Source organism: Caulobacter sp. 17J65-9 (assembly GCF_010975005.1).
In the GTDB taxonomy this organism is placed as follows: Bacteria; Pseudomonadota; Alphaproteobacteria; order Caulobacterales; family Caulobacteraceae; genus 17J80-11.
Genome location: NZ_JAAIVC010000012.1, coordinates 1 through 49200 on the forward strand (window position 1 = coordinate 1; position 49200 = coordinate 49200).

Genomic DNA, 49200 nt, shown 5'->3' on the forward strand with positions numbered 1-49200 from the left:
GGCGGGGTTTCGGTCGGCGGGGTCGCCGGCATGGCGGTTCCGGGCGGCGGCGCTTCGGCGGCGCCGACCGCGTCGGTCGAGGTCGACGCCGGCGGCACGGCTTCGGGCGCCGCGGGCTCGGGTTGGGCCTCGGCGGCCTTCTCGGCGGCGCTCTTCTTCGGCGAACAGGCGCCCATCAGCAGGGCCAGGGTCCCGACGATGGCGGTCAGTCGGAACAGCCCGACGGACAGGGGAACGGCGGTGGACACGGGAAACTCTCCTCCAGAGCTGCCGGCCGGGGCCGGCTGCCCGACCAACCGGCCGGCCTCGCGCCCGGTTCACGCCGCCGTGAAAATGATCTGACGCGTCATCACACCAGCGCCGCCACCAGCTTGCGCTTCAACGCCTCCTCGGCCGTGACGTACCAGTTGTGCGCGGCCCGCTCGACCACCTCGTCGATGCCGACGTCGGAGTCCTCGACCAGTTCGGCGAAGCCGTCGCGCTCCAGCTCCAGCCCCAGTTCGATCTGGGCCAGGATCTCGCGCGCCACCAGCTCCTGCGCCTTCAGCGGCCCGGTGAAGTTCACCTGCATGTCCATGCGCCGGCCGTGGATCAGCAGGACGGTGTCGCGGGTGATGTAGCGGTCCGTGCGCGGAAAGGCGGCCATCACCGTCACCCCGGCCGAATAGACCGCCGTCTTCCCCAGGAAGATCAGCCGCCGGTTCGACCGCCGGCGGGACAGCCGCACCTCCAGCGCCAGCCGCCGGCTCAGCTCGGCGTCGCCGCCCAGAGTGGTCAGCTCGACCACCACCGGGTCGACCGCCTCGCCGATCTCGGACAGCTGCTTCTGGAAGCTCTCCAGCAGCGCCTTGTCGATGTCGCCCAGCAGCCGAATCTGCGGGTCGAACAGTTCGGCCGGCAGCACCTCGTCTTGGCCGTCGGCCGGGTCGCTCATGTCCGTCTCCGGCGCGGGTCGGCGCAGCCCGGCCCCGCGCGCCAAACCGTCAGGTCTACTCGTACGACCGGTCGCGCTCGCCCTTCTGAAGCTGGCGCTCGTCCTTCTGCATCTGCGGCTCGGCGCCGTGATGCTGCGCCTCGGCGCGCTGCCGCTCGCGCTCGCCGACCTGGTACTGCGGGTCCTGCTCGCGCGCGCGCCGGTCGGCCTCGCGCCGTTCGTGTTCGTTCTGCTGGCCCATAGGGCTCTCTCGTGCTCGTCGACGCCCCCGGGATTCAACGGAGCACGCCGGGGGCTGTTCCTTAGGGGTCAGTGCAGGCCCGGCGCGTCGCTGGGCGGCCGCGGCCGGTGCGAAAACAGGGTCAGCTCCGAGGGTCCGGCCGGGGCCGGATCGCCGTGCAGCACCGCCCGCGCCGCCTCCACCGCGCGCACCACCTTCTCCGGCGCGACCGGCTTCTCCACCAGCCCCACCGCCAGGTCGGCGTTGGCCACCGCCTCCTCACGGCTGCCGCTGACGAACAGCGACGGCACCTCGAACTCCAGCCACAGCATGCGCGCCAGCATGATGCCGTCGCCCTCGACCTTCAGGCCGATGTCGACCAGCGCCAGCTCCGGCTTGCGCTTGCGGGCCAGCTTCAGGCCCTCCTCCATGCTGCGCGCGGGGCCGTCCACCTCGTGGCCGGCGGCCTTCAACTCTTCGGCCATGGCCTCGGCGAACACGCCCTGATCCTCGACCACCAACAGATGCAACGCCCGAACTCCGACCGACTCCCAACCGACAAAAACGTCCACGCGCGCGCTTCGTTCGTCCGCACGCCCGCCGCAAAGCCTCGGCCACACGACAATGTGTGTGCGGCGAAGCCGGCGCGCCCGCCCCGCCTCGCCGGTTGATCCGTCGGCCGCGGCGCGCCCGGGGGACGGCGAAGCCGGGCCTACTGGAGACGCGTCATGCGGGGCACTTCATCCATTCTCGGCGCGGCGGCCCTCGCCTGCGCCCTCGTCGCCGGGCCGCTGGCCCTGTCGCAGGCCCAGGCCCAGCCCCTGTGGCGCCCGGTCGATCCCGACCCGGCCGCGACGCGCTGGCTCCGATACGCCGGCTGGCGACTGGACCGGGTGCTGGGGCCAGCGCCCTACGCCCTGCAGCGCGCCGCCGGCGCCCACGGCGAACTGCGCATCGCCGAGGCGACCCTGCAGATCGACGAACGCGGCGTGATCAAGTCCTGGGCCATCACCCGCAAGACTGGCCAGTTCCCCCTCGACGACGCCATGACCGACGCGGCCGAGGACCTGACCATGATCAACCTGCCGCCGCCGCCGCCCTCCATCGTCGGCCGGCCCATCGTCCTGCAGGTCGGCTTCGTCACCCCGCCGCGGATCGGCCCGCGCGGGTCGCTGATGAAGATGGAGCCGCTGGTGCTGATCCCGCCCAGCTATCAGGCCGCCGTCGATCCGAACGCCCCCGACCCCGTGGTGGTCAAGGCCACGCGCTGAACGCCGGGATGAAACCGGCCCCGGCCGTCGTTCTCCCAGCGGAAGGGAGCGCGCGGGGGCGCCTCCCCCATCGGGGACGCCTGCCGTGGCCTACATCCTGTACTTCGTGCGCACCGACAGCACGGTCCTGGACCTGACCATCCTGACCGCCGGCGACGACGCCGAAGCCGAACGCCTGGCCCTGACCCGCCTGGCCGAACAGCCCGCCTACCGCTCCGTCGAAGTCTGCGACGAAGACCGGCTGGTCTGCCGGCGGGAGCGCAGCGACTTGTTCTAGAGCTGAAGCGAAAAGCCCCTTCTCCCCTTGCGGGAGAAGGTGGCGCGCGGAGCGCGTCGGATGAGGGGTGCCGGCGCGACCTATGCCGTCATTCGGGACCACGCCCCTCATCCTGAGGCGTCGGCGCAGACACCCCTCATCCGTCCGGCTCCGCCGGACACCTTCTCCCGCAGGGGGAGAAGGAAAAAACTTTAGCCAACCCGCTTGACCCTCACGCCGCGTCAGACCGCACATCTCCCGGCGATGAGGGAGCGGCGCGCATGACCAGACACACCGTAAACGGCCTCGCCCGGCTGTCGGGCGTGTCGGTGCGCACGCTGCACCACTACGACGAACTGGGCCTGCTCAAGCCCGCCGAGGTCGGCGACAACGGCTACCGCTACTACGGCCGCGCCGAGCTCCTGCGCCTGCAGCAGATCCTGTTCCACCGCGAGCTCGGCCTTTCCCTGGCCGAGATCGCCGCCGTCCTCGACCGCCCGGGCTTCGACCGCCTGGCCGCGCTCCGCGGCCACCGCGACCGCCTGGCCGCCGAGGACGAGCGCCGCCGCCTGCTGCTGCAGACGCTGGACCGCACCATCGCAGACCTGGAAGGAAGCACGCCCATGAAGGACGCCGACCTCTACAAGGGCTTCCCGCCCGAAAAGCAGGCCCGGTACGAGGCCGAAATCGTCGACCGCTTCGGCGAAGCCGCCAAACCCGTCGTCGACCACAGCCGCGCCCGCTGGAACGCCATGAGCAAGACCGACTTCCAGGGCCAGATGGACGAACTGAAGGCCATCGAGACCGGCCTCGCCGACCTGCAGGCCGCCGGCCGCAGCCCCGACCACGCCGACGTCGCGCCGCTTCTGCGCCGCCACCACGCCTGGGTCGCCAAGAGCTGGCCCGCCCCGCCGACCGCCGACGCCTATGCCGGCCTGGCCGACATGTACCTCGGCCACCCCGACTTCCACGCCCGCTACGAAACCCTCCACCCCGGCTTCGCCCAGTGGCTCGCCGACGCCATGCACGCCTTCGCCGTCAACGAGCTGGCGTGACTCCTCCTTCCCCCCTGGTGGGGGAAGGACGGAGCCCGCGCACCGGAGCGCGGCAGCGCGCAGGTCTGCGCGGGAGGATGAGGGGGTCGGGGCGCCACACGACGCCCCGAGCGCGCCCACAAAAGCCGCGACGGCCTGCCGCCGCGCGACCCCTCATCCTCCCGCGCGGGCCTGCGCTGACGCTCCGGCGCGCGGGCCCCTCCTTCTCCCACAAGGGGAGAAGGGATCCCCCTCCGCAAACAGGCGCCACCGCAATTTCCCCCGGCTTCCCGGCCCGCCCCCCGCGCCGCATCCTCCTTCGCAGGAGGCCCGCGTGGAGCCCATCGACCCGCACGACTGGGACATCGAGCTGCGCCGCTACGGCGACCCGCGGCTGGGCGGCGTCTACGTCGTCCAGTCCTCCGCCCGCCCGGCCTTCTTCCGCCTGGGCGGCGGCCCCGGCCTGCACGCCCGCCTGAAGGCCGCCGGCGCCGAGCCCCGGGGCCCGCGCGCCGACCGTCTGGCCCCCTGGCGCCCCGTGTGGATCCGCGCCCTGCCCCACCGCACGCCCCAGGAGCTGGAGCACGCGCGCAAGGCGCTGGCCTGCGCCATGGAGACCTGCGCCGACTTCCTCGACGCCCACACCTTCGCCCGCAAGCTGCCCGACGACGCCGAAAAGCTGGCCGCCTGCGCCGACGCCTGCGCCGCCCAGGCCGAGGTCGCCTGTCATCTCGGCCCGGCCGACGACAAGAAGCTGCGCCGCCGGGTCCAGAACGCGCTGCGCCGCGCCAACGGCCGCCCCCGCTTCCTCGCCTGGCTGGACCTCGGCGGCCCCCAGCCGATCGTGCGCCGCGAATGGTGGTTCGACGGCCGGCGCCTGCTGCTGGAGTCCGAAGCCCACGCCGGCCTGATCCTGCGCGGCCCGCCCGACCTGATCGGCCGCGTCACCGGCCTGCTCGGCGCGGTGGCGACCTGAGAAGATCTCCCCCCTTGGGGGGAGCCGCCGCCCGCAAGGGCGGCGTGGGGGCCTCCAGCGGAGCGCAACGGCTCAGCCTCACCTAACGCCGGTCTTGCCCCGACTCCCTCGCTGGGCTCTTCTGGCTCCCTGAACGCCTCGGGGGAGCGCGCGCATGAACAAGTTCAAGTCGATCGTCCGCCAGGCCGCGCTCGGCGCGGTCGTCCTGCCCGGCGGCTGGGCGCTGATCGCCTTCGTCTTCCCGCGCTGGGACCTGGTCGGCGACCTGGTCAACCACACCGGCCCAACCGTCGAGCGCCTGATCGCCATGGGCGGCGTCGGCGCCCTGATCGGCGCCTTCTTCGCGGCCATCGAGACTCCGAAGCCGAAGGAGGGCTGAGCGCCTCCGCATTATCGCTCAGGTGACGCCGTCACCTTTCACTGTTATGCGAGCGCGCCTGACGGAGCGCCGCCATGTCCCACGCCCCATCGACCGCCGCCGCCCTGACCGGCGTCTGGAACGGCCGCTACAGCTATGACGGCCCCTACGCCCCGGGCGACTTCGTCGCCGTGCTGTTCGAGACCGGCGGCCATGTCGGCGGCACCACGCACGAGCCCGACTGGACCGGCACCACCGCCGACCGCCTGCTCTACGCCACGCTGGAAGGCGCCCGCCAGGGCTGCGACGTCCGCTTCGCCAAGACCTACGACGGCTCCGGCGGCCAGACCCACACGGTCCGCTATCAGGGCGAGCTCAGCCCCTGCGGAACCGAGATCGAAGGCGCCTGGGCCGTCCCGGGCGTCTGCACCGGCCGCTTCCTGATGATCCGCCCGGCCGGCAAGGCCGTGGCTGTGGAGCGCGAGGCGGTGGAGGCGGTCTGAGGACGCGCAGGTCAGATATAACGCCGCTATCCAAGGGCGTGCACGCCAGCTAGCCTTTCCCCGCAAACACGGGGAGGCGAATGAACAACCGATCTGACAGATGGCCAGCGAAGGGCGTCTACGGGCTTCTTATTGTCGCTAGCTGCAAGAAGCCGAACCACTACCGGATCGGCCAAGGCGAACTCCGCGGACGCCTGAGGAAGCTAGGCAGCCCCTCATTGTTCGACGGCCGCGATCTCAGAACCCACGAGTGGGCGCCATGGGACGACGTTTGGACGACACCATGTCCGCCCGAGGAAGTTGCCCAACTCGAAGCGGCTAAGGCCCTATTCCGAGACCGCCTCCGTTACGACTTCCTCCGCCGCTCGGACGAGCATATGATTTTTCAGACGACCGACAGCCTGGATGCGATCCGCGCCGAGGCCGATGCGGCAGCGGACGGGCTCTGGCCCCGGGCGTAGTCGGTGCCGTCCGAAGGACGCCCCGCGCCTTAAACCCATGCAGGCCAGTCTGCCTCCGGGGCCGGACGGGTCAAGGACCGGCCTTCGGCCGGCCGCCCCGCGGCGCGCGCCCTCGCGCGCGTCCTTGAGGCGTCCGGCCCCGGAGGCTCCAATCCCGCCCTGGGTTTCACCCCAGCGGCGCCTCCGCAAACCGCTTCCACAGCTGCGGATAGCGCTCGGCCAGCACGGCCTCGTCCTCTTCGAACGGCGCCCCGGCCGGCTCGTCGGTGGTGTCCATGCCCACGCCCGGCCACTCCTCGGCCTCGCGCCCGGTCTTCTCGCACCAGGCGTCGCCGGCGACGTACATCAGGCTCTCGAAATCCAGCGCCTCGGCGTCGCTGGGGACCACGCCGACCAGGGCGTCCGGATCGGCCAGCACCTTTTCGAACGCCGCCTGGCCCTGGCCAATCAGCCACAGCCGGAAGTACGTGAACACGTCGTCCGACGCCCCGCCATGCGCGACATAGGCCGCGCCCCACAGGTCCCACCTGTAGGCCCGCGTCATCTCCGCGGCCATGACGGCGTCGAACGCCAGAAGCTCCTCGGGCGACAGCTCCGCCAGCGCCTCGCGCAGGGCCTCGGCCTGCGCCTCGGAGCCCTCAGCCCGCGCCTCGGCCGTCGCCTCGATCAGCGCCCAGAACCGCGCCTCGGACATGGCCGCGACGACCGGCGCTTCCTCAGGCTGCACCACCGGGGCCGGCGCCGCCGCCGGCGCGATCCCCGCCAATCTCCTCAGCTCATCGAGCTCCGGCCAGACCCCGTCCGCCTCGACGGCCTCAGCCGCCGGCGCCGCCTGGGCCACTTGCGCGACCTCGACCGGCGCGACCTCCGCGGCCACAGGCGCGAGCTCGGCCGGCTCCACAGCCTCTACGGCCGGAGCAGCCTCGACCGCCACCACTTCCGCCGAAGGCGCGACTTCGGTCGTATCGACCTCGACCGGCGGCGCGACCACGGCCGCCGCCGCAGCCTCTACGGTCGGGGCGGCCTCGACCGCCACGACCTCCGCCACAGGCGCAACTTCGGCCGTATCAGCCTCGACCGCCGGCGCGACCACGGCCTCGACCTCGGTCGTACCCGCCCCCCGCACCGGCCGCGCCTTGCGCTTTCCGAAGACCGCCGCCCAAAGCTTACGCCACATGGAATTCCCTTTGCCGAAGCCGCCCGTCCGGACCGGCGCCGCTAAGCGGCCCGCTCGCGTGTCGGGGGAATTTCAGACATGGGGGTTAAGCTGAAGTCTCCAAGATCTCCCCTCCGGGGCAGATCAGCAGCGTACGCACGCTAGCGCCTCTCCCGGGCTGTCCGCCAGGATGCTCCCGACCTTTTACCTAGGCAGGCCGGTCTACCCCCACGGCGGGGCAAGGAACGGCCCGCTCGGGCCCTATGCGCGCCGCGCGCGTCTTTGAATCACCCGGACGCAGGGTCGGGCCGCCCTCCGCAGCTCTGCCGGTGCGGACACGAGCAAACGAGGGCTAGGGTTCTAGGAGGCTTTATGCAGGTCTAGATACATGACCGGCTCGGTCCGAGAGCGGTTCTCATGGGTATCGACCATCGTGAAGCCGCAACGCTCATAGAACCCAATCGATTCCTGCTTTGAATCGACGACCACAAACCGGCACCCAACAGCCGGGCATATCTCGGCTCTGGCAATACCCTGAGCAAAATTGACCAAGATGCGCCCGAGGCCGCGACTATTTTCGCCTCGGTATCGATCATCGACGAGGAGGCGAGCAATCTTTACCGCTGGATATGTGTCGTACGGGAAATGCAGATTTTCGCCATTCACGAGAGGCAAATTTTCACCGGACACAACCTCGCTGCACACAAGGGTCACATACGCGGCAATACGATTGTTGGGCCTGTCGTGAATGACGTACGTACGAGCGAGGTTTTCTTCCTCGTAACGCCGAGCATTCTTCCTTGCGAAAATCTTCAGCGGATTGAAGCGCTCACCACCTGGCTTCATCGACGAGAACGAATCGTCAGGCCGCAACGGGCGCAGCCCGAATTCGTCGTCCGCGTCGGTCACTCAGACTAGCGCTTGGCTGGAGCCTTGAACGTGAACTCTCCGCCACTTTGACGGAAGGCGCGAACCAACTCGACGCCACGGTCAACGTTCTCTTTCGCATTGGCCTTAGGCCGTCCAAACGTAACTTGCCGTTTGAACTTTTTGGCATCGATCCCCGTCAGAGTGACGCGACCAAACGCATTCGATTGAATTGCCATCGCCTCCCTCCCTGGAGCTATGCGATCCGCGATTAAGTGCGCAGCGCGAGCAGTTCTGTCAACGCGACATTGAGTCGAAAGCTCCTAATTTTTGGTAATTTTCACCAGTACGTATGGGAGCCGGTCGCAAAATTATGCCTCAAGTTACCCCTCCCAGGCAGGTAAAATTTGCCTCCATCAAGCTACGTTAAACTCCTTTCCGTCGGAACGCGCAGTTAGGGAGTTTCTATACCCCTCCCCACCCCCAACCGCTCGGTCTCCGCGCGGAACGCTTCGATGCGCAGCTTCTCGGCCTCCAGCCGCAGCTTCTCCGCCTCGACCTCGCGTCCGGCCCTGAGCGCGGCGTTCTCCGCCTCCAGCGCCTTCAGCCGCTCCATGCCCTGCGCCATCACCGCCTGCAGCTGCGCCACCTGCGGGTCCGGCTGAGCCGCCCCGTCCTGCGCGCCCTTCACCGCCGGCGGCAGCAGCGCCTGAAGCCTGCGCGCGATCTCGTCGGCGCCCGGCCAGTCCAGGTTCTTCGCCAGCAGGTCGCCCAAGACCGGCGCCACGGCCGGAAACGCGCGGACGAACTCGGTCATCTGCACCGCCGCCTCCTGCCGTCGCGTCGTGAAGCCCGGCCCGGCGCTCACCGTCAGGTCGTACTTGCCGACGCCCAGGTCGAACACCCGCTCCACGCCGGCCACGCTCACCGGCTGGTTGACCGGCACGCCCGCCGCCTGCCCCTCCGGCCCCAGCACCCGCACGATCCGCGCAGTCGAGTACACGCGCGGGATCAGGTCGATCAGCACCCGCCCCGCATGCCGGATCGCCCGGCTCAGATTGTCGATGTAGTGGAAGGTCGAAACGTCGCCCTCGCGCTGGCGCGCCAGGATGGCGCGGCCGCTGGTCTCGTTCGACCGCGCCCCCAGAGACGCGTCGTGCAGGCCGATGATCGCCTTCAGGTCGTCGGCCGCGTTCAGCGCCTCCTGCAGGGCGCCCGCGGGCACGCCGGCGAAGGGCTGGCGCATCGGCGCCTCCGGCCCGTCGTATTCGATGAAGGCGTGGGTGTCGGTGTTGGCGCTGGCCCACTTCTCCGCGTCGGTCTCGAACGCGCCCTTGCGGCCGATAAAGGGCGCTTTCGGCGCCAGGGCCACCAGCTCGGTCGAGGTGGTGCGCCAGTAGTTGAACATCCGCTGCGGGTCCTTGGCGTCGCGCACCAGCGAGCGCAGCACCCGCTCGCCCTCGACGTTCAGGTCCTCGCCATAGACCGGCACGATCGGGATGTAGCGCCCCGGCCAGGCGTTCTCCTCCAGCACCTCGGCGCCGGTCAGGATCCGCTGGGTCACCTTGTGCGAGACCACCTCGCGCGGCGCCCCCACCGGCACGACCCCGGCCGCGGCCAGCTCGGCCGCGCGTTCCTCCACCGCGTCGAGCGGCAGCACCCGCCCGTCCGACAGGCCCACGACCGAGGTGCGCACCTCCTCGCGCGTCCACCACTCGGCCACCATCACCCGCTCGCCGCCCCGGTCGAACCAGGGCGCGCTTAAGCCCGCCCAGGCGTCCGACGACCAGTCGACCTTTTCCGCCCCCTTCCAGCGCTTCTCGAATGCGGCCGGCGTCAGGCTCTCGACCACGAAGCACGAGTTCCAGTCGGCGCTGTCGGCCGCCGTGGAGTCCGGATCGCCGTACACCGTGAAGGGATTGGCGATCCGCTGGATCACCACGTCCTGCTCGAAGCCGTCGTCGCGCGCCCAGGCCGTGCCGACGCGGAAATAGCCGACCCCGCAGGTCACCGCGAACTCCAGCGCCGTGTCGTAGGCCACGTCGGCGTCCGACGCCTGCTCCACCTGCCGGATCAGCCCGCTCATGATCTCCGCCACCGCCGGGTCGGCCGCGCCGTCCACCGGATGCACGCTGATCGACGGCTTGTTCTGCCGCGCGTCGTTCACGACCTGGCGGATGAAGGCCGGCAGCCGGTTGATGGTCAGGCACGGCCGCCCTTCCCGCTCGCGCCGCCGCCGCACCTCCGCCGGCCACTGCTCGCCCAGCCGCGCGAAACGCAGGTCGTCCAGCGCCTCCGCCCGATTGTCCGCCTCGCGCTCGACGCAGCGCTCGAACGCTGCGCGCGCTGCTTCCAGGATCTTCTCGTCGGTCATGGCAAAATTCTCCGCTCATCCCCGCGAAAGCGGGGACCCAGAGCACGGTCGTTTCAGGAAGGCCCGGACGGGCGAATGAAGCCTCGCTCCGGCCCGCGGACGTCGGCGCCCTGGGTCCCCGCTTTCGCGGGGATGAGCGGTGTTTGTGTCAGCGTCCCTCGCGGACGCTGAAGCGGCTTAATCCCATGCTGGATTGGAGCGCTCGGGCGCCGGGCGGCTCAAGGACGCGGCTTCGCCGCGCCGCGCAGCGGCCGGCCCTGCGGGCCGGTCCTTGACCCGCCCGGTCCCGAGCGCAAGCTCGCCGCCATGGGATTTAAGCCCCCGTCTCCTTCTCCCCCTGAGGGAGAAGGACGGAGCCCACGCACCGGCGCCCGCAGGGCGAAGGTCCGCGTGGGAGGATGAGGGGTCGCGCGCCGCCTACAGAACGCCGCTTACGCAGCCGCCGCCCGACGCTTCGGCCGCGCCAGCTCCGGCGCCGGGCCGAACCGGTTGTCGCCCGCGTCGCCGCGGACCACGCCCAGCCAGAGGCTGAAACCGGCCTGCATCAGCAGGGCCACCACCACCCCGCCCATGCCGACCAGCAGGTCGACCTGGCCCTCGGGCGTGTCGACCGCCGCCGCGTCGCCCGCCAGGGCCGCCAGCGCGCCCTGGCCGCCCAGGGCGAGGGCCAGGCCGAGCACCGCCAGCTGCAGGCCGAACAGCGCCGCCACCCACCAGCCGGTCCGGTTCAGGTCGTGCAGCCGGCGCACATAGGCCATGCTCCACAGCACCGTCATCACGCCCGAGCTCGGACCGTTCGGCAGCACCACGTTCATGATCACCGCGGCGGCCAGCACCGCCACGAGCGTCAGCCAATATTCCTTGCGGCGGCTGCGCCCGCCCCAGTAGCTCATCATCCGCACGGCACGCCCCAGGCTCATTCGAGCGCGCAGAATGCCGCGATTCCGCCTCCGCAACCTGGCGCCAAATCCCCTGCCGAACGCCGGTCCTTGACCGCTCCGCCCACGCGCGCACACTCGTCTCCAGGGACTCGCCGCCACCGGCCGCCAAAGGCCGGGGCGATCGAGTGGAGGAAACGATGCAGGACTGGCCGCCGATCGAGAGCGCGGAGGAATTCCGCCGTCTGCGCCTCAGCAATTCCAAGGAAGAGTACGCCCGCTCGGCCTGGGCCGCCGCGCCCGACGCCGTGTGGACGGAGGTGATCGACCGCTGGCCGGAGCTGCGCGTCTGGGTCGCCCACAACCGCAGCATCCCCGCGCACGTGATCGACCGGCTCGCCGCCGACCCCGACCCCGACGTGCGCACCCGCATCGCCGAAAAGACCGCCCTGCCGCCGGCCGTGCTCGAGCGCCTGCTCGACGACCCGGCGCCCGGCGTCCGCCAGGCCGCGGCCGACGCCTGGTCGCGCCACGAGCAGAACGAACGGCGGCGCGCGTAAGGCTAAGGGACTCCTTCTCCCCTTGTGGGAGAAGGATCTAAGACATCCACCCGCCCGTCCCGCGCTCAGCCTCGCGCCTGGCCTTCGCCACGCGCGGCTCCTAGATCGCCACCGCCAGGTAGCGCAGCGCGTCCGCGCCATGGCTGGCCCAGTCGTGGCGCGGCCCCAGGCCCACGCGGCGCTTCTCGTCGACCCGCTCGCGGTATTCGCCCAGCGCCTTCAGCCCCGGCCCGCACGCGCCGGCGTCGATCCACACCCGCGGCAGCAGACGCCTGACCGCCTCGATGCCGTCGGCCACGCCCACGCGCGGCGCGATCCGCACCCGAAAGCCCAGCCCCTCCAGCATCTCCGCCCGGCTCTTGCCGGTGCCGAGCTCCCGCGCCATCGCGTCATGCGGCAGCACCAGGGGCGCATACACGTGCCCGCGCTCCCGCAGGGCCCGCGCGTACCAGTCCAGGCCCACGCCCGAGTTCTCGACATAGTCGACCAGCCGCACCTCGCGGCCGACCACCTGGGCGAACCAGATCGCCGTGGCGTCGCCGACGCCCAGATCCCACGCCGTCCAGACCTCCAGCGCCGGATCGGCCGGCACCCGCGTGATCCGCCCGGCGGCCAGCGCCTCCGACAGCAGCCGCGCGTAGTACGCGCCCTCCGCCACCTTGCGGTATTCGCCCAGCCAGACGTGGGCGTGCTTGTCCGGATCCGCCGCCAGGTCGTGCGCCATCTCGGCGGCCAGCACCTGCGGGAACCACGGATTGTCGGCCCACGACACGCGCTTCACCACCGCGTCCGGCGGGACCGTCCGCCCGCGGAACATCAGGTCGACCGGATCGAACTCGTTCTGCGGGTTCCACGCCCACCACAGCTCGGACCCCGGCTTCCTCACCGTCGGGACCAGCAGGTCGATGGAGCGCTGCGACACCCGGTCGGCCTCTTCCACCCACACCCGGTCCAGCCCCTCCATCGACTTGATCGCCTCGGGATTGGACCGCAGGCCGGCGAAGAAGAACCGCGAGCCGTTGGCCCCGCGGATCTCCGCGTCCGTCGACTTGAACACGCCGCTCAGGCCCAGCTCGCCGATCTTGTCCTCGATCAGCCGCTTGGCGCTCTCCTTCACCGACTTCTGGATCTCGCGCGCGCACAGCACCCGAAGCGGCCGCTCCGCCGCCTGCAGGGCCAGCGCGGCCGCGAACGAATGGCTCTTCCCCGACCCCCGCCCGCCAAAGAACGCCTTGTGGCGGCTGGGACGAAACAGGTCCTGGAAGGCCTCAGGAATCTGCGCGGTCGGCATGGCCGGGCCTCACGAACTCCACCGTCACCGCCACGCCCGGGCCGGCCGGCGGCGCATCCGCGCGCGCCTCGCCCCAGTCGTCCCGCGCGATCTGCTTCAGCGCAAAGGCGATCACCGTGGCGTTGCCCGCGCCCTTGCCCGACGCCGCCGCCGCCAGCCGGTCCTCCCAGACCTTCGCGCCCTTGGCCCGCCCGCGCGCCACGGCTTCCGCAAAGGCCGGATGCGCCGCCATCCAGGCGCTCACGGTGGAGCGCGCCACGTCCAGTTCGCCTGCCAGCACGGCCAGGCTATAGCCCTTCGACAGGCACTCCACCGCCGTCTCGCAGAAGGCGGCGCGGTAACGGCTCGCGGTCATGGGACCCCTCCGGCTGGACAACTCACGGTCGCGGGCGCCTAATCCCGCGCGGGGGGACTTCAAATGAACATCACGACGAGCGGACGGGCCCTGCTGGCCGCGGGCCTGGTTCTGGCGGCGACCACGAGCGGCCCGGCGCCGTCCGCACGCGCCGACGCCCGCTACGTGGAGGTCGATTTCTGCAACGACGACGACCAGGTCATCTCCGTGGCCATGGCGCACTACGACACGCCGCTTTTCGGCCAGTACGTCATCCGCGGGTGGTACACGATCGCGCCGCATACCTGCCGCCACGAGGATATCGCGCGCGGCGGCGTCCTCTACACCTTCGCCGGCTCCCCCGACGGCCACGAATGGGACGGCGACACCCGGTTCTGCGTGCCCTTGAAGGCGTTCAACCGCCCCGCGACCCAGGAAGACGAGTGCGCCGAGGGCGAGGCGCCCTTCCGGTTCGAGGCGCACGTGCTCCCCTGGGACGACACCTACACCGTCAGGTTCTCTCGCTGACGCAGAAGGGATCCCGCCCCGTCGGAACTCGGACGACTCTGGGGAAGGAGCCGCCGAAGGCGGGGGCGGCCTCCAGCGGAGCGCGTCGCCAGCCGCAGCCGCCTCGCGCGCGGCGTCCCAACGGACGCACGCCGCGCCTTAAGCCCATGGTGGAATTGGAGCGCTCGGGACCGGGCGGCTCAAGGACGCGCGCTCACGCGCGCGCCGCATCGCGGCGGCCCCTCTCGGGGCGGTCCTTGACCCGTCCGGGCCCGAGCGCAAGCTCGCCGCCATGGCCTTCAAGGCGAAGGCCTGCGCGGCGCAGCGGATCCCGCCCCCTCGGAGCTCGGCCGACAGGGGTCAACGGTCGCGAACATCACGTGCTCGGCGGCTCGTCGGGGACGGAAACGTGTTGCGGCGGCGGCGCGCGGCCCTAACCTGCGCCGGCGCTCTCCGGGGGGAAGATGCTCGAACTGGCTCTGCTGCTGACAACGCCCTCGCCCGCCGCCCAGGCCCAGGCCTGGGCGCCGAACGGCTGCGCGTGGCGTGATCCGGCCAGCGCGCCGCCGCAGCTGGTTTGCCGTGCGCCAGACGGCGAATGGTGGGACGAGCGGACGCCGGACGGCTTCGACCCACACACGCTTGCGCGCGCCCAGGCGGGCGACCTCAAGGCCATGACCGCGCTCGGCCTGCTCTATCTCGGCCACGTCGGCTACGACGCCCATGATCCGGCCGAGGCCTACGCCTGGCTGCGACGCGCGGCGTCGGCGGGCGAACCTCTGGCCATGTCCCACCTGGCCCAGATGTACATCGGCGGGTACGACGGCGTTCCGGACGACAAAGCCGAAACCCTGCGGCTCATGCGCCAGGCCGCCGAGGCCGGCCTGCCGAGCGCCATGTTCAATCTCGGCGCGCTCCACACGCAGGGCGAGGTCGTCGAGAAGGACCCCGCCGAAGCGTCACGCTGGTTCAGGCAGGCCGCGGACCACGGCTACGCGCCGGCGATGCGAATGCTGGGTCTCATCGCCCTGCAGCACGATTCCCAGGACGAAGCGCTCCGCTGGTTCCAGACGGCGATCGACCAGGGCGACCGCGAGGCCATGATCGAACTCGGCCGCCTTTACACGCTGGCCGGCGGCTTGCCTCGCAACTACGCCGAAGCCTTGCGCTGGTACCGCAAGGCCGCCGACCTGGGCGACGCCCGCGGCCAGCTCTACGTCGGCGCGATGTACGACGAAGGCCTGGGCGTGCCGGCCGACCCGGTCGAAGCCGTCCGCTGGTACCGCATGGCGGCGGATCAGGACCTGTTCGAAGCCTGCATGGCGCTGCACTTCGCCTACGGCCATGGCCGCGGCGTTCGACAGGACGAAGCTGAGGCGCTGCGGTGGCGCGACCGGCAGACGAACGCGCGCTTCATGGTCGATAGCTACGCTTGGCAGCCCTACACCGACGCCATGCTCGACGTTCTCGCCGACGCCGAGGCGATCCTCATTCCCTATGTAAAGTACCTGGAACCTCCAGAAGGTGATCCGTCCGCGGAATGAAGGCGGATCCCGCCCCGTCGGAGTTCGGCCGACAGGGGTCAACGGTCGCTCACAGGCGTGTTCGGCGCGACTCGTCAGGGGCGGAATCTCTTAGATCTCCCCCCGAGCGGAGCGCTGGGGGGAGCAGGCGGCGCCAGCCGCCGTGGGGGGCTCCAGCGGAGCGCGCGGCTTCCGCCGCCGCGCCAGGCTGGAGCCCCCTCCACCACGCTTCGCCCAAGGGCTTCGCGCGGTCCGCCTCCCCCAGCGCTTCGCTAGGGGGAGGATCAGGTCCGCCGAGGTCGGCGGGGCGACCGCCATTTCGACGCGATGGGGCCGCGGGGCCGGCGGGGGAGCGCCGGTCTCGGGAGGGAACGCTGAAGGGGGAAGCGTCCCGCGCTCCCGTCGCAGGGGCGACCTGCGAAGGGGCGGCCGCGCCGCTCGGCGAAGCTTGGTCGCCGCCCACCCGGGCAAGGGCGTTGCGCCCGGGCTCCAGCCCGGTCCGCCGCGGCGAAACATCGAAAGGGAAAAACAGATCCGGCGGACCCGGCCAGGGAGCCGCCTTGGCCCCCGACGCATTCGTCCACCGTGGCTAAGGGATAGCCGAACGCCCCGGGGCCGTCAAGAACAAAATAAGAACATCTTCGAACGACCGGCTCGCGCGCCAGCGCGTCAGTTCCGAGTAGGTATTCTTCTGGTTCTGATATCTGACTCTGAAATGCTTGAGCCCGGCTAGAGCCCCGCTCAGGCAAACGCCTGGCGCTCGCCAGCCCCCAAGCCCCGAAAATCAACGCCTTAGGCCCACAGACACGCGCGCCGGTTCCGCGACCGCCCGCACCCCTCGCCGTACGAAATCCGACGCCGAAAACCGCACGCGCTGCGCTCGCAAACGCGCGCCCCTACGCAACCTCCCCCGCCCCTCTTCGGGGTTTGCCCGATCCCTCCGGCCGCCCCCGCGCGCCATGCTCCGTCATTTGCCGCCGGAGGACGCATGTTCGACCGCCGCCGCCTCATCAGCCTCGCCGCCGCCGCCCTGGTGCTCGGGGCCTGCACCGCCGCCGCCGAGCCGGCCGCCCGGGTCCAGGCCGACCCGTCGGTGGACGTCTCCGGCTGGCGCAACTTCGTCTGGACCGGGCCGATGTCGCCCTCCGACGTCGACCCGTCGCTGGAGACCCAGGCCCAGGCCTCGGTCGCCCGCGCCCTCGAACAGCGCGGCTACAGCCAGGGCCAGCCGCCCCAGTTCGCCGTCGCCGTCTTCTTCGGCGATCCGGGCAAGCCGCCGCTCTACACCGAAGGCCCCCGCTACAGCGCCGCCCCCGACCCACGCGCCGGCCAGCGCAGCTGGGGCGGCCTGCTGGACTGGCCCCAGCAGCTGGGCCCCACGCCCGGCACCCTGACCGTGGCCGTGGTCGACGTCGCCTCGCGCAAGGCGGTGTGGCGCTCCACCTCGCGCGCGCACCTGGGCCGCGACGCCACGCCCGACGACATCGACGCCGTGGTCGCCGCCGTGCTGGCCGACTTCCCGGCCCGGGACTGAAGGCCGTGAGCGCCCGCCGGCTCGCCCGCCCGCTCGCCCTCGCCGCCGCCCTGGCGCTGGCCGCCTTCGCCGGCCCCGACGTGAAGACGAAGTTCGACGCCACCGCCGACTTCGTCGACATGCACAGCTACAGCTGGGTGACGACCACGCCGCCGGCCGGCGCCGTCGTCCCGACCTGGAACCAGGTGCACGCCGCCATCGACCGCGACCTGAAGGCGCGCGGCTACACGCAAGCCCAGCCCGGCGACTTCGCGATCGGCTTCACGCTGGGCCGTCGCCAGCAGACCAAGACCTGGGACCTGGGCCAGCAGTACGGCGGCTGGGGCGGCCCGGGGCCGGTCGACTGGTCCGGCGGCTCGCCCGACGTGATCGACTACACCGAGGGCACGCTGGCCATCGACGTGTTCGACGCCAAGACCAAACGGCCGCTCTGGCACGGCGCCCTGTCCCAGCGCATCAGCGCCGTCCCCGACCAGGCCGAGATCGACGCCGCGGTGAAGACCGTGCTCGACAAGTTCCCGCCGCCGCCGAAGTAGCCTCCCAGGCACGCGACTAAGGCGTGACCGCCGCCCGCCTCAGGGTTTGACCGGAGCGACGCGCGCCCGCTCCGGGGCGATCCTGCGGCCAGTTTCGAGGAGCGCGCGCCATGCTCGACCGCCGCCGTCTACTGGGCCTCGCCGCCGCCCTCACCCTCGGCGCCTGCGCCACCGGCCCCAGCATCCACGCCGACTACGACCGCAGCGTCGACTTCTCGAGCTTCCACACCTTCTCGCTGGCGAGCGACACGCCCCAGCCCGGCGCCCCGCCGCTGACCTGGCAGCGGGTCAGCGACGCCATCAACCGCACCCTGCAGGCCCGCGGCTTCACCCGCAGTGACACCCCCGACTTCGCCGTCGGCTTCACGCTGGGCAAGCGCGACCGCATCGAGACCTGGAACTACGGCCCCTACTACGCCGGCTGGGGGCAATGGGGCGGCGGCCCCTGGGGCCCGTCCCAGACCCAGGTCCGCACCATCACCGAAGGCACCCTGACCATCGACGTGTTCGACGCCAAGACGCGCCGCCCGGTCTGGTCAGGCACCGCCACCCAGCGCCTCAGCGGCCCGGTCTCCCAGGCCGAGATCGACGCGGCGGTGACGAGCGTGCTGGCCAAGTTCCCGCCGGGCTCGACCCAATGATCCTTCTCCCCTTGCGGGAGAAGGACGGAGCCCGCGCGCCGGAGCGCAGCGGAGGCCTGCGCGGGAGGATGAGGGGTCGCGCGACCGCCGCGACATAACGGGCCCCATCGCGCTAAAGCACGGGCCCAGTCCCGGAGCACCCGCCATGGCCCGCGCCCACGCCGACATCGGCACGACCGACTACGCCGTCGCCCTCAAGGCCGGCCACCACCGGCTGACCGCCGACGAGCGCCCCGACCTCGGCGGCCAGGACGCCGGCCCGGCCCCCTACGAGTTGCTGTGCGCCGCGCTCAGCGCCTGCACCGCCATCACGCTGCGCATGTACGCCGGCCGCAAGGCCTGGCCGCTCACCGCCGCCCACGTCGACGTCCGCTTCGCCCGCGAGGGCGAGGTCGAGCGCATCGAGCGCACCCTGCGCTTCGAAGGCGACCTCGACGACGCCCAACGCGCCCGCCTCGCCGACATCGCCGAACGCACCCCGGTGACCCTGACGCTGAAACGGTCGATGGCGATCACGACGACGGTCGCCGCTTAGGCTCCTTCTCCCCCTGAGGGAGAAGGAAAGAACATCACCGCCGGTGCGCCCCCGCCTCCAGCGCGCTGTACAGCCCCTGCAGCACCGCCACCCGGCCCTCCGCCTCCGGCGTCTCGCCGCTCCCCGCCGCCCGCTCCTCCTCGCACCGCGCCAGCACCGCCCCCACGAAGTCCAGGATCGCCGCCCGCTCGCGGCCCGCCTCGCGCGCCAGCGGCCGTCCGGCCCCCAGCCGCGCGGCGATCTCCCACAGGGCGTAGACGCAGCCGTCCGCCACCGCGTCCTCGCCGGCGCCGACCCGATAACGGTCGCGCTCGGCCGCCCGCAGCAATCCCTCGACATAGGCCCGCGCCGCCCGCCGCTCGGTGGCGTCCTCGGTCGGCCGGGCCGACAGGCCGAGCTCCGGAATGCGCTCGTCGGCCAGGCGCAGCTCCACCTCCGCCGCCCGCGCCGCCGCCACCACGAACTCGCGCGCCTCCTCCAGGTCGTCGGTCAGCAGCAGCGCGTGCTCGAACCCCTTCTCCTCGGCCAGCCGCTTCAGCAGCGGATACAGCGGCTTGGCCTTCGGATCGGCCGGATGCGCGGAACGATGCCAGTAGTCGCGCCCCAGCAGCACCATCGGCGTCGGCGCCAGCCGCCCGCGATAGTAGTTCTGGGTGGCGTCCTGGAAGATCTCCTGCACCGTGCCGGCGTTGCCCTCGGCGAAGATGATGCCGCCGCTGGACACGCTGACCAGGCCGTCCTCGCGCAGCGAATTGTAGAAGAACTTGGCGATGTGGCTGGCGAACAGGTTGGGCGGCTCGTGGCCGTACAGCCAGGTCGGGATGCCCAGGCTCGGCCCGCCCGGATGCGAGGGCGCGTCCCAGGTCCCCAGCAGCCGCGCGCGCACCGCGCACGCCGTCTCCAGCCAGGCGTCGACCTCCTTGTAGTCGGGAGCGCCGGCCAGCTCCTTAAGCGCGACGTCCAGCTCACCGTCCGCGAACGGGGCCAGGAACGCCCCCAGATTGGCCGCCTCCATCAGCCCCGGCCCGCCGCCGGTGATCACCAGGAAGCCCAGCCGGTGCAGGTCGCGCGCCAGCACCGCCACGTCCCGATAGCTGGGCGCGCGCCGGCTGACGTCGTGGCCGCCCATGAAGGCGACCGCCCGCCTGCCGCACAGCTTCAGATAGCGCCCGACCGCGTGCTCCATGGCGGTGTCGTGCAGCTTGGCCGCCACGGCTTCGGCCGCGTTCAGCCGCCGGGGCACCGCCTGCTCCTCCATGAACCAGCGGAAGCAGCGATGGTCGTAGCTGTCGGCCCACGAGCCCGGCCGGCCCGGCTGGAAGCCGTCATAGATGGTCGCCACCGTGTACCAGCGGCTCGGAAACTGGCGGAACGGCACGCCCGGCGCCTTGGAGACCACATAGGCCCCCTCCGCCACCGCCTGCGCCGCGGTCTCGGGCGCCAGCTCGCAGTCCAGGAAGGCGCAGCCCGCCGTCGTGGTCTGGGCGAAGCCCTGCGCGAACGGCCGCAGGTCCAGCGAATGAAACATGGCCGGCCCGTGGTCGGGCGCCGCCAGCCACCCCCGCACGTCCTGCTCGTCACGGATCTCAAGCATACCGCGACAGTCTCCGCCCGCCGCGACCGCAGAGCAAGCGCTCCCGCCCAGATCTCCCCCCGTTGGGGGGAGCCGCCGCGAAGCGGCGTGGGGGGCTCCAGCGGAGCGCGACGGCTCCGCCGCTCAAAACCGTCACCCTCGGGCTCGCCCGAGGGCCCAGCGTTCAGCTCGCACCAGCCTCGGAACAGTTCGCGCACCGGAAGACTGGGCCCTCGGGACGAGCCCGAGGGTGACGCTGCTTGGTGGCGCCCACATCCCCCGATGCGGAGGTCGCCTCCGCACCAGTCAGGGCTCGCCGCGAGGCCTCTCGAACGACTGGTTTCCCTGGTTGGCGGCCAGGAAATCGAGAAAGCGCTTCGCAGCGTCTTTCACGCCGGGCGTGACGCCCCCCTCGCCGACGCACCCCGGTCTCAAGTACCAGCAGAACTCATCCGACGCAGTCAGCGTGCCAGGGTGATACTTGACCAACTCCTCGGCGAGAATGCGCTGGCAGACGTCCGCAAAGCGCGAAACCAAGTTCCCCGCCTCGGAGTCCAAATGAAGGGTGTCGAGGGCAAGAAACATCGACAGGCTGTTGATCTCGTCGTCGGAAAGCGCAGGCTTACTCTCGATCACCATTGCGACGATCGGATACAGATCCTCATCCAGGATTTCGAATTCGGGAGCGTCCCCGGCCGGGCCGAGATAGATGGTGGGGATCATCGCCGTCCAAAGCGCTTAACGACAGGAATACTCCCGCCATACCGCAAAGGACTGGCCCGCGCAGAGAGCGCGGCGCCGAAATCTTTCCGCCCATGTCGACGACTTTCCACCGTTCGCCGCACGCGCGGATGGTTCGGGGGGCTCCGGCGCAAGGCGACGGAAACCACGGGTACTGTGCGCTTGCGCGGCCCGCCGCGCCCGCCGGAGCCCCCCGCCGCCGCCTGGGGGCGGCGGCTCCCCCCGAAGGGGGAAGCCGAGATCACTCGAACAGCGGCGTCGCGATGCTGACTTCGGTCTTGAAGTTGACCGTGTAGGCCGGGATCCACGGCGAGCCGATGTGGTGCTTGTACGACGTCACCACGTCGGCCACCTGCAGCTTCGGCGTCGAGCGGTCCTTGGTCACCGTCACCGTCACGTCCGGGTCGGCGATCTGGGTCAGGCGCTTGACGATGTCGGCCCGGATCACCGCCGGCGTCACGTCGGCGTCGATGGCCAGCGCCCGGGCGGACTCCTCGGTGGCGTAGCGCACGCTGGACGCGCAGTGCATGGCCCAGCCGAAGTTGATCAGCACGAACAGCAGCATCAGGAAGATCGGGCCGACGATGGCGAACTCCACCGCCGTCGCCCCGCTCTCGTCGCGCCCGAACCGCGGGCGACGGGTTTTCTGGCGATCAGCGGACACGGACCACCTGCGTGTCTTTCAGCGACTGCTTCAGGAACACCCCGCTGCCCGAGCCGCTGGCGTTCAGGGTGACGAACACCTGCGGCGGGGTCTGGGTGCTGGCGCACAGGCCGGTGCAGACGTTGACCGAGGTCCCGCACTTGCACGACCGAGAGACGTTCACCGCCGCGTCGGCCGGCTTGCCCTTCCAGGAAGCGAGCGCGATCGTCTTGGCCGTCGCGTCGCTGGCCCCGCCGCCGCGGATGTACTGCGCGCCCGCCTCGACGCCGGCGCGCATGGCCAGCACGCCCTTCGAGCCGGTCCACAGGTCGTAGGTCATCACCGCCGCGCCCGACAGGATCGGCACGATCAGGGCGAACTCCACGGCCGAGGCGCCGCCGCAGTCCTTGAGGAATTTGTTCAATCCGCGCATCGGCCTATTCCGCGAGTTTGACGAGCTTCATGGCCGGCAGGGTGTGCATGCCATGGTCGGTGCAGTCGGAGTTGAAGGTGGCGTTGCCGTTCCAGGCGACGGTCTTGGCCACCACCTGGGTGCAGCCGTTCTCGCCCTCGAAGTCGCCCAGGTACTCGACCAGGTTGTTGGGGAAGTAGATCGCCCCGGTCATCTTGGAGTCGGCCGTGCCGTTGAACGTCGCCCGCCCGGCCGTGCTCTCGCGGTCGCCCATGAACAGCACCCCCGAATAAGCCCCGGAGGTCGGCGCGCTCAGCTGCACCGTGGCGGTGCCGTTGATGGCCGGCGATGTCGAGCCGTTGAAGAAGATGGTCACGCCGTCGCCGGTGATCTTGGCGTTCGAGTTGATCTTGAAGTTGCCGCCGGTGACGACGTAGACGCCCGGATCCAGCTTGACGTTGCCCTTCAGGTCCATGCCGTTGCAGTAGATCCCCGGCTGGCGGGTGGTCCCGCTGTCGCTCTGGCAGGGGCCGGCCGCCGACGGCTCGGGCACGCTGCGGTAGGGGTCGGCCACGGTCGGCGCCTGGGTCACCGGCGCGTCGCACTCGGTCATGGTCAGCTTCGAGCCGGTCAGGCTGGCCCCGCCCACCGAGATCAGGCAGGTGGTCAGCAGCGAGTTGGAGCCCTTGGTGGTGATCGCGTCGGCGGCCACCGAGTTGGCCATGACGCTGCAACCGTTCAGCGTCAGGCTGGAGCTGCCGGAGAACATGGCCGCGCCCGAGGCCGACGGGTCCAGGGCCAGCACGCAGGCGCTGGACGCGGTCTGGAACACCGCCACCGAGCGGGCCCGCGCCTCGACCTGCGAGCGGCTGAAGATCTTGGTGAAGAACCGCTGCACCGGCGAGCGCAGCTGCACCTCCACCGCGTCGGCGCTGCCGGAAAACTTGCCGGAGGTCGGGGGCGTGTGCACCACCACCTCGCCGCCGGCGATGGTGAAGCCGTTGGCCACCGCCTCGCGCTGGGCGGTGGCGGCGATCTCGGACTCGCTGGCGCCGGCCCGCTTGTCGATGGCCGCCGCATAGGCCGCCGCGTCGGACGCCGCCTGCAGCTCCAGATCCTTGAAGTACCAGTAGGTGGTCTCGATCCCCAGACCCGCCCCGCCGGCCACCAGCGGCAGCGTCAGCGCGAACAACAGGGCGACGTTGCCGCCCTCGGACCTGAACCGTCGAAGGAAGTCCCGCATCGCCCGCCCCCGGAGAGAATCACCTGCTCCGTCGAGGCTACGCCCGCGTGTTAAACTGAGTGCGAAAGCAAAGGCTTAATTCGCATTATCCATGTTCTGCGCAAACCGTTTGGTGAACACCCGTTAGCCACGCGCGCCGGCTTGTCCGGAGGGCTTCGCCCCGCGCTCCGCCGAACGAAGCCCTCCGTCCTCCAAGCGAACGAGTAGCACTGACGCGGCCTTGGCCGCGCCGGGTCAACCGGGCTGAACCAGCGGCGTTCCTCGCCCTTCTCCCGGAGGGAGAAGGAGGGCCCCGCGCTGCGAAGCAGCGTGGGAGGATGAGGGATTACGGACCCGAGCGGCCTTGGCGCCGAGCCCTGCGCCCTCCCGTCCCCCTCACCCTCCCACGCGCCTTGCGGCGCGCGGGCCCCTCCCTCTCCCGACCGGGAGAGGGGAAGAGGCGTCCGGAACACCCCCGTCCAACGAATGTTGCTCCGCACAGGCTCAACACAGAGTGGGCGGAGCACATGCACACGAAACGGACCCATGTCCTGCACGCCGCCCTGCTGGCCGCGGCCCTCACCACAGCCGCCCTCGCCGCCCCCGCCCACGCCGACGAAGGCGGGGTCAGTTTCTGGCTGCCCGGCCAGTACGCCAGCCTGGCCGCGCCGCCGCCGCCGCCCGGCTTCTACCTGGGGGGGAACACCTACGTTTACAGCGGCGACGCCAGCCACGAGCGGAGCTTCCCGATCGGCGGCTCGATCGTCGCCGACGTCGACGGCGACTTCGTCGGCCAGTTCGTCACCGCCCTCTACGCGCCCGAGGGCAAGGTGCTGGGCGGCGGCCAGCTGGCCCTGTCCATCTCCGGCGCCTACGGCTGGAACAGCGTTTCAGGCGACATCCGCATCGCGCGCCCGAACGGCGACGTGCGGACCGGGCGGCGCGACGACTCCGTCTGGGGGTTCGGCGACCTATATCCGTTGGCGTCGGTGGCCTGGAACAAGGGGACCAACAACTGGCTGGCCTACCTGACCGGCGACCTTCCGGTCGGCGCCTACGATCCCGACCGGCTGGCCAACATCGGCATCGGCCACGCGGCCGTCGACGGCGGCGGGGCCTACACCTTCCTCGACCCCAAGTCGGGGCGGGAGTTCTCGGCCACGGCCGGGCTGACCTACAACTTCGAGAACCCGCAGACGGACTACAAGAGCGGCGTCGACTTCCACCTCGACTGGGCGGCCTCGCAGTTCCTGAACGAGCAGGTCTATGTCGGCCTGGCCGGCTACTGGTACCAGCAGCTGTCCAACGACAGCGGCTCGGGCGACCGGGTCGGTGCGTTCAAGTCCAGCGTCGCCGCCGTCGGCCCCGAGGTCGGCTACCTGTTCAGCGTCAATGGCCGCCAGGCGGCGCTGAACGCGCGCGCCTACTGGGAGTTCGCCGCCGAGCACCGGCTGGAGGGCTGGGCCGGCTTCCTGACCCTGAGCGTGCCGCTGACCGGCCCGAGGCCCAAGGCGGCCGCCGGCAGCTGACGCCTCAGCGCTTGCAGGCGCTCAGGATCTCGGCGGCGTCGCGCTCGCCCTGAGCGCTGGCGTCGACGTAGTCGGCGGGCTGGTCGTAGCGGAACTCGCGGTCCGAGCCGACCGGGATCACCACCGTCTCCATGCGGGTGAAGCCGCCCGTCGACAGGTGCAGCTCGGCATAGGCGGACGACTCGGACATGCCGCGGTCGCGCGCGCCGTAGATGCTCAGGGTGTCGCCACGGCGCTTGTCGCCGGCCCCCGACCGCACCAGGCGCCACTCGGTGGCCCGGCCCATGACCAGCTCTTGCTGCTTGGCCGGCTCGTAGCCCTTGCGCGCGGCCATGGCGACCGCGCACTCCACCGCCAGCTTCTGGGTCTCGGCGATCTTCTCCAGCGCCGCATAGGCGCCGTGATAGCCGCCCTCGCGCGCGTCCAGCAGCATGCGCACGCCCTCGGCGTGGTCGCGCTTCACGCCCGCGCCGTCGACCAGGGCCTGGCCGTAGTGGGCCAGCGAATCCGCCTGCTTGCGGTCGGCCGCCAGCTTGAACCAGCGCAGCGACAGGGCGACGTGGTCGGGGACCGCCTTCTGGGCGTCGGCCGTCTGGTACAGGTGCCCCAGCTTGTGCATCAGATCGGGGTTGTCGACGGCCAGGGCCGCCTCGCCGACCAGCTTCAGCGCCCCGGCCAGGTCGCCCTTCTCCTGCAGCGCTTGCGCCTGCGCCAGCAGCCCGTTCGCCTTATCCATGGCGGCCTGGCTCGGTTCGGCCTGCGTCGGCGCGGCCTGAACAGGCGAGAATTGCGCGGACGCGCCCGCGGCCAGCGCCAGGGCGAGCGCCATAACGATCGACTTCATGGGGGTCCCCTCCCGGAATCGCGGCGAGGATAGCGGCGGTCCAGGGGCGGTCCAGACGCCCGGGCCGAACGGATCGTCGCAGGCGCGACCGGCGCATGCCTCGACCGCTGCGGTTGCTTCTCGCGCAAGCGGAGCACGCACATGAAGTCAGCCTGGCTGGCGATCTCCCGCGCCCTGGCGGCCGCCACCGGCGAAGCTGGCCGTTTGGGCGCGGCGCGATCCGGCGCTTATTTATTATACCCGGTGAAGTCCTCGCCGACCTTGATGTTCGGATATTGCTTTACGCTATGCTCGTACCCTTCGATGATCTGCAAATTCGGAGCCAGAACCCAAGCCGTGGTGAAATCGGTATAGAATAAATTGTTGTCCTCGTGTGGATCGCTGCTCAGGTTGTACATCAGGGGAAACGCCGGCCGGAGGTAGGGACTCTCGACGGCCGGGCTATCGGCCGTGTAGCGGAAGACCGTCTTCCAAAACTTCCACTTGATCGACATCAGCTCGCCGTCCGCGCCGAAGAACATGTAGCTGTCGCGGCCGGTCTTATCGCTCTTGCCCAGCATGAACGCCGACGCGTCGACGCCGTCGATCGGGCGGTCCCTGGGCACGAGGCCAGGCGCTCCCACCATTCCGGCCACCGTCGGCAGCCAGTCCACGGCGGCCAGCATCTGCTCCGTGACCACGCCGGCCGGGACCTTGCCGGGCCAGCGGACGATGGCCGGCACCCGCATGCTTCCCTCGAACGGCGTGTTGAAGAAATTGCCGCGGAACGGCCCGTTCGAGCCCGGCCCGACCTGCGGGACCGCCCCTCCGCCCGCGTTGTCGCTGCTGAAGATAAAGATCGTGTTGTCCTCGACGCCCGCCGCCTTGACGGCGTCCATGACCTGGCCGACCCGGTAGTCCATCTCGGCGATGACATCGGCGAACAACCCGCTGCGCTCGGTGGACTTGCCGGCGAAATTCGGGTTGGCCATCACCGGCGGGTGCACCTCGGAGTAGCCCACGTAGACGAAGAAGGGCTTCTTCGCCGCGGCCTCGCGCCTGATGTACTCGACCGTCTTCGGGATAATGTACTTCTCGTCCACGATCGGCCGCACCTTCAGGTCCAGCGGCATCACCGGCCTGGACGGCTGGCCCTTCACGCCCTCCCAGATCATCGGCGTCGGCTGGCCGGTCTCCTTGAACAGCGGCCACGCGGTGTAGCCCGCCTCGTCCCAGCTGTTCTCAATCCCCCACCACTCGTCGAAGCCCTGGTCGTTCGGCAGCCGCCCTTGCGTGTCGCCCACGTGCCACTTGCCGAACAACGCGGTACTGTAGCCGTCGGCGGACAGCAGTTCGGCGATGGTGTACTCCCACGGAGCCAGCCCGCCCTTCCCCTCCCCGGGCAACGGGACCTTGTAGGTTCCCGAGCGGACCGGATGGCGCCCGGTCAGGATCGCCGAGCGCGACGGCGTGCACTGAACCTCGACGTTGTAGTTGTTGAAACGGACGCCCTCGCGGGCCAGCCGGTCGATGTTCGGCGTGGGCACCGTTCCGCCGTACACGCCGAAATTGCCCCAGCCGACGTTGTCGACCAGGATGAACACCACGTTGGGCTTCTGCTGCTGCGCCGACGCCGGCGCCGGCAGGGCGGACAGCACCGCCGCGCCGACCAGGGCGGTCCCACAGGCGAGCAGGCGCTTGCACAGTTTCATGGCGTTGTCCTCACGGTCGCCTCGGCCTTAGCCAGCGCCGAGATCGGGACGTCGACGGTCGGGAACACGCTGCCGCCCTCGGTCCGGTACCGGGCGCCAAACCGGCGGTCGCCACGCGGGGTTGCGAAGCTGGGCCGTGGGACAGCGTCCCTCGGCCCGGCGTCCCGCTGACCGGCCCGCCCCGGAACAGGCTACGCCGCCCAACGGGCCCGACTGGGGCATCCGCATCAACATCGTCGCCCTGTTCCCCACCGGCGAGCGCGCGGGCTGAGGCGGCGGCCCGCGACTAGCTGACGTGGGTCTGGATCGTTCCCTCAGGCAGCAGGCGGATCAGGGCGACGATCCCGGCGACGAAGGCGGCGGTCTTGAGCAGCTCGATCGCCACGGCCCCGCGCCGGGGATCGGCGTCGTCACGCGCGTACTTCTTCAGACCGCAGCCGCTGCAGCTCAGGTAGATCCCGCTGAAGTTGAAGCTGTTGAACGGCTTCTGGCATCGCGGGCACGGCCAGTAGCGGTGGTAGAGGCTCGCCATCGCCGCGACGAGTACGCTCACGACCACCGGAACGAGCAGCAAATCCGGATAGGGGCCGCCGAAGCTGAACCAGACGAACGGCCCGACGATGGCCAGGACCGACAGCCAGCCGGACACGCGATAGCCGCTCCACCTGTAGGTCATGGTCACCCCCGTTCTCGCGGGAAGTGTGTAGCCGGAACGGGGGCCAAGTCTACCGGCGGCGCTCACTCCCCGCGGAAGTTGGTGATGTTCGGCGCCGGCGGGTTGGGATGGCCCTTGAGCGACTTTTCGTAGGCCTCGACCTCCTTCAGCGGGCCCTCGGCCCCCCACCCGAACACCGCCCCGACGTTGCGGTCCTCGTGGGGGTCCATCTCGATGTTGAACAGCTTCGGATAGCCGGCCATCGGGGCGCTGGCCGAGCCCAGGCCCGGCGCGCGCTGCGGTCCGATACCGGTCGGATGGATGTCGGTGAAATAGACCCGCCACTGCTTCCAGCGCGCGGCGACGAGGTCCGGCCCGATGAAGCTCAGCAGGCCTTCACGCCGGCCTGTAGCGCTGCGCACGAACAGCACGTCGCTCTGGTCGACGCCGTCGATCGGCCGGTCGTTCGGCATCTTGCCGCCCACGATGCCGGCCAGCGTCGGCAGGAAGTCCATGATCGAGAACATGGCGTTGGACGTCGTGTTCGCCGCCACGTGGCCCGGCCAGCGGATGAAGGCGAAGGTGCGCACGGCCCCCTCGCTCGCTTCCCCCAGTTCGCCCCGGTACGGGCCGCTGTTGCCCATGTCCGGCGTCCCCTGGTTGCCGAAGTTGAAGGCGACCTCGCCATAGGGGCCGTTGTCGGAAGCGAAGACGACGAGGGTGTCGTTGTCGATGCCGAGCTCCCGCAGCGCGTCGAGAACCTGGCCGACATGGTGGTCGCCCTCCATCAGCTTGTCGCCATAGTTGCCGATGCGCGATTTGCCGGCGAACTCCCTGGAGGGCAGGTTGGGAACGTGGCCCATCGAGAACGGCAGGTAGAGGAAGAACGGCTTGCCGGCCGCGTGCTGGCGCTTGATGAAGTCGACCGACTTCGCGGTCAGTTCGTTGTCGATCTCGGCGCGCACCGCCGGGGTGAACGGCTTCACCTTGCGCAGCGGTCCGCCGGCGGCTGCCTCGACGATGTACGGCCCCTTCGCCAGCAGGTCCTGGTAGGGCGCCTCGATCGAGCGGGTCAGGGCGATGGTGTCCACATAGGTCGCCGAGTCCCAGGAGGTGTCCGGCGGGATGCCGTAGAACTCGTCGAAGCCGTGCGCGGTGGGCAGGCTCTGCGGCTCGCTCCCCAGGTGCCACTTGCCGTAGATCGCCGTGGCGTAGCCGGCGGCGTGGAACATGTCGCCCATGGTGAAGGCCTTGCCCGACAGCGTGCTGGGCGTGCCCGGGACGATGATCAGCGACAGGCCGTTGCGGATCGAATACTGCCCGGTCATCAGCGCCGCGCGCGAGGGCGTGCAGGCCGGCTCGACCAGGAACTGGGTCAGCCGCAGCCCCTCGCGCGCCATCTGGTCGGTGCGGGGCGTGGGCGCCCCGCGCAACTCGCCGCCGCCGTAGGGGCCCATGTCGCCGTAGCCGACGTTGTCGGCCAGGATGAACACCACGTTCGGCCGCTGGGCTTGCGCCTGAACCGGCGCGGCCAACGCTCCGGCCGCGCCCATCGCCAGCGCCGCAGCACAACCAAGTAAAGCTTTCCGCACGGTCGCCTCCTGCAAGGCTAGGCGAAAAGCCGGACCGACACGGTCGAGGTGTTCGCCCTGGCGCGTTCATTCGATTACGGCAAACCCGGCGGGGGCGGCGGCGGTTTCTACAAACGATCCGCCCGCCGGCGCGTTTGAGTCGAAGACGATTTCATCGGACGAGCCGCGGCATGGGCATGCACGGAATGATGGGCGGCCAGATGGGCGCCATGGGCCTGATCGGCGCGCTGGTCGTGCTGGTGCTGTTCCTCGCGGCCGGCGCCCTGCTCACCTACATCGCGCGCCGGCGCTGACCGCCGCAAAGCAAAGGGGGCGGCCTTTCGACCGCCCCCTCGCCTTCTCAAACCTGTGCCCTCAGGCGCGGATCGCCGTCACCACTTGAACGACACCTTCACCGTCCCGCGGTGCTCCTGCAGGCGCTCGGCCAGGGAGCCGTCGTAGCCGACCGCCACCCACACGTTCTCGCGCGGCTTGAAGGCCACGCCGGCCTCCAGGCGGGCCCACTCCGACGGCAGCTCGGCGCCCCCGACCACGAAGGTCCCGGTGCCGGTCGGCGCGCCGGTGAAGCCGACATTGGCCAGGCTCTCCAGGTCGCCGCCGGCGAAGGCCGCCCCGGCCCCGACGTAGGGCTTCAGGCGGCCCTGGTCGAAGTCGCGGGTCAGGCGCGCGCCGATCTCGCCGACGAACAGCTGGCGGTCGACCTCGCCGACGTTCAGCGACAGGCCGCCGGCGCCGGTTTCGGTGTAGCCGTCCTGCTTCACCTTCGAGCCGGTGCCGCTGACGCCGACGCGCAGCTCGGTCGCCTCGCTCAGCTGGAAGCGACGGCCGGCGTTGATCGAGATGTTGGTCGCCTCGACGCTGGTGCTGCCGGCCACGTCCAGGGTCAGCGGACCCAGGCCGATCTGGCGGTCGACGTCGATGTCGCCGGTCAGGCGGCTGAAGGCCGCGCCGCCGTACCACGGGCCGTCCGAGTAAGAGGCGTAGGCCCCGGCGTGCCAGAAGCGGCCCTCGCTGGCGGTCGACCGGTCGGTCGTGTCGCCCTGCATGTCGCTGAAGCCCAGCGCGAAGCCGACCCGCCAGGACGGCGCGGTCTGGAAGTCCGCGCCGGTGGCGAAGCCGCCGCCGCGCGAGTTGGCCTCGGCCGCGCCTGCGTCGCCCTTCAGGGTGGAGTCGACCACGAAGGCCTCGGCCCAGCCGCCCGGACGGTTGTCGAGCCCGGCCTCGGCCACGCCCAGCATGCCGCCCATCACGTCGGAGCGCGCGCCCTGGCCGAACGGCAGGGCCGCGAAGGCCGTGCCGCCGCCCATGCCGCCCGCCCCGGCCCCGGCGCCGGCGTCCATGCGGCTCTGCATGACGCTCTGGAACCGGTCGCCGAAGGCCAGGGTCGAGGCCGAGACGTTGGCCACGCCTTCGCCGCTCATGTCCTTGAGCGCCTCGTGACGCTCTTCCGGCGTCAGGTCCAGCAGGGTGTTGAGCACGCCCGCCCACTCGTCGGAGCCCTCCAGCTGGGTGCCGCCCAGCGCCTCGCCGACCGGCCCCTGCAGGGTCGGATCAAACTCGGACCAGTCGACCATCCGCCGGACTTCCAGCACCACCCCGCCCGGCACCACGTCGTAGCGCAGGCGCTGGTACAGCTGGCCTTCGTAGGCGTTGGCGGTGAAGTCGCCGTTCAGGTTGGCGAACTGGCCGGTCAGGCTGGCGCCTTCGATCAGCAGGTACTGCTGGTTGAAGCCGTACTGGCTCAGCGCCGACACCGGGTGCAGGTCCATCACGCCGCCCGACAGGCGGATCGCGCCGTCGGCGACGATGTGGTCGCTGCCGTAGTTCAGGTCCGCGCCGGCGAAGCCGAAGTTCAGCGTGCCGCCGCTCACCGTCAGGGTGTTGGTGAACAGCACGCCGAGGTCCGCGGCCGGGGCCGGACGGGCCGGGGCCGTGCCGATCGAGCCGCCCGGCGAGACCGTGCCGCCGGTGATCTTCAGGTCGCCGCCGATCTCGCCGACGCCGGCCAGCAGGCCGCCCTTGACGTGCAGGTCGCCGGCCAGCACCGCGGCCATGCGCACCTGGCCGCCCTCGACCACCAGCGCGCCGTCGAAGTCGTGCTGACCCACCAGGGTGAAGACGCCGTCGCCGGTCTTGGTGACCGTGCCCGCGCCGGTGAAGGCGCCGGCGAAGGTCGAGCTTCCGTCGTCCCAGCCCAGGGTCAGGCCGCCGCCCTCGCCCAGGTCCACGACGCCCTCGCCCCACAGCTGGTCGATGGTCTCGTCCCAGCCGTCCAGCGCCCAGGTCGCGTCCTCGTCGACCTGCACCAGGGCGGCGTCGTCGAAGCGCTCGGAGGCGCCCAGCGTCAAGCTGCCGCCGACCAGCTCGGTCAGGTCCGCGCCGGCCAGGCCGTTCAGCAGGCTGTCGCCCTCGAACTGCAGCAGCACGCCCTCGCCCAGGTTGGCGTCGACCACGCCGCCCAGCAGCCAGTACTCCTCGGCGGTCAGCGTGCCGGTCCCGGCCAGGGCGCCGTTCAGCTGCAGCCGCTCGACCGTCTCGTCGAAGCCGCCCAGGTCCAGCACCGCCTCGGACATGACCGCGACCCGCGCTTCGTCGTTCAGCCGCTCGTCGTCGCCCAGTTCCAGCGTCCCGGCCGCCACGTGGACCTCGCCGGCCCCGGCCGTGCCGTTCAGCACCGACACGCCGCCGACGGTGTAGATCACGCCCTCGCCCAGGTTGGCGTCGATGACCGCGCCGTTCAGCTGGTACTCGCCCGCCGTCAGGGTGCCGGTCCCGGCGAGCGTGCCCTTCAGGCGCGCTTCCTTGACCGTCTCGTCATAGCCCTGCAGGTCGAAGGTCGCCCCGCTCTCCACCCACAGCGTCACCTGGTCGGACAGCCGCTCGTCGGCCCCGATCCGCAGGGTGCCCTGCTGGACATAGGCCGAGCCGGAGAAGGTGTTGGCCCCGTTCAGGGTCAGCACGCCCGCGCCGGTCTTGACAAGCGAGCCGCTCTCCTCGCGGAAGGCGTAGTTGACCTGGCGGGCCCCGTGGTCGCTGACGTAGGCCGAATAGGCCGTGCCCGCGCCGCCCGGGTTGGCGTAGCCGTCGCCGTCGACGTCCACGTGCAGGTCCTGCGGGGCGGGCGTCTCCAGGTATTGGCCGTCGCCCCAGCCGTCCATCCAGGCGCTGTAGTTGATCTGGTTCGGATCGTTCGAGACGGTCGAGATCGAATAGTCGCCAGCCTCCCCGCCGAACAGCAGGGCCGCCGCCTCCTGACCGCTGTAGACCGCCGGGTTGTCGCCCCAGGACGGCCCGTCCGACACGCGCCAGCTGCCCGCGTAGATCAGGCCGCCGTCGACGATCACGCCGTCGAAGACGCTGTCGCCGCCGTCGGCGCCGACCGTCAGGGTCGAGCCGCCCAGGTCCACCGTGCCCGCGCCTCTCAGCGCGCCCATGGTCTCGTCGGCGTCCACCGCGAAGGTCGCGCCCTCGGCCACGCGGACCCCGGCCGTATCCGCGATCGCGTGGCCGCCGGCGGCGCGCAGCGTGCCCGCCTCGATCGACCAGCCCAGACCCATCACGTCATGGCCCGTCAGGGTCCAGCCGCCGTTCCCGATCTTGGTCTGGCTCTCCCAGCCGCCCAGCAGGCTGACGTCCAACGAGCCCGCGCCCGCGCCGTCCAGGATCAGGGCGTCCGTTCCGGCGCCGCCCAGGGCGTAGCCGCCCAGCGTGCCGCCGGTGATCATCACCAGGGTGTCGTTTCCGCCGCCCAGGTCGAGCGCCGCGACGCTGCCGTGGATCTCGCCGGCGTTCTCGACCCGCTCGGAGCCGCCCTGGCCGGTCACGCCGTAGCGCTCGCCGTCGATCACGCCGCCGGCGCGGTTGATCAGGCTGTTGGACCCGCTCCCCGCGAACACCACGCCGGAGTCGCCGCCGATCTCGCCGGCGTTGTCCACCGACAGGGCGTTGGTCCCGTACACGCCGAAGCTGCCCGCGACGTGGCCGTCGGTCTGGATCACCCCGGTCGCGTAGTTGGTCAGCGTGCCGTTCGAGCTCGAGAAGGTCACGCCGTTGCCGTCGCCGGAGGCGGTGATCGTGCCGGCGTTGGTGACCGTGCCGGCGCCGTTCTGGATATAGACCCCCAGGTAGGCAGAGATCACGCCGCCTTGCTGGTTGTCGACGTTGCCGCCGCCGTTCAGGAACGTGCCGATCCGACGCGCGCCGGTGATCGAGCCGGCGTTGGTGACCGTGGCCGCCCCGCCGAAGATGAGGCCGTCGTAGCCGCCGGTGATCGCCCCGCCGGCCCGGTTGGTCACCGAGCCGCCGCCGTTCACGTAGATGACGGTGTAGTTGTTGTTGAGGCTGGTCAGCGAGCCGCTGTTGTCGAGGTCGAGGCCGCCGCCGCTGGCGACCCAGATCGCGTTGCCGTTCGAGCTGGTGATCGAACCGGCGTTGTCGACGTCGGCCACGGCGGCGCCGAGGTTCAGCCCGTTCCCGCCGGAGATCGTGCCGCCGGCCTGGTTGTCGATCTCGAAGCTCGAGCCGCGCAGGTAGAGGCCGTTGCCGGTGTTCGAGGAGATCGCCCCGGCGTTGGTGATCGAGACCGCGCCGGTCCACGAATACACGCCGGCGTAGGCGCCGCTCTTGATCGCGCCGCCGGCCTGGTTGGTCAGCGTGCCGCCCGCCATGCGCACGGCGTCGTAGCCGCCCAGCGTCACCACGCCGCCGCTGTACGAGCCGGCCGCGATGGTGCCGGCGTTCTCGAGGCTCGAGGCGCCGTACAGGTCGACGCCGTAGCTGCCGCCGACGATGTAGCCGCCGGCCTCGTTGTCGACCGAGCCGTTGGTCACCACGGCGGCGCGATAGCCGCCCGTGATCACGCCGCTGTTGGTCAGCTCGCCGCCGGCCGCCAGGGTCACCCCGTCGGAGCCCGCGCGGATCGTGCCGGTGTTGTCGACCGCGTCGCCGGCGTTGCGGCCGACCACGCCCCAGCTGCCGCCCTGGATCAGGCCGGCGTTGTCGACGTCGATGCGCCCGCCCTGGGAATCCACCGCCGAATAGGCGCCGTAGATCTGGCCGGTCGCCTGGTTGGTCAGGGTCAGCACGCCGGTTCCGGCCGTCGCCACCTGGCCGTTCAGCACCCCGGCGTTGTCGATCGTCAGGGCGCCCGCGCCGTTGTTGAAGACAGAGTTGGCGCCCTGGATCACGCCGCCCGACTGGTTGGTGATCGAGCCGCCGTTGACCTTCACCGCCGTGCCGCCGGTCCCGGTGACCGTGCCGGCGTTGGTCAGGGTCAAACTGCCGCCGGCGACCTCGATGCCGGTCGCGCCGGAGATGCCCGCCGACGCGTGGTTGTCGACCGTGCCGCCGGCGTTCAGGAACACCCCGACGCCGTAGGTGCTGTTGATCGAGCCGTCGTTGGTCACCGTGGCGGCGCCGCCGAACACCACGGCGTTCATGTCGCTCGAGATCAGGCCGTGCGACTGGTTCGTCACCGAGCCCGCGCCGGACATGAACACGCCGGTGCCGTGGCTGAGGATCTGGCCGTCGTTGGTCACCGCGCCGGCGCCGCCCGAGACGTAGATCGCGTCGGAGCTCGGGCCGCCGTCGATCAGGCCGCCGGTCTGGTTGGTCACCGTGCCGCCGGAGCCGAAGTAGATGGTCGGATAGTTGCCGCCGGCGCCGGTGTTGCGGATCGTCCCGGCGTTGGTCACCTCGCCCGATCCGCCGAAATACACGGCGTTGCTCCGCGACTCGATCAGGCCCCCGGCCTGGTTGGTCACCGCGCCGTCGGCGTCGAAGTAGGCGCCGAAATAGCCCCGGACCGTGCCGGCGTTGGTCACGGCGGCGTCGGCCGCCTGGACGTACACGCCGCTGAAGTTCGCGCCGCCGTCGACCGTGCCGCCGGCCAGCACCTCGACCTGCGCGCCGTCGCCGGTGACGATGACCGCGCTGTTGGCGTCGTTGCTGGTGACCGTGCCGGCCACCTTCAGCACGCCCTCGTCGACGAAGACCGGCATTTCGGCCGTGCCGGTCATGGTCACGGTCGAGGTCCCGGTCTTCTGCACCTGCTCGAAGTTCAGCAGGTTCACGCCCAGCGTGTCGGCGTTGAAGCTGAAGTCGGTCGCCCCGGCCAACTGAACGGTGTCGGTCCCGCCCAGCGCGTCGCCCGTGCCGAACACCGTGGTGGAGGCGTCGATCGCGCACGTGTCGTCGCCCTCGGTCGAGTCGACGCACATCACCGCCGGCGCGTAGGACAGCGTGCCGTTCCAGATCCGCGGAGAGTAGAAGGCGGCCATCGGATACGCGGCGCCGTACCCCTGGTAGATCGTCAGCTCGTCGTTCTGGGCGGCGATATCGCCCACGGCCGAGCCGTTGGTGTAGGACACCGCGGCGGCGCTACCGACGTCGGTGGTCAGGTACAACCCGTAACGCTGACCGGCGTACAGCCCGTAGTTCAGGGTCAGCGGGATGTGGGTCGGCGTACCCACCGGGTTCACCGTGAGATCGGAGACGCTGCCCAGCAGGGTGAACTCGGAGAGATCGCCGGTCAGCCCGCCCTGGCGGATGTAGACGTAATAGGTCGAGCCGGGGGTCCAGGTGATGAAGCTCTGGTCGATCCCGGTCAGCAGCAGGTCGGTGCTGGCCTGGATGTCGAACAGGTTGCCGGCCTGGTTGTTGCCGCCGACGTAGGTGGTGCTCAGGCTCTGGGCGTGCGCGGCGCCCGCGGCGGCCAGCACCGCCACCGAGGCGCCGGTCAGCAGCATCCGGTTCAGCAGACCCGACCGCTTCGACACGACAGCGCGCGCCGCGCCGACCGACTTCACCTTCGACATCTTTTAGCCCCCCGGCGCCGCCCCGATCCCGACGGGTTTGCAGCGCGATCACGGCTCGGGCTCGTCTGCGGACGCGTGATCGCCCGCGCCCGTTCAGGCGCCGGTGAAGGTCATGCGTCGTTCAGAGCGAGTCCGCTCCCCCGCCGCACGCTTAACGACCAATTAATTCAAAGGTCAAGCCAGAGTCATGAAATGACGAACGGATCTATACAATTTTGTATAGGCGATCGCCTGACCCGCCACGGAACAGAGTTAATCTTCGCGTGGAGGACGAATACGAAATCTCGATTTCTCGAATGCTTTCGACCACGCGCGATTGCGCCCGGACCGACGGCCCGGACGGGTCTGAAATCGACAGAAGACGAAAAACCCCCGACGCGCCCCGTACGCAGCAACTTGCGTACCGGCGCGTAAGCACACCCCTTAGACGACAACCTGCGCCACGTCACGCCCGCAAGTTGCGGGGCTCGACGCGCTGCAAGAAGACCAACGACCAAGCAATTGAACAGCAGCGGGAAAGCGACACGCCGCCTAAGAACACCACGATTAACACCGCGCCTGACGGGCCCGAATGCCCCACGATCTCACCTCTGAGACGACGGGCTTTTCGGTAATTCCCCTTCCCGGCTCGCCGCATCGACAAGCGGCGCGACGCAGGCTCTACTGATCATGTCCCAGAGTGAAACGCCGCTGCATGAGTTCGCCTAACAAGCTTGTGGAGCGGCCGCCCCGGTTGGCCTGGAGCATCTCCTCGGCGAACGACCCCGAGGCGATCGACGCCTATCGCGAGAGCCTCGCCGACCTGTACGCGGTCTCGGACCTTGGCGGCGGCGCGGGCGACTTCTTCAACAAGGCCCGCTCCTACCAGTTCGGCTCGACGGTGTTCGGCATCGGCGCCTCGGTCGGCCAGACCATGACGCGCTCGGCCCACGAGCTGCGCCGCTCGGGCTTCGACGGGGTCAGCATCTTGCTCAACGGCGGCGCGGTGGTGGGCGACGTCGACGGGCGCGACCTGCGCGCCGGCCGGGGCGCGATCCATTTCCGCGACCTCTCGCGTCCCTCGAACTCCCGGGTCGAGCATGTCGACGCCATCCTGACCGTCATCCCCCGCGAGGTCGCGCCGGACTGGCTGCTGGCCGGGGCCATGCACGGCCACGCCATCGAGGCCACGACCCCGGCCGGGCGCATGCTGGCCGCCCACCTGCGCGCCACCGCCGAGGTGGCCGACGAGCTCGACCTGGCCGACGGCCTGGCGGCGATCGACGCCGCCCTGGTGCTGGCCCGCCGCTCGATCGGCGCGGCCCAGGCCATGTCGCCGGACGAGGCGCAGGCCGCCTATCGGACGGTGCGGCGCATGGCCATCGAGGTGGTCGACCAGCGCCTGCTGGACCGCGATCTCAACGCCGACCTGATCGCCGCGACGCTCGGCGTCTCGCGCGCCACGCTCTACCGGGCGTTCGAGTCCTCAGGCGGGGTGGCGGTCGGCATCCAGCGCCGGCGCCTGGCGCGCGCCTACGCGATCCTGCGGCTGCGCACGGGGACCAGCCCGACCGTCGCCGACGTCGGCTTCGACTGCGGCTTCGCCAGCGAGTCGCACTTCAGCCGCGCCTTCCGCGACCGCTACGGCATTTCCCCTGGAGAGCTGGGCACGCCCGAGGGTCAGGCCCTCAAGGTCCGCCACGACGTGGTCATGGACTGGCTGCGCGGCCAGTGAAGCCCCCCGGGCAGGCGCTGCAGCCTCAGCGCCACCGCCTCCATCACGGCGCGCGCCGCCGGCGCGGTCTGCTCAAGCCACACGGCGACGGCCGCCTGCGGCGCGCAACGGCCATAGGCCGACACGAACCCGCGGACCAGCACGTCCACTTCGTACTCCAACGCGATCACAACCAAGCCCCACCACTTGCTGGCCGTTGGCTAGCAAGCGCGCGGGGTCGGCCGAATGCCCGGGCGTCTCAGCCGGTGAGACGCTCGTCGAATAACGTAAGTCGTTGCGGGAGTTAGGCGATCAGGCGCTCGATCGGCGCGCGTTCGAGCCAGGCGGTCGCGCCGACCCATTCGTGCACTTCGCCGCATCCGGTGCAGCGGAAAAACCGGGTTTCGGTCAGGGCCGTCAGCTCCGCCTGGTGCATGCGCAGGCAGGTCGACACGGGTTCATCGGTACGGGGACAAAAAGTCAGGACTCTGGGCATCTGTTGAGAACGCCCGGGCCGATCCGAGGTTGCGCGGCCGGAAGCCCAAAAGAAACGGGGCGGGCCTTTCGGGCCCGCCCCGCGTCTGTCGTCAGCGCCGGCGGAAGTGCCGCGGCGCTCCGGGCGGCCTGGGCGCGCCCTCGGTCTTGTGGCGGAAGGTGATGCGGCCCTTGTCGAGATCGTAAGGCGTCATCTCGACGGTGACCCGATCGCCCACGAGCGAGCGGATCCGGTTTCGCTTCATCCGACCGGCCGTGTAGGCCAGGATGACGTGTTCATTATCGAGCTTAACGCGGAAGCGTCCCTCGGGGAGAAGTTCGACGACCTCCCCCTCGAACTCGATGAACTCTTCCTTGGCCATTAAGCCGCTTGCAGGTTGACGGCGGATTCCTTGCCGCTGCGACGGTCACGCTCCAGCTCGTAGGAGAGCTTCTGGCCTTCGTCGATGCGGCCCAGGGTCGAATTCTCGACAGCGCTCACGTGCACGAACACGTCCTTGCCGCCGTCATCCGGCTGGATGAAGCCGTAGCCCTTGGTCGCGTTGAACCATTTCACAACACCGGTCGCCATTGGCGGCCTCCTTAGAATTCAGTGCGCCCGCCGCAAGAGCGCGGCGGACAGCGTCAAGTCTGAGCGGAGACGTCCTGGAGACCGAGCGCGTCGCGAACGGCAGAAGGCGCGTGCAGGCGACAGATAGCTCGACGGACGCGTAAATGCGCCCTAAGGCTCCAGAAGTCCAGCGCCGCGCGCAAAAAAATCCCCGCCCGCGACCAGAAGACCGACAGATCAACCGTCGCCGTCGATTTGATGGCCGCTCAATTATTCTTCCCGAAGCGGCCGAAAATCTTTTCCCAAGGCCGCGGAAAATCCGGCGCGCGCGCCGCCTCACCGGCCCCGTTTGCTGTCCTTCACCGCCTGCAGCGCGAAGGCCTGCAGGCGGGCGGAGGGCTGCATTTGCGCCGGCGCGCGGCCGCGCAGGTCGGCCAGGCGCAGCTCGGCGTCAGGTCCCGCGCCGTCGGTCAGCCGCAGCTCGCCGCTGACCGGATCGACGCTGAGCGCGCCCTCCCCCGTCTCGGCCAGCAGGGCGGTGTTGAACTCCAGCCGCGAGGCGCGCTCGACCGCGCCTCCGCAGACCTTCAGCAGCAGGGCCGCCGCCTTGTCCGCCTTGCCGACCTGGGCCAGCACGCCTGGCGCGTTGATGCGCATGCAGAGCTCGGCGTTGTAGTCGGCCGGCACGGTCGGCGCGGTCGGCGGCGCCGGCTGAGCGAAGCTTGCGACCGGCAGCAGGACGACCGCCGCGAACGCACACCCGCGCAAGGCGCGCACGCTCCATGAAACCCTGTCGATCATTGAAGCTCTCCCCCCGGAATCGCCGAAGCGTAGCGGTCCGCCCCGCGCCCGACTACGTCGACGGTCGGGCGGCCGCCCCATTGAGGCGGCCGCCCCTTCGCCTCAAAGCCTAGTGCAGCGCCTCGCCGCCGAAGGACTCGCCGCCGAACATCGCGCCGGCCGCGACGCCGCGGCGCCGACGCCGACGGCGCACCGCCTCGCCCGCGGCCAGCGCCCGCAGCAGTTGCCGGTCGTCGTCGCCGGCGCCCTCTTCGTCAAAGCCGCCGAAGCCGCCCTCCTCCTCGCGCTGCTCGCGGATCAGGTGGGCCAGCAGCATGCGACGGCGGCGACGGCGGCGCAGCAGGCCGCCGGCGACCAGCAGCCTGACGATGCGGCGATCCTCGTCCGCCCCCTCGTCCTGGCCGAAGCTCTCGCCAAAACCCTCGCCTTCCTCGCCCGTCTCGGCGCGGCGCTCGCGCATCAGATGCGCTAGCAGCATGCGGCGACGCCGACGCCGGCGCAGCAGCCCGCCAGCCACCAGCAGCCGGACGATGCGGCGATCCTCGTCCGCTCCCTCGTCCTGGCCGAAGCCCTCGCCAAAGCCCTCGCCCTCCTCGCCCGTCTCCTCGCGGTGCTCGCGCATCAGGTGGGCCAGCAGCATGCGGCGGCGACGGCGGCGGCGCAGCAGGCCGCCGGCGACCAGCAGCTTGACGATGCGGCGGTCGTCGTCCGCCCCCTCGTCCTCGCCGAAGCTCTCGCCCTCTTCGCCCGTCTCGCCGCGCTCAGCGCGCATCAGGTGGGCGATCAGCATCTTGCGGCGGCGCCCGCGGCGCAGCAGGCCGCCCGCCACCAGCATCCGCACGAAGCGGCGGTCGTCGTCGCCGTCGCCGGTCTCGTCGAAGCTTTCGCCTTCCGTGTCGATGTCCTCGCCGCCCTCGCCGTGTTCACGGATCAGGTGAGCCAGCAGCATGCGGCGGCGGCGGCGCCGGCGCAGCAAGCCGCCGGCGACCAGCAGCTTGACGATGCGGCGATCGTCGTCGCCCTCCTCGCCCTGGTCGTCGAAGCTTTCGCCCTCGTCCATGCCGGTCTCCTCGTCGCCCTCGCGGAGCAGGCGGGCCAGCAGGAGGCGGCGGACACGCCGGTTGCGCAGGGCGTCGCCGGCCATCAGCCGGGCCACGGTCCCCTCGTCGTCACGCGTGTCGGAGCCGGTGTCGTTCACGGATTCGCCGATGCTCATCTGAGGCATCTCCCTGTTGGGAAATTTCGGGGTCAGTTCGCAGTCAGGTCGCAATCAGGCCGCGCGGCGTCCCTCAGGAGGCCGCAGAAAGCCGCCTGGCGCGCCCGAAACCTAGCGAAACCCCCGCCCGCCGATATCCGGGAAAGGCATGAAAACCGGTCCGGTGGACCCCCTACGACCGCGGCGGCGCGCGCCCTTACCTCGAAAGAGCTAGCCGCGCCCCGAAGGCCAGGAACACCCCGCCGACCACCCGGTCCAGCGCCCTGGTCACCTGCGGCCGGCGCAGCAGACGCCCCACCGGCGCGGTGGCGGCGATCAGCACGGCGAACCAGAGAAGCCCGATCAGCACGTGCACGACGGCCAGCAGCATCGAAAACGCCGCCACGTCCGCGCCGGCCGGCACGAACTGGGGCAGGAAGGTGATGTAGAACACCCCGATCTTCGGATTGAGGATGTTGGTCAGGAAGCCCTGGCGCAGCGACCGCCACGGGCTTGCCCCGCCGGCGGCGCCCAGCGCCGGGTCGAACCCCTCGCGCGGCTTCCACAGCAGCTTCACGCCCAGCCACACCAGGTAGGCCGCGCCGACCCACTTCACGATCGTATAGATCACGCCCGAGGCCGCCAGCAGCGCGCCCAGGCCCAGCGAGACCAGCGTCCCCCAGACCAGGCAGCCGATCGAGATTCCCAGCGCCGCGAACGCCGCCGGCCGCGCCCCGCCGCCCGCCGCCGAGCGCAGCACCATGGCGGTGTCCACGCCGGGCGTGATGGTCAGCAGCGTCGCCGCGGCGACAAAGGCCAGCAAGGCCTGAACGACGGTCATGAGCGCCTCCGTCCCCCAGCGCTACCGCCGCAATCGGGCGTCGGCAAGGCGAGTGCGATCAAGATCTCCCCCCGCTGGGGAGGGCCATCGCATTTAGAACACCCGTCATCCCGGACAGCGCGTCAGCGCTGATCCGGGACCCAGCAAGCTCGACCTGAACGCCGCGAAACCCGCCCTGCAACGAGCGTTGCGCTGGCTGGGTCCCGGCTCTCCGCTGCGCTTCGCTCCGCTGCGGCCGGGATGACGATCCATATGCGATAGCCCTTACCCCGTCGGGGGGAGCCGCCGTGAAAGGCGGCGTTGGGACCGACTGCTTCGAGACGACCGCGCCGCTGCGCGCATGCCCGGGAACCTGGGACCTGCCCGACTGGCGAAATCCCGACGAATGGATCGCCCACTCCGCCAGGATCGCCGCCGTCACCGGCCTGACCCCGCCGCCGCCGCGGCTGGGCAAGACAACGCGCTGAGGACGCCGCGCCTCAGGGCGCGACTTCGGCCACGATCGCGCCGGCGACCGGCGTCTTGCGCGGGGTCTTCACCGCCTCGTCCGGATCGCGCGCGCGCAGCACGCCGCAGACGACCTGGGGCCGCCCGTGGCCCAGGAAACCCGTGCGCACCCCCTGGACCTCCAGGCTCCCATGCGCCGGCACCATCCCGGAGATCGGGACGATCACGCCGACGACGCGGTCCCCTTCCCCGACGAGACAGTCGAGCTCCGGCTTGTCGATCGGCGTGGCGGTCGCGTTGACGACGGTCGCGTCCAGGGAAAGGAGTTGCGAGGGCTTGCCGAAGACGTCGACCGGCGCGCCCCAGTGGGCGACCAGCCGGGTCAGGCCCAGATCCCGTCCGCCCGTCTGCTCAGGCCCGATCACCGGCGCCGGCGCCGCAGCGGCAGGCTTGCCGGCGGCGGGCTTCTCGGCGTCGCACGCGGCCGTGGCCAGGCAGGCCAGAGCCGTGCACGCGATGATCGCCAGGCGCATGATGTTTCCCCCAACCGCGCTGTCAGACCCCGGCTTATAACCCCGCCCTCGCGCCCCGCAACGCCCGCCGACCGTTGTTCGCCCGCGGATTCGCCCCTACCAGAGCGCTCCAGCGGACCAGGGGGACCTTCATGGCGCTCGAGCTTCGACCGAACTGCGAGTTCTGCGACAAGGACCTGCCGCCGGCGGCGACCGACGCGCGCATCTGCACCTACGAATGCACCTTCTGCGCCGACTGCGTCGAACAACGGCTCGCCGACGTCTGCCCGAACTGCGGCGGCGGCTTCGCGCCCCGGCCGATCCGCCCGGCCACGGAGTGGCGCCCGGGCCTGTCGGTCGCCCAGCGCCCGCCCTCGACCGTGCGCCGCTCGCTGAACTACGGCCTCGCCGACATCCAGGCCCTGTCGCTCAGGCTGCGCGACATCCCGCCGGAGCAGCGCTGAGCGCGGGCGTCACTCGCGCCAGAGGCAGACCCGCACCTGCGCGTTGACCAGGCAGGCGCCTTTTCGCTCGAGCACGCCGTAGACGCGATCGCCGTGGGTCGCGCTCACGTCCAGGTTTCCGTAGCCGGTCCACCCGTCGTCGTCGCGAAAGACCTCCGCCCAGTAATCCCTGGACCGCTCGCCGGCGAAGAGCTCCGGAACGGGGTAATCGCGGCCGCTGAAGATCTGGCGCGGCCCGGCGATGTAGAAGGCCCCGCCCTTCCCGATCCTGTAGGAGCAGCGCCCGGAAATCAGGGCCTTCCCGTCCACCTCCAGCAGGCAACGGCCCCACTTGTACCCCGGCGGCAGGCGATGGCGGCCCGGGGCGGCGACGGGCTCGAAGCCCGGCTCGCGGGCCTTCGGCAGCCAGATCCCGTCGGCCCTGACGGCGTCCTTGTAGCGGTCCGCCGGGTAGAACTCTCCGCCGTCGCCGAGCCAGGACGGCAACTGGTCGGGCGGGAACGTCGTAACGTACGGGGCCGGGTCGTCCGCCAGCGCGCGGTCGACCGGATGGATCTCGCCGTCCACGCACCTCGGCTTGTCGTCGCCTTCGTAGCTGTACGAGCCCACCACGTTGCCGGCGGCGCTGATCACGATCAGCTCGGAGCGGCCGTGCGCCTCACTCGCCCCCTGGGTGAGGTGGTAGAACCAGTAGATGTCGTAGGCGGGCCGCCCCGCCGCGGTGCGGATCGTGCAGACCTTCGAAAGGGTCGTGCCGCGCGCCAGCACCTCCCGCTCGAAATCCTGCCGCGCCAGCAGGGCGTAGATCTTCGGATCCCCGCGCGAGGGCTCGTTCACGTCGGCGAACGGCCCCGCGCGCGCCTGCACGGGCGCGCCGGCCAGACAGGCCAGAACAAGGAGCCAGGCCGCGAACGCCCAGCCGGGCCTAGGCATTCGACTGGATTTCCAGCCGCGCGATCGCGCCGTCGACGGCGCAGATCCGGACCTGCCGGCCCGCAAGCCGCGGGGCGCCGAACCGGACGATCTGATTGTAGCCGGGCTGCCCCATCAGGAAGTAGTCGTAGCTGAAGTGGCGATCGCCGACGTCGAAGCTTTCGGGCGGCGGGCCTTTCACGTCGGTCGGCTGCTCGACGAAGTTCCGGACGGTCCCGCTCACCATCTCGCACCGGCCTTCCCTCACGGCGCGCCCCAGCTGCCAGTGCGGCGTCGCCACGAAGGCGACATATCCGGCCATCCAAAGCGCGGGGAAGACGAGCCCGAGCTGCCAGGGCTGGCCCTTGTCCGCCATCCCGGCCGTCGCCAGCAATCCGATGAGCAGCCCGAACCCAAGCCAGGGCAGGTGCGGCGGGATCAGGTTTGTTGCGTCATAGACGACTTGGTAAGCGACGGGGCTCATGCCCGGCATGGTTGCAGTAACGCCGCTCGTATAGCAACGCTAGGCGCAGGGGCTGATTTCAGGGCGCCATGTCTGAACTTCTGGATCGACTGCCGGCGCTGATCGCCGGGAACGGCTACCTGCTCGCGGGGGCCGCAGCCGCCGTGCTTCTGGTGCTTGTCGCGGCGTCCTTGAGCCGACGTGCGAAGCGGGCGCCGGCGACCAGCGACGTACACGAGGCGAAGCCTGCGTCCCCGCCCCCGAACCGACGGCTCGGCGACGGATACGAGCCTCATGTCGACGAGGAGGACGGCCGGCTGATCTACGGGCTGCCGGTGGACTCCAGCTTCGTCTCCACCAGCTTCTCGTTTGAGATCACTCAAGCCGACCTCGACGTGCTGCTGTCCGACCGGTACCGGCGCGCCGCGCTCGAAGTGGTGGCGCACACCATCCTTCAGCGCTCCATGGTGCGTGGCCGACCTCCGGTGACCCAGGCGGACTTCAAGCAGGTTCTGCTCAACGTGCTGCACGCCCCGCAAGAGCAGTTCGAGGAATACCTCGCGACCGTAGACCGGGAGCACAACACCGTGGTCCGCCACTACATCGACCAGATACTTGCGAGGCGACCTGGGCGGGGGGCTTAGTCCCGATCGCATTCTGGAGCGGACGCCCCGAGCCCGACGCCCAGCGCAATCCGCGTCCCTAGCAGCTCGAGCCGCCCCGGTACGAGCCGCCGCCACCGCTGCAGCGCCGGACGGTTTCGGGGTGCTCCGAGATGAACCAGCAGAAGGCGACGAACAGCACGAGGGTCGCCGCCCCTGCGACGTTCACCCAGAACACCTGGGGATCCATCTTCTTACGCGGCATCCAATCCCCCCGCGGCGCCCTTCGTCCGCCGACCACACCCTAGCGGAGCAGCCGCCCGTCCGGCTACCATCGGTCGTGAACTCCGGGGGCGGAAAGACCATGAAGCCAGGTTCGATCATGCACGCGCTGGGCTGCGCGCTGGTGCTGGCGAGCGCGGGGACGGCGGCCAACGCGGCCGACGGCGCCGCCCCGGCGAAAGCGACCTCCGTCGCCGACTGCGTCTGGGCCGCCACGCCGGACAAGGTGCGCTCCGCCCTCCTCGCCCGCCGCCCGGTCGCCGCGATCGGCGACGCCGTGAGCGCCGAGCAGGCCGAAGCCCTCGCCAGGGCCTGCCAGCTGCCGCTGACCGGCGACAGCGCGGTCCTGGTGGCCGACACCCTGCTGGCGCACTCCATGAAGACCTGGTCGGTGGACCGCCTGAAGACCTACGGCGTCAGCGAGGCGGCCCTGCTCGACGCGTGGCGACGGCTGAAGCCCGAGACCCGCAAGGCGTTTTCCCACGCCTTCTCGCGCGGCTTCAGCCCACCGAACGCGGCCTATGACGACCTCGGCGCCGCCATCCACGACACCCTGCGCCTCAACGGCGAAGAGCCAGAGCTCCTCGTCTTCGACTTCGTCGCGGCGCAGTCGGTGCTGGAGCGGCTCCAGGCGAGCTGAGGGACGGCTTGGCGTTCGGGGCCCGCTTTCGGCCCAAAGCGGGCGTTACGCCCCAAGCTGAAAGTCTTCGCCGTACGAAGCCATCAACCGGGCCCGCGCCCTGTCCACCTGTTCTGCAAAGTCACGCTCGAAGGGCGCAACCAGCTGCTTCTGCAGCTGGCTTAAGAGGCCAACTAGAGCGATTGGCTCCGCTGATGTTTCGAACATCTCCGGCGTGGGCCGGGCGACGTCCGCGCCCTCGGTCCATCGAGAGAGAAGGTCGAAGAGCACCAGCGCCTCATCTGCGGTGAGGCGCACGTCAACCGGCTCGTTGGAGGAATCGGGGCTCATGCCGTCCTTCTAGCACCACGGGCTGAATGTCCGCTTTCGACCCAAAGCGGACATTGAGGCCGCTGCTATGCTCCGGCCTTGACCGGCCGGATCTCGCCCCGCAGCCTCAACGCCGAATCCAGAGAGATCCTCATGTACCGCTTCCCCGGCCGTGCCGCGGCGCTGGCCTTCGCGCTTTCCGCGATGCCGGCCACGGCTGCCGCCCCAGACGCTCCCCTGAACCCGCCCGAGTACTGGGAATTCGCCTACGACGCCCTCTGGACCACCTACGCCGACGCCCGCATCCGCGAGACTGCACCCGGCGTGGTGGAGGTGCGCCTAGTACACAGTCCCGCTGCGCTGCTTTACGACATGAGCGAGGTCGGCCTGCGCGTAGTCGAGGTCGACTGCGCCGGCGCGCGCGCGCGCACGGTGGCCAGCGCGCCCTTCATGTCGCACCATGGCGATCCGCTGACGCCCGCGGCCGCGCCGACCTGGGTCCCGCCGCCGCGTGGCCTGCACGCCTTCGCCTGCCAAGGCGCCCGTGAGGGGCTCAAGGCGCAGCCCGGCCTCCGCTTTCCAGTTGACCTCAAGACAGCCCCAAAACCGACCGGACCGCACGACTATTGGGCTCTGAAGGCGAAAGCGGACATCGCCTGGGTGATCGACGCCCGCTCCATTCGCGAGGTAGCTCCGCAGGTGAAGGAACTGCGGACGATTTTCGCGGTCCGCGATCCCATGGGCGGGGGCGCGTTGGGGTATCAAGTCAGCCTTCTGCGGTTCGATTGCTCGGGGCGGCGAAAGCAGAAGCTCTCCGAAACCAGCTACTTCGGATCTGGAGAGCTGCGCGAGCTGACCGACGCAGCTGAGCCGTGGATCTCGATCGAAGGCGGCGACGACTTCGAGTTCGCGTGCGAGGGCCGCCGCAAAGGCTTCACGCATCTTCGCGGCCGTGCCCTGCCGATCGACTGACCTACCCCGACATAGGTGATGTCCGCTCACCCCCCATAGCGGACACTAACGCGCCGCAGATCGCCGGCTCGATCCTCCGCACCACCGGCCGGGGGTGGCGCGCCCCCTCACCCTCCCACCGGCTTTCGGCCGGCGGGCCCCTCCCTCTCCCGCAAGGGGAGAGGGAGGGCGTACCGCATCACGCCCCCTGCCCGCTCCAGCCGAACCGGCGGTCCAGCTTGGTCAGCTGGCTGGTGAAGCCCATCACCGACATCTTCGTCCAGTGCGGGTCCAGGTGCGGGTGCAGGGTCACGACCATGCGCGCCTCTTCGCCCGCCTGGCTGAACGCGACCTCGATGGTGGTCTCGTAGGGCTCCGAGCCCGGCACGAAGTCGATCACGTGCACCAGGCTCAGCCGCTCGTGCGGCCGGTACTCGGCGTAGACGCCGCGGGTGGCGTGCGACAGCGGCTGGCCCATATTGCGCATGGACGCGATAGCCTCGGGGGCGTCGGCGATCATGTCGTATTCCAGCCGCCCGCCCGGGCGCGCCTCCAGCGCGTGCACCTCGACGCGGAAGCCCTCCGGGCCCCACCAGGACTCGAAGCCGTCCTTGGTGGCCCACAGCGCCCACAGCTCTTCGACCGAGGTACGGTAAGTGCGCTCGATGACCACGGCCGCCTGGGGCGCCTGGACATTCGCGGTGGCGGGACAGTCGTTCATGGCTCTTGCTCCCCGGCGTCCTTGCGCCGTTGTTCAAGCGCCGCGCCGAAACGGTCGAGGCGCGCCTCCCAAAGCCGTCGATAGTCGGAAAGCCAGGCGTCCAGATCGCGGAACGGCTCGGGCCGCAGCGCGTACAGCCGCCGCTGCCCGTCCGGCCGCACCGAGACGAAGCCGCCGTCGTGCAGGATGCGCAGGTGGCGCGAGACCCCCGACTGGTGCACCCCCGCCTCGCGCACGATGTCGCCGACCTGGCGCTCGCCGTCGCGCAGGCTGGCGACGATGCGCCGGCGCGTGGGGTCGGCGAGGATCTCGAAAGCGTCGGCATGCATCATGGCGCATATGCATATTGGTGCATGTATGTGACGTCAAGCCGAGCCGGTTGCCCTTCCCGCTGGAATTGAGCAACGTCCGGTCGAGCGTACGGCGGCTTTGGGGGAACGGCGGTGGGCGTGTACGGCATCTTGGCCCTGGCCTTCATCCTGGTCTTCGTGGCGGCGCAGGGGGCCGTGATCTTCGCGACGGCGCTCCTCGCCCTGCGGCTGCTCAAGACGTGGCACTGGCTGGCGAAGATCGTCGCGATGCTGGTCGCCTACCTTGCGTGGACGGTCGCGACGATCGGCGCCTACTTCGCCGCCGGCGGCGAAGGCGGACTGATGGACGGCGGCGCCATCCTCCTGCAGGCCTGCTTCACCGCGCTGGTCAGCACCTTGGGCTACCTGGCGCTCTGGATCGTGTGGCCGCTCGCACGCGTGGTCTTCCGCAGCCGCCACGCCCGCCCCGCCCGATGAAGCGCGCGCCCCGTCTCGCGCCCCGCCTCGCCGCCCTGGCGCTGGCCCTCGCCTGCACGGCCGCGAGC

Annotated in this window: 57 protein-coding genes; 23 read left to right on the plus strand and 34 right to left on the minus strand. The window is 70.6% G+C overall.

Annotation, left to right across the window (positions count from 1 at the left end; all coding sequences use genetic code 11):
- The 4 genes from G3573_RS03725 to G3573_RS03740 form a co-directional block, all read right to left on the minus strand.
- A partial coding sequence (locus G3573_RS03725) for a hypothetical protein (protein WP_205598055.1) occupies window positions 1-248 on the minus strand: 248 nt, incomplete at its 3' end.
- 101 nt (window positions 249-349) lie between these two features.
- Window positions 350-934, minus strand: coding sequence for a peptidase S14 (locus G3573_RS03730; RefSeq protein WP_163259507.1), 585 nt, complete (start codon window positions 932-934; stop codon window positions 350-352).
- A 55-nt stretch (window positions 935-989) separates the two neighbouring features.
- Window positions 990-1175, minus strand: coding sequence for a hypothetical protein (locus G3573_RS03735; RefSeq protein ID WP_163259508.1), 186 nt, complete (start codon window positions 1173-1175; stop codon window positions 990-992).
- Between the two features lie 68 nt (window positions 1176-1243).
- Complete coding sequence (locus G3573_RS03740; protein WP_163259509.1) at window positions 1244-1684, minus strand: response regulator; 441 nt, start codon at window positions 1682-1684, stop codon at window positions 1244-1246.
- A gap of 198 nt (window positions 1685-1882) precedes the next feature.
- On the opposite strand from G3573_RS03740, the gene G3573_RS03745 reads away from it, so the two are divergent.
- From G3573_RS03745 to G3573_RS03770, 6 genes are all read left to right on the plus strand, one after another.
- Window positions 1883-2425: a hypothetical protein gene (locus G3573_RS03745; RefSeq protein ID WP_163259510.1), complete on the plus strand. Its 543-nt coding sequence runs from the start codon at window positions 1883-1885 to the stop codon at window positions 2423-2425.
- An 85-nt stretch (window positions 2426-2510) separates the two neighbouring features.
- Window positions 2511-2702 (plus strand): hypothetical protein, encoded by a 192-nt coding sequence (locus G3573_RS03750; RefSeq protein WP_163259511.1) that lies wholly within the window; start codon window positions 2511-2513, stop codon window positions 2700-2702.
- A gap of 260 nt (window positions 2703-2962) precedes the next feature.
- A complete protein-coding gene (locus G3573_RS03755; protein ID WP_163259512.1) occupies window positions 2963-3736 on the plus strand; it encodes a MerR family transcriptional regulator in 774 nt (257 codons plus the stop codon).
- Window positions 3737-4049: 313 nt separating this feature from the next.
- Window positions 4050-4691, plus strand: a complete 642-nt coding sequence (locus G3573_RS03760; protein WP_163259513.1) for a hypothetical protein — start codon at window positions 4050-4052, stop codon at window positions 4689-4691.
- A 154-nt stretch (window positions 4692-4845) separates the two neighbouring features.
- Window positions 4846-5070, plus strand: coding sequence for a hypothetical protein (locus tag G3573_RS03765; protein WP_163259514.1), 225 nt, complete (start codon window positions 4846-4848; stop codon window positions 5068-5070).
- Window positions 5071-5144: 74 nt separating this feature from the next.
- The gene (locus tag G3573_RS03770) at window positions 5145-5552 is read left to right on the plus strand and encodes a hypothetical protein (RefSeq protein ID WP_163259515.1); all 408 of its coding nucleotides are present in this window, start codon (window positions 5145-5147) and stop codon (window positions 5550-5552) included.
- Window positions 5553-6179: 627 nt separating this feature from the next.
- On the opposite strand, the gene G3573_RS21970 is transcribed toward G3573_RS03770, so the two are convergent.
- The 4 genes from G3573_RS21970 to G3573_RS03790 form a co-directional block, all read right to left on the minus strand.
- The gene (locus G3573_RS21970; RefSeq protein WP_205598056.1) at window positions 6180-7190 is read right to left on the minus strand and encodes a DUF4240 domain-containing protein; all 1011 of its coding nucleotides are present in this window, start codon (window positions 7188-7190) and stop codon (window positions 6180-6182) included.
- 339 nt (window positions 7191-7529) lie between these two features.
- A complete protein-coding gene (locus G3573_RS03780; RefSeq protein ID WP_163259516.1) occupies window positions 7530-8078 on the minus strand; it encodes a GNAT family N-acetyltransferase in 549 nt (182 codons plus the stop codon).
- 412 nt (window positions 8079-8490) lie between these two features.
- A complete protein-coding gene (locus tag G3573_RS03785) occupies window positions 8491-10410 on the minus strand; it encodes a portal protein (protein WP_163259517.1) in 1920 nt (639 codons plus the stop codon).
- 431 nt (window positions 10411-10841) lie between these two features.
- On the minus strand, window positions 10842-11330 hold the full coding sequence (locus G3573_RS03790) for a DUF805 domain-containing protein (protein ID WP_163259518.1): 489 nt from the start codon (window positions 11328-11330) through the stop codon (window positions 10842-10844).
- Window positions 11331-11488: 158 nt separating this feature from the next.
- On the opposite strand from G3573_RS03790, the gene G3573_RS03795 reads away from it, so the two are divergent.
- Complete coding sequence (locus G3573_RS03795; protein ID WP_163259519.1) at window positions 11489-11848, plus strand: hypothetical protein; 360 nt, start codon at window positions 11489-11491, stop codon at window positions 11846-11848.
- Window positions 11849-11948: 100 nt separating this feature from the next.
- Here the strand turns inward: G3573_RS03795 and G3573_RS03800 are convergent, their stop codons facing one another.
- Together G3573_RS03800 and G3573_RS03805 are read right to left on the minus strand one after the other, a co-directional pair.
- Window positions 11949-13139 carry a PBSX family phage terminase large subunit gene (locus tag G3573_RS03800; protein ID WP_163259520.1) on the minus strand — a complete coding sequence of 397 codons (1191 nt, stop codon included), beginning with the start codon at window positions 13137-13139 and terminating at the stop codon, window positions 11949-11951.
- Window positions 13117-13494 (minus strand): hypothetical protein, encoded by a 378-nt coding sequence (locus G3573_RS03805; RefSeq protein WP_163259521.1) that lies wholly within the window; start codon window positions 13492-13494, stop codon window positions 13117-13119. Before G3573_RS03805 ends, G3573_RS03800 begins: the two co-directional genes overlap by 23 nt.
- A gap of 63 nt (window positions 13495-13557) precedes the next feature.
- Between G3573_RS03805 and G3573_RS03810 the strand changes: the two genes are divergently transcribed.
- From G3573_RS03810 to G3573_RS03835, 6 genes are all read left to right on the plus strand, one after another.
- Window positions 13558-14001, plus strand: a complete 444-nt coding sequence (locus tag G3573_RS03810) for a DUF1036 domain-containing protein (protein ID WP_163259522.1) — start codon at window positions 13558-13560, stop codon at window positions 13999-14001.
- 443 nt (window positions 14002-14444) lie between these two features.
- Complete coding sequence (locus G3573_RS03815; RefSeq protein ID WP_163259523.1) at window positions 14445-15524, plus strand: tetratricopeptide repeat protein; 1080 nt, start codon at window positions 14445-14447, stop codon at window positions 15522-15524.
- Window positions 15525-16491: 967 nt separating this feature from the next.
- The gene (locus G3573_RS03820) at window positions 16492-17037 is read left to right on the plus strand and encodes a DUF4136 domain-containing protein (RefSeq protein ID WP_163259524.1); all 546 of its coding nucleotides are present in this window, start codon (window positions 16492-16494) and stop codon (window positions 17035-17037) included.
- A 5-nt stretch (window positions 17038-17042) separates the two neighbouring features.
- The gene (locus tag G3573_RS03825) at window positions 17043-17573 is read left to right on the plus strand and encodes a DUF4136 domain-containing protein (protein ID WP_163259525.1); all 531 of its coding nucleotides are present in this window, start codon (window positions 17043-17045) and stop codon (window positions 17571-17573) included.
- 110 nt (window positions 17574-17683) lie between these two features.
- Window positions 17684-18214 carry a DUF4136 domain-containing protein gene (locus G3573_RS03830; protein WP_163259526.1) on the plus strand — a complete coding sequence of 177 codons (531 nt, stop codon included), beginning with the start codon at window positions 17684-17686 and terminating at the stop codon, window positions 18212-18214.
- A gap of 145 nt (window positions 18215-18359) precedes the next feature.
- A complete protein-coding gene (locus G3573_RS03835; protein ID WP_163259527.1) occupies window positions 18360-18749 on the plus strand; it encodes an OsmC family protein in 390 nt (129 codons plus the stop codon).
- Window positions 18750-18783: 34 nt separating this feature from the next.
- Here the strand turns inward: G3573_RS03835 and G3573_RS03840 are convergent, their stop codons facing one another.
- The 5 genes from G3573_RS03840 to G3573_RS03860 all read right to left on the minus strand — a co-directional run bounded on the left by G3573_RS03840 (window position 18784) and on the right by G3573_RS03860 (window position 23361).
- The gene (locus G3573_RS03840) at window positions 18784-20343 is read right to left on the minus strand and encodes a hypothetical protein (protein WP_163259528.1); all 1560 of its coding nucleotides are present in this window, start codon (window positions 20341-20343) and stop codon (window positions 18784-18786) included.
- 285 nt (window positions 20344-20628) lie between these two features.
- Window positions 20629-21045, minus strand: coding sequence for a hypothetical protein (locus G3573_RS03845; protein ID WP_163259529.1), 417 nt, complete (start codon window positions 21043-21045; stop codon window positions 20629-20631).
- A 259-nt stretch (window positions 21046-21304) separates the two neighbouring features.
- Window positions 21305-21727, minus strand: a complete 423-nt coding sequence (locus G3573_RS03850) for a TadE/TadG family type IV pilus assembly protein (RefSeq protein ID WP_163259530.1) — start codon at window positions 21725-21727, stop codon at window positions 21305-21307.
- Window positions 21717-22139 carry a TadE/TadG family type IV pilus assembly protein gene (locus G3573_RS03855; protein ID WP_163259531.1) on the minus strand — a complete coding sequence of 141 codons (423 nt, stop codon included), beginning with the start codon at window positions 22137-22139 and terminating at the stop codon, window positions 21717-21719. The genes G3573_RS03850 and G3573_RS03855 overlap by 11 nt, the downstream gene beginning before the upstream one ends.
- 4 nt (window positions 22140-22143) lie before the next feature.
- Window positions 22144-23361 carry a pilus assembly protein TadG-related protein gene (locus G3573_RS03860; protein ID WP_163259532.1) on the minus strand — a complete coding sequence of 406 codons (1218 nt, stop codon included), beginning with the start codon at window positions 23359-23361 and terminating at the stop codon, window positions 22144-22146.
- A 506-nt stretch (window positions 23362-23867) separates the two neighbouring features.
- Between G3573_RS03860 and G3573_RS03865 the strand changes: the two genes are divergently transcribed.
- Window positions 23868-24869: a transporter gene (locus G3573_RS03865; protein ID WP_163259533.1), complete on the plus strand. Its 1002-nt coding sequence runs from the start codon at window positions 23868-23870 to the stop codon at window positions 24867-24869.
- A gap of 4 nt (window positions 24870-24873) precedes the next feature.
- On the opposite strand, the gene G3573_RS03870 is transcribed toward G3573_RS03865, so the two are convergent.
- Together G3573_RS03870 and G3573_RS03875 are read right to left on the minus strand one after the other, a co-directional pair.
- Window positions 24874-25713 carry a sel1 repeat family protein gene (locus G3573_RS03870; protein WP_163259534.1) on the minus strand — a complete coding sequence of 280 codons (840 nt, stop codon included), beginning with the start codon at window positions 25711-25713 and terminating at the stop codon, window positions 24874-24876.
- A gap of 227 nt (window positions 25714-25940) precedes the next feature.
- Window positions 25941-27404: an arylsulfatase gene (locus G3573_RS03875; protein ID WP_163259535.1), complete on the minus strand. Its 1464-nt coding sequence runs from the start codon at window positions 27402-27404 to the stop codon at window positions 25941-25943.
- A gap of 136 nt (window positions 27405-27540) precedes the next feature.
- Here G3573_RS03875 and G3573_RS22390 point away from each other — a divergent pair, with 136 nt between their 5' ends.
- Entirely contained in the window at window positions 27541-27675 is a 135-nt protein-coding gene (locus G3573_RS22390; RefSeq protein ID WP_276208666.1) for a hypothetical protein, read from the plus strand.
- A gap of 15 nt (window positions 27676-27690) precedes the next feature.
- Here the strand turns inward: G3573_RS22390 and G3573_RS03880 are convergent, their stop codons facing one another.
- Together G3573_RS03880 and G3573_RS03885 are read right to left on the minus strand one after the other, a co-directional pair.
- Entirely contained in the window at window positions 27691-28080 is a 390-nt protein-coding gene (locus tag G3573_RS03880) for a hypothetical protein (RefSeq protein WP_163259536.1), read from the minus strand.
- Window positions 28081-28142: 62 nt separating this feature from the next.
- Entirely contained in the window at window positions 28143-29651 is a 1509-nt protein-coding gene (locus tag G3573_RS03885; RefSeq protein ID WP_205598057.1) for an arylsulfatase, read from the minus strand.
- 170 nt (window positions 29652-29821) lie between these two features.
- Between G3573_RS03885 and G3573_RS22395 the strand changes: the two genes are divergently transcribed.
- The gene (locus tag G3573_RS22395) at window positions 29822-29944 is read left to right on the plus strand and encodes a hypothetical protein (protein ID WP_276208667.1); all 123 of its coding nucleotides are present in this window, start codon (window positions 29822-29824) and stop codon (window positions 29942-29944) included.
- Window positions 29945-30022: 78 nt separating this feature from the next.
- Here the strand turns inward: G3573_RS22395 and G3573_RS03890 are convergent, their stop codons facing one another.
- Window positions 30023-36466, minus strand: coding sequence for an autotransporter-associated beta strand repeat-containing protein (locus G3573_RS03890; RefSeq protein ID WP_163259537.1), 6444 nt, complete (start codon window positions 36464-36466; stop codon window positions 30023-30025).
- 694 nt (window positions 36467-37160) lie between these two features.
- On the opposite strand from G3573_RS03890, the gene G3573_RS03895 reads away from it, so the two are divergent.
- A complete protein-coding gene (locus G3573_RS03895) occupies window positions 37161-38180 on the plus strand; it encodes an AraC family transcriptional regulator (protein WP_163259538.1) in 1020 nt (339 codons plus the stop codon).
- On the opposite strand, the gene G3573_RS03900 is transcribed toward G3573_RS03895, so the two are convergent.
- From G3573_RS03900 to G3573_RS03930, 7 genes are all read right to left on the minus strand, one after another.
- Window positions 38126-38350, minus strand: a complete 225-nt coding sequence (locus G3573_RS03900; RefSeq protein WP_163259539.1) for a hypothetical protein — start codon at window positions 38348-38350, stop codon at window positions 38126-38128. The genes G3573_RS03895 and G3573_RS03900 overlap by 55 nt on opposite strands.
- A 113-nt stretch (window positions 38351-38463) precedes the next feature.
- Complete coding sequence (locus G3573_RS03905; protein WP_163259540.1) at window positions 38464-38613, minus strand: hypothetical protein; 150 nt, start codon at window positions 38611-38613, stop codon at window positions 38464-38466.
- A 133-nt stretch (window positions 38614-38746) separates the two neighbouring features.
- On the minus strand, window positions 38747-39016 hold the full coding sequence (gene infA / locus G3573_RS03910; protein WP_163259541.1) for a translation initiation factor IF-1: 270 nt from the start codon (window positions 39014-39016) through the stop codon (window positions 38747-38749).
- Window positions 39016-39225 carry a cold-shock protein gene (locus G3573_RS03915; protein WP_163259542.1) on the minus strand — a complete coding sequence of 70 codons (210 nt, stop codon included), beginning with the start codon at window positions 39223-39225 and terminating at the stop codon, window positions 39016-39018. The genes infA and G3573_RS03915 overlap by 1 nt, the downstream gene beginning before the upstream one ends.
- Before the next feature lie 315 nt (window positions 39226-39540).
- A complete protein-coding gene (locus tag G3573_RS03920) occupies window positions 39541-40005 on the minus strand; it encodes a hypothetical protein (RefSeq protein ID WP_163259543.1) in 465 nt (154 codons plus the stop codon).
- Between the two features lie 109 nt (window positions 40006-40114).
- Window positions 40115-41221 (minus strand): hypothetical protein, encoded by a 1107-nt coding sequence (locus tag G3573_RS03925; protein WP_163259544.1) that lies wholly within the window; start codon window positions 41219-41221, stop codon window positions 40115-40117.
- A 196-nt stretch (window positions 41222-41417) separates the two neighbouring features.
- Window positions 41418-42041 (minus strand): LysE family translocator, encoded by a 624-nt coding sequence (locus G3573_RS03930; RefSeq protein WP_163259545.1) that lies wholly within the window; start codon window positions 42039-42041, stop codon window positions 41418-41420.
- Between the two features lie 287 nt (window positions 42042-42328).
- On the opposite strand from G3573_RS03930, the gene G3573_RS03935 reads away from it, so the two are divergent.
- Window positions 42329-42508, plus strand: coding sequence for a hypothetical protein (locus G3573_RS03935; RefSeq protein WP_163259546.1), 180 nt, complete (start codon window positions 42329-42331; stop codon window positions 42506-42508).
- Between the two features lie 12 nt (window positions 42509-42520).
- Here the strand turns inward: G3573_RS03935 and G3573_RS03940 are convergent, their stop codons facing one another.
- Entirely contained in the window at window positions 42521-43021 is a 501-nt protein-coding gene (locus G3573_RS03940; RefSeq protein ID WP_163259547.1) for a hypothetical protein, read from the minus strand.
- Between the two features lie 131 nt (window positions 43022-43152).
- On the opposite strand from G3573_RS03940, the gene G3573_RS03945 reads away from it, so the two are divergent.
- Complete coding sequence (locus G3573_RS03945; RefSeq protein WP_163259548.1) at window positions 43153-43464, plus strand: DUF1272 domain-containing protein; 312 nt, start codon at window positions 43153-43155, stop codon at window positions 43462-43464.
- A gap of 9 nt (window positions 43465-43473) precedes the next feature.
- Here G3573_RS03945 and G3573_RS03950 read toward each other — a convergent pair whose 3' ends face one another.
- Together G3573_RS03950 and G3573_RS03955 are read right to left on the minus strand one after the other, a co-directional pair.
- Complete coding sequence (locus G3573_RS03950) at window positions 43474-44397, minus strand: hypothetical protein (RefSeq protein ID WP_163259549.1); 924 nt, start codon at window positions 44395-44397, stop codon at window positions 43474-43476.
- Window positions 44390-44869, minus strand: coding sequence for a hypothetical protein (locus G3573_RS03955; protein ID WP_163259550.1), 480 nt, complete (start codon window positions 44867-44869; stop codon window positions 44390-44392). Before G3573_RS03955 ends, G3573_RS03950 begins: the two co-directional genes overlap by 8 nt.
- A 59-nt stretch (window positions 44870-44928) precedes the next feature.
- Between G3573_RS03955 and G3573_RS21975 the strand changes: the two genes are divergently transcribed.
- Window positions 44929-45483 carry a hypothetical protein gene (locus G3573_RS21975; RefSeq protein ID WP_205598058.1) on the plus strand — a complete coding sequence of 185 codons (555 nt, stop codon included), beginning with the start codon at window positions 44929-44931 and terminating at the stop codon, window positions 45481-45483.
- A gap of 58 nt (window positions 45484-45541) precedes the next feature.
- Here the strand turns inward: G3573_RS21975 and G3573_RS03965 are convergent, their stop codons facing one another.
- Complete coding sequence (locus G3573_RS03965; RefSeq protein WP_163259551.1) at window positions 45542-45706, minus strand: hypothetical protein; 165 nt, start codon at window positions 45704-45706, stop codon at window positions 45542-45544.
- Window positions 45707-45805: 99 nt separating this feature from the next.
- Here G3573_RS03965 and G3573_RS03970 point away from each other — a divergent pair, with 99 nt between their 5' ends.
- The gene (locus G3573_RS03970) at window positions 45806-46363 is read left to right on the plus strand and encodes a hypothetical protein (protein ID WP_163259552.1); all 558 of its coding nucleotides are present in this window, start codon (window positions 45806-45808) and stop codon (window positions 46361-46363) included.
- Window positions 46364-46408: 45 nt separating this feature from the next.
- On the opposite strand, the gene G3573_RS03975 is transcribed toward G3573_RS03970, so the two are convergent.
- Window positions 46409-46693: a hypothetical protein gene (locus tag G3573_RS03975; RefSeq protein WP_163259553.1), complete on the minus strand. Its 285-nt coding sequence runs from the start codon at window positions 46691-46693 to the stop codon at window positions 46409-46411.
- A gap of 78 nt (window positions 46694-46771) precedes the next feature.
- Here G3573_RS03975 and G3573_RS03980 point away from each other — a divergent pair, with 78 nt between their 5' ends.
- On the plus strand, window positions 46772-47644 hold the full coding sequence (locus G3573_RS03980; RefSeq protein ID WP_163259554.1) for a hypothetical protein: 873 nt from the start codon (window positions 46772-46774) through the stop codon (window positions 47642-47644).
- Window positions 47645-47822: 178 nt separating this feature from the next.
- Here the strand turns inward: G3573_RS03980 and G3573_RS03985 are convergent, their stop codons facing one another.
- Complete coding sequence (locus G3573_RS03985; protein ID WP_163259555.1) at window positions 47823-48344, minus strand: SRPBCC domain-containing protein; 522 nt, start codon at window positions 48342-48344, stop codon at window positions 47823-47825.
- Window positions 48341-48676: a metalloregulator ArsR/SmtB family transcription factor gene (locus G3573_RS03990; protein WP_205598059.1), complete on the minus strand. Its 336-nt coding sequence runs from the start codon at window positions 48674-48676 to the stop codon at window positions 48341-48343. The genes G3573_RS03985 and G3573_RS03990 overlap by 4 nt, the downstream gene beginning before the upstream one ends.
- A 117-nt stretch (window positions 48677-48793) precedes the next feature.
- Here G3573_RS03990 and G3573_RS03995 point away from each other — a divergent pair, with 117 nt between their 5' ends.
- Complete coding sequence (locus tag G3573_RS03995) at window positions 48794-49132, plus strand: hypothetical protein (protein ID WP_163259556.1); 339 nt, start codon at window positions 48794-48796, stop codon at window positions 49130-49132.
- Window positions 49133-49200 lie beyond the last annotated feature (68 nt).

Excerpts from the sequence above, each read along its gene's own strand:
- G3573_RS03730 (WP_163259507.1), bottom strand. The coding sequence starts at position 934 with ATGAGCGACCCGGCCGACGGCCAAGACGAGGTGCTGCCGGCCGAACTG.
- G3573_RS03735 (WP_163259508.1), bottom strand. The coding sequence starts at position 1,175 with ATGGGCCAGCAGAACGAACACGAACGGCGCGAGGCCGACCGGCGCGCG.
- G3573_RS03745 (WP_163259510.1), top strand. The coding sequence starts at position 1,883 with ATGCGGGGCACTTCATCCATTCTCGGCGCGGCGGCCCTCGCCTGCGCC.
- G3573_RS03755 (WP_163259512.1), top strand. The coding sequence starts at position 2,963 with ATGACCAGACACACCGTAAACGGCCTCGCCCGGCTGTCGGGCGTGTCG.
- G3573_RS03765 (WP_163259514.1), top strand. The coding sequence starts at position 4,846 with ATGAACAAGTTCAAGTCGATCGTCCGCCAGGCCGCGCTCGGCGCGGTC.
- G3573_RS03770 (WP_163259515.1), top strand. The coding sequence starts at position 5,145 with ATGTCCCACGCCCCATCGACCGCCGCCGCCCTGACCGGCGTCTGGAAC.
- G3573_RS21970 (WP_205598056.1), bottom strand. The coding sequence starts at position 7,190 with ATGTGGCGTAAGCTTTGGGCGGCGGTCTTCGGAAAGCGCAAGGCGCGG.
- G3573_RS03785 (WP_163259517.1), bottom strand. The coding sequence starts at position 10,410 with ATGACCGACGAGAAGATCCTGGAAGCAGCGCGCGCAGCGTTCGAGCGC.
- G3573_RS03790 (WP_163259518.1), bottom strand. The coding sequence starts at position 11,330 with ATGAGCCTGGGGCGTGCCGTGCGGATGATGAGCTACTGGGGCGGGCGC.
- G3573_RS03795 (WP_163259519.1), top strand. The coding sequence starts at position 11,489 with ATGCAGGACTGGCCGCCGATCGAGAGCGCGGAGGAATTCCGCCGTCTG.
- G3573_RS03800 (WP_163259520.1), bottom strand. The coding sequence starts at position 13,139 with ATGCCGACCGCGCAGATTCCTGAGGCCTTCCAGGACCTGTTTCGTCCC.
- G3573_RS03805 (WP_163259521.1), bottom strand. The coding sequence starts at position 13,494 with ATGACCGCGAGCCGTTACCGCGCCGCCTTCTGCGAGACGGCGGTGGAG.
- G3573_RS03810 (WP_163259522.1), top strand. The coding sequence starts at position 13,558 with ATGAACATCACGACGAGCGGACGGGCCCTGCTGGCCGCGGGCCTGGTT.
- G3573_RS03815 (WP_163259523.1), top strand. The coding sequence starts at position 14,445 with ATGCTCGAACTGGCTCTGCTGCTGACAACGCCCTCGCCCGCCGCCCAG.
- G3573_RS03820 (WP_163259524.1), top strand. The coding sequence starts at position 16,492 with ATGTTCGACCGCCGCCGCCTCATCAGCCTCGCCGCCGCCGCCCTGGTG.
- G3573_RS03830 (WP_163259526.1), top strand. The coding sequence starts at position 17,684 with ATGCTCGACCGCCGCCGTCTACTGGGCCTCGCCGCCGCCCTCACCCTC.
- G3573_RS03835 (WP_163259527.1), top strand. The coding sequence starts at position 18,360 with ATGGCCCGCGCCCACGCCGACATCGGCACGACCGACTACGCCGTCGCC.
- G3573_RS03840 (WP_163259528.1), bottom strand. The coding sequence starts at position 20,343 with ATGCTTGAGATCCGTGACGAGCAGGACGTGCGGGGGTGGCTGGCGGCG.
- G3573_RS03845 (WP_163259529.1), bottom strand. The coding sequence starts at position 21,045 with ATGATCCCCACCATCTATCTCGGCCCGGCCGGGGACGCTCCCGAATTC.
- G3573_RS03855 (WP_163259531.1), bottom strand. The coding sequence starts at position 22,139 with ATGCGCGGATTGAACAAATTCCTCAAGGACTGCGGCGGCGCCTCGGCC.
- G3573_RS03860 (WP_163259532.1), bottom strand. The coding sequence starts at position 23,361 with ATGCGGGACTTCCTTCGACGGTTCAGGTCCGAGGGCGGCAACGTCGCC.
- G3573_RS03865 (WP_163259533.1), top strand. The coding sequence starts at position 23,868 with ATGCACACGAAACGGACCCATGTCCTGCACGCCGCCCTGCTGGCCGCG.
- G3573_RS03870 (WP_163259534.1), bottom strand. The coding sequence starts at position 25,713 with ATGAAGTCGATCGTTATGGCGCTCGCCCTGGCGCTGGCCGCGGGCGCG.
- G3573_RS03875 (WP_163259535.1), bottom strand. The coding sequence starts at position 27,404 with ATGAAACTGTGCAAGCGCCTGCTCGCCTGTGGGACCGCCCTGGTCGGC.
- G3573_RS03880 (WP_163259536.1), bottom strand. The coding sequence starts at position 28,080 with ATGACCTACAGGTGGAGCGGCTATCGCGTGTCCGGCTGGCTGTCGGTC.
- G3573_RS22395 (WP_276208667.1), top strand. The coding sequence starts at position 29,822 with ATGGGCATGCACGGAATGATGGGCGGCCAGATGGGCGCCATGGGCCTG.
- G3573_RS03890 (WP_163259537.1), bottom strand. The coding sequence starts at position 36,466 with ATGTCGAAGGTGAAGTCGGTCGGCGCGGCGCGCGCTGTCGTGTCGAAG.
- G3573_RS03895 (WP_163259538.1), top strand. The coding sequence starts at position 37,161 with ATGAGTTCGCCTAACAAGCTTGTGGAGCGGCCGCCCCGGTTGGCCTGG.
- infA (WP_163259541.1), bottom strand. The coding sequence starts at position 39,016 with ATGGCCAAGGAAGAGTTCATCGAGTTCGAGGGGGAGGTCGTCGAACTT.
- G3573_RS03915 (WP_163259542.1), bottom strand. The coding sequence starts at position 39,225 with ATGGCGACCGGTGTTGTGAAATGGTTCAACGCGACCAAGGGCTACGGC.
- G3573_RS03920 (WP_163259543.1), bottom strand. The coding sequence starts at position 40,005 with ATGATCGACAGGGTTTCATGGAGCGTGCGCGCCTTGCGCGGGTGTGCG.
- G3573_RS03925 (WP_163259544.1), bottom strand. The coding sequence starts at position 41,221 with ATGAGCATCGGCGAATCCGTGAACGACACCGGCTCCGACACGCGTGAC.
- G3573_RS03930 (WP_163259545.1), bottom strand. The coding sequence starts at position 42,041 with ATGACCGTCGTTCAGGCCTTGCTGGCCTTTGTCGCCGCGGCGACGCTG.
- G3573_RS03940 (WP_163259547.1), bottom strand. The coding sequence starts at position 43,021 with ATGCGCCTGGCGATCATCGCGTGCACGGCTCTGGCCTGCCTGGCCACG.
- G3573_RS03945 (WP_163259548.1), top strand. The coding sequence starts at position 43,153 with ATGGCGCTCGAGCTTCGACCGAACTGCGAGTTCTGCGACAAGGACCTG.
- G3573_RS03950 (WP_163259549.1), bottom strand. The coding sequence starts at position 44,397 with ATGCCTAGGCCCGGCTGGGCGTTCGCGGCCTGGCTCCTTGTTCTGGCC.
- G3573_RS03955 (WP_163259550.1), bottom strand. The coding sequence starts at position 44,869 with ATGCCGGGCATGAGCCCCGTCGCTTACCAAGTCGTCTATGACGCAACA.
- G3573_RS21975 (WP_205598058.1), top strand. The coding sequence starts at position 44,929 with ATGTCTGAACTTCTGGATCGACTGCCGGCGCTGATCGCCGGGAACGGC.
- G3573_RS03965 (WP_163259551.1), bottom strand. The coding sequence starts at position 45,706 with ATGCCGCGTAAGAAGATGGATCCCCAGGTGTTCTGGGTGAACGTCGCA.
- G3573_RS03970 (WP_163259552.1), top strand. The coding sequence starts at position 45,806 with ATGAAGCCAGGTTCGATCATGCACGCGCTGGGCTGCGCGCTGGTGCTG.
- G3573_RS03975 (WP_163259553.1), bottom strand. The coding sequence starts at position 46,693 with ATGAGCCCCGATTCCTCCAACGAGCCGGTTGACGTGCGCCTCACCGCA.
- G3573_RS03985 (WP_163259555.1), bottom strand. The coding sequence starts at position 48,344 with ATGAACGACTGTCCCGCCACCGCGAATGTCCAGGCGCCCCAGGCGGCC.
- G3573_RS03990 (WP_205598059.1), bottom strand. The coding sequence starts at position 48,676 with ATGATGCATGCCGACGCTTTCGAGATCCTCGCCGACCCCACGCGCCGG.